At 62.0% G+C, this 57,671-nt stretch carries 48 protein-coding genes (1 of these 48 running past the window's edge); 30 read left to right on the forward strand and 18 right to left on the reverse strand.

The genetic code is table 11. The features are described 5' to 3' along the window. Positions 1–30: 30 nt before the first annotated feature. On the reverse strand, positions 31–555 hold the full coding sequence (locus tag VGL22_RS16150) for a hypothetical protein (protein ID WP_465267971.1): 525 nt from the start codon (positions 553–555) through the stop codon (positions 31–33). 563 nt (positions 556–1,118) lie between these two features. Here VGL22_RS16150 and VGL22_RS16155 point away from each other — a divergent pair. From VGL22_RS16155 to VGL22_RS16190, 8 genes are all read left to right on the forward strand, one after another. Then, a complete protein-coding gene (locus tag VGL22_RS16155) occupies positions 1,119–1,526 on the forward strand; it encodes a MerR family transcriptional regulator (RefSeq protein ID WP_465267972.1) in 408 nt (135 codons plus the stop codon). Positions 1,527–1,586: 60 nt separating this feature from the next. Next, positions 1,587–2,762, forward strand: coding sequence for a glycosyltransferase (locus VGL22_RS16160; protein ID WP_465267973.1), 1,176 nt, complete (start codon positions 1,587–1,589; stop codon positions 2,760–2,762). Positions 2,763–2,802: 40 nt separating this feature from the next. Next, on the forward strand, positions 2,803–4,455 hold the full coding sequence (locus tag VGL22_RS16165) for an NAD(P)H-hydrate dehydratase (RefSeq protein WP_465267974.1): 1,653 nt from the start codon (positions 2,803–2,805) through the stop codon (positions 4,453–4,455). Continuing rightward, positions 4,452–4,928, forward strand: a complete 477-nt coding sequence (tsaE, locus tag VGL22_RS16170) for a tRNA (adenosine(37)-N6)-threonylcarbamoyltransferase complex ATPase subunit type 1 TsaE (RefSeq protein ID WP_465267975.1) — start codon at positions 4,452–4,454, stop codon at positions 4,926–4,928. Before VGL22_RS16165 ends, tsaE begins: the two co-directional genes overlap by 4 nt. A 76-nt stretch (positions 4,929–5,004) precedes the next feature. Continuing rightward, the gene (locus tag VGL22_RS16175) at positions 5,005–8,388 is read left to right on the forward strand and encodes a S41 family peptidase (RefSeq protein WP_465267976.1); all 3,384 of its coding nucleotides are present in this window, start codon (positions 5,005–5,007) and stop codon (positions 8,386–8,388) included. 166 nt (positions 8,389–8,554) lie between these two features. After that, a complete protein-coding gene (locus tag VGL22_RS16180) occupies positions 8,555–9,013 on the forward strand; it encodes a hypothetical protein (RefSeq protein ID WP_465267977.1) in 459 nt (152 codons plus the stop codon). Between the two features lie 104 nt (positions 9,014–9,117). Beyond that, entirely contained in the window at positions 9,118–10,125 is a 1,008-nt protein-coding gene (yiaK, locus tag VGL22_RS16185) for a 3-dehydro-L-gulonate 2-dehydrogenase (protein ID WP_465267978.1), read from the forward strand. A 128-nt stretch (positions 10,126–10,253) separates the two neighbouring features. Then, entirely contained in the window at positions 10,254–11,495 is a 1,242-nt protein-coding gene (locus tag VGL22_RS16190) for a GGDEF domain-containing protein (protein ID WP_465267979.1), read from the forward strand. 24 nt (positions 11,496–11,519) lie between these two features. Here the strand turns inward: VGL22_RS16190 and VGL22_RS16195 are convergent, their stop codons facing one another. The 9 genes from VGL22_RS16195 to VGL22_RS16235 form a co-directional block, all read right to left on the reverse strand. Next, positions 11,520–12,149 (reverse strand): GNAT family N-acetyltransferase, encoded by a 630-nt coding sequence (locus VGL22_RS16195; protein ID WP_465267980.1) that lies wholly within the window; start codon positions 12,147–12,149, stop codon positions 11,520–11,522. A 123-nt stretch (positions 12,150–12,272) separates the two neighbouring features. After that, positions 12,273–13,040 (reverse strand): enoyl-ACP reductase FabI, encoded by a 768-nt coding sequence (locus VGL22_RS16200; protein WP_465268020.1) that lies wholly within the window; start codon positions 13,038–13,040, stop codon positions 12,273–12,275. 128 nt (positions 13,041–13,168) lie between these two features. Beyond that, complete coding sequence (locus VGL22_RS16205) at positions 13,169–13,795, reverse strand: hypothetical protein (protein WP_465267981.1); 627 nt, start codon at positions 13,793–13,795, stop codon at positions 13,169–13,171. A 426-nt stretch (positions 13,796–14,221) separates the two neighbouring features. Then, positions 14,222–15,457: an acyltransferase family protein gene (locus VGL22_RS16210; protein ID WP_465267982.1), complete on the reverse strand. Its 1,236-nt coding sequence runs from the start codon at positions 15,455–15,457 to the stop codon at positions 14,222–14,224. Positions 15,458–15,671: 214 nt separating this feature from the next. Continuing rightward, the gene (gene murI / locus VGL22_RS16215; protein ID WP_465267983.1) at positions 15,672–16,484 is read right to left on the reverse strand and encodes a glutamate racemase; all 813 of its coding nucleotides are present in this window, start codon (positions 16,482–16,484) and stop codon (positions 15,672–15,674) included. Further along, entirely contained in the window at positions 16,481–17,176 is a 696-nt protein-coding gene (locus tag VGL22_RS16220) for a GerMN domain-containing protein (protein ID WP_465267984.1), read from the reverse strand. The genes murI and VGL22_RS16220 overlap by 4 nt, the downstream gene beginning before the upstream one ends. Next, on the reverse strand, positions 17,173–17,934 hold the full coding sequence (locus VGL22_RS16225) for an N-acetylmuramoyl-L-alanine amidase family protein (RefSeq protein ID WP_465267985.1): 762 nt from the start codon (positions 17,932–17,934) through the stop codon (positions 17,173–17,175). Before VGL22_RS16225 ends, VGL22_RS16220 begins: the two co-directional genes overlap by 4 nt. Before the next feature lie 88 nt (positions 17,935–18,022). Then, complete coding sequence (locus VGL22_RS16230; RefSeq protein WP_465267986.1) at positions 18,023–18,622, reverse strand: hypothetical protein; 600 nt, start codon at positions 18,620–18,622, stop codon at positions 18,023–18,025. Between the two features lie 46 nt (positions 18,623–18,668). Next, complete coding sequence (locus VGL22_RS16235) at positions 18,669–20,018, reverse strand: DUF1015 domain-containing protein (protein WP_465267987.1); 1,350 nt, start codon at positions 20,016–20,018, stop codon at positions 18,669–18,671. Positions 20,019–20,221: 203 nt separating this feature from the next. Here VGL22_RS16235 and VGL22_RS16240 point away from each other — a divergent pair, with 203 nt between their 5' ends. The 6 genes from VGL22_RS16240 to VGL22_RS16265 all read left to right on the forward strand — a co-directional run bounded on the left by VGL22_RS16240 (position 20,222) and on the right by VGL22_RS16265 (position 26,760). Next, the gene (locus tag VGL22_RS16240) at positions 20,222–21,292 is read left to right on the forward strand and encodes a VWA domain-containing protein (protein WP_465267988.1); all 1,071 of its coding nucleotides are present in this window, start codon (positions 20,222–20,224) and stop codon (positions 21,290–21,292) included. A 121-nt stretch (positions 21,293–21,413) separates the two neighbouring features. Beyond that, the gene (locus VGL22_RS16245) at positions 21,414–22,385 is read left to right on the forward strand and encodes a VWA domain-containing protein (RefSeq protein WP_465267989.1); all 972 of its coding nucleotides are present in this window, start codon (positions 21,414–21,416) and stop codon (positions 22,383–22,385) included. Positions 22,386–22,538: 153 nt separating this feature from the next. Continuing rightward, complete coding sequence (bfr, locus tag VGL22_RS16250; protein WP_465267990.1) at positions 22,539–23,009, forward strand: bacterioferritin; 471 nt, start codon at positions 22,539–22,541, stop codon at positions 23,007–23,009. A gap of 382 nt (positions 23,010–23,391) precedes the next feature. Continuing rightward, positions 23,392–25,074, forward strand: coding sequence for an InlB B-repeat-containing protein (locus VGL22_RS16255; RefSeq protein WP_465267991.1), 1,683 nt, complete (start codon positions 23,392–23,394; stop codon positions 25,072–25,074). 101 nt (positions 25,075–25,175) lie between these two features. Beyond that, entirely contained in the window at positions 25,176–26,327 is a 1,152-nt protein-coding gene (locus VGL22_RS16260) for a trans-sulfuration enzyme family protein (protein ID WP_465267992.1), read from the forward strand. A 94-nt stretch (positions 26,328–26,421) separates the two neighbouring features. Next, positions 26,422–26,760 (forward strand): ankyrin repeat domain-containing protein, encoded by a 339-nt coding sequence (locus VGL22_RS16265; RefSeq protein WP_465267993.1) that lies wholly within the window; start codon positions 26,422–26,424, stop codon positions 26,758–26,760. A 46-nt stretch (positions 26,761–26,806) separates the two neighbouring features. Here the strand turns inward: VGL22_RS16265 and VGL22_RS16270 are convergent, their stop codons facing one another. Beyond that, on the reverse strand, positions 26,807–28,405 hold the full coding sequence (locus VGL22_RS16270) for a DHA2 family efflux MFS transporter permease subunit (RefSeq protein WP_465267994.1): 1,599 nt from the start codon (positions 28,403–28,405) through the stop codon (positions 26,807–26,809). Between the two features lie 163 nt (positions 28,406–28,568). On the opposite strand from VGL22_RS16270, the gene tsaB reads away from it, so the two are divergent. The 7 genes from tsaB to VGL22_RS16305 all read left to right on the forward strand — a co-directional run bounded on the left by tsaB (position 28,569) and on the right by VGL22_RS16305 (position 33,376). Then, entirely contained in the window at positions 28,569–29,228 is a 660-nt protein-coding gene (gene tsaB / locus VGL22_RS16275) for a tRNA (adenosine(37)-N6)-threonylcarbamoyltransferase complex dimerization subunit type 1 TsaB (RefSeq protein WP_465267995.1), read from the forward strand. Further along, the gene (gene rimI / locus VGL22_RS16280; protein ID WP_465267996.1) at positions 29,200–29,688 is read left to right on the forward strand and encodes a ribosomal protein S18-alanine N-acetyltransferase; all 489 of its coding nucleotides are present in this window, start codon (positions 29,200–29,202) and stop codon (positions 29,686–29,688) included. Before tsaB ends, rimI begins: the two co-directional genes overlap by 29 nt. Before the next feature lie 306 nt (positions 29,689–29,994). Then, complete coding sequence (locus VGL22_RS16285) at positions 29,995–30,201, forward strand: YdcH family protein (protein ID WP_465267997.1); 207 nt, start codon at positions 29,995–29,997, stop codon at positions 30,199–30,201. Between the two features lie 126 nt (positions 30,202–30,327). Next, a complete protein-coding gene (locus VGL22_RS16290) occupies positions 30,328–31,053 on the forward strand; it encodes a phosphatidylserine decarboxylase (protein ID WP_465267998.1) in 726 nt (241 codons plus the stop codon). Between the two features lie 62 nt (positions 31,054–31,115). Beyond that, a complete protein-coding gene (locus tag VGL22_RS16295; RefSeq protein ID WP_465267999.1) occupies positions 31,116–31,940 on the forward strand; it encodes a CDP-alcohol phosphatidyltransferase family protein in 825 nt (274 codons plus the stop codon). Between the two features lie 21 nt (positions 31,941–31,961). Continuing rightward, a complete protein-coding gene (locus VGL22_RS16300; protein ID WP_465268000.1) occupies positions 31,962–32,984 on the forward strand; it encodes an Asd/ArgC dimerization domain-containing protein in 1,023 nt (340 codons plus the stop codon). Next, entirely contained in the window at positions 32,936–33,376 is a 441-nt protein-coding gene (locus tag VGL22_RS16305; RefSeq protein ID WP_465268001.1) for a PIN domain-containing protein, read from the forward strand. Before VGL22_RS16300 ends, VGL22_RS16305 begins: the two co-directional genes overlap by 49 nt. Positions 33,377–33,385: 9 nt before the next feature. Here the strand turns inward: VGL22_RS16305 and dgt are convergent, their stop codons facing one another. Beyond that, positions 33,386–34,561, reverse strand: coding sequence for a dGTP triphosphohydrolase (gene dgt / locus VGL22_RS16310; RefSeq protein WP_465268002.1), 1,176 nt, complete (start codon positions 34,559–34,561; stop codon positions 33,386–33,388). 308 nt (positions 34,562–34,869) lie between these two features. On the opposite strand from dgt, the gene VGL22_RS16315 reads away from it, so the two are divergent. After that, a complete protein-coding gene (locus tag VGL22_RS16315) occupies positions 34,870–35,853 on the forward strand; it encodes a substrate-binding domain-containing protein (protein ID WP_465268003.1) in 984 nt (327 codons plus the stop codon). 111 nt (positions 35,854–35,964) lie between these two features. On the opposite strand, the gene VGL22_RS16320 is transcribed toward VGL22_RS16315, so the two are convergent. The 4 genes from VGL22_RS16320 to purH form a co-directional block, all read right to left on the reverse strand. Beyond that, positions 35,965–38,055, reverse strand: coding sequence for a hypothetical protein (locus VGL22_RS16320; protein ID WP_465268004.1), 2,091 nt, complete (start codon positions 38,053–38,055; stop codon positions 35,965–35,967). After that, the gene (locus VGL22_RS16325) at positions 38,052–38,387 is read right to left on the reverse strand and encodes a PadR family transcriptional regulator (RefSeq protein WP_465268005.1); all 336 of its coding nucleotides are present in this window, start codon (positions 38,385–38,387) and stop codon (positions 38,052–38,054) included. The genes VGL22_RS16320 and VGL22_RS16325 overlap by 4 nt, the downstream gene beginning before the upstream one ends. A 112-nt stretch (positions 38,388–38,499) precedes the next feature. Continuing rightward, entirely contained in the window at positions 38,500–40,626 is a 2,127-nt protein-coding gene (locus VGL22_RS16330) for a tetratricopeptide repeat protein (RefSeq protein ID WP_465268006.1), read from the reverse strand. Between the two features lie 226 nt (positions 40,627–40,852). After that, entirely contained in the window at positions 40,853–42,457 is a 1,605-nt protein-coding gene (purH, locus tag VGL22_RS16335) for a bifunctional phosphoribosylaminoimidazolecarboxamide formyltransferase/IMP cyclohydrolase (protein ID WP_465268007.1), read from the reverse strand. Positions 42,458–42,670: 213 nt separating this feature from the next. Between purH and VGL22_RS16340 the strand changes: the two genes are divergently transcribed. The 3 genes from VGL22_RS16340 (at position 42,671) to VGL22_RS16350 (ending at position 46,442) form a co-directional block, all read left to right on the forward strand. Further along, entirely contained in the window at positions 42,671–43,603 is a 933-nt protein-coding gene (locus VGL22_RS16340; protein ID WP_465268008.1) for a rhomboid family intramembrane serine protease, read from the forward strand. A gap of 287 nt (positions 43,604–43,890) precedes the next feature. Beyond that, entirely contained in the window at positions 43,891–44,847 is a 957-nt protein-coding gene (locus VGL22_RS16345) for an aldo/keto reductase (RefSeq protein ID WP_465268009.1), read from the forward strand. Between the two features lie 149 nt (positions 44,848–44,996). Then, positions 44,997–46,442, forward strand: coding sequence for an APC family permease (locus tag VGL22_RS16350; RefSeq protein WP_465268010.1), 1,446 nt, complete (start codon positions 44,997–44,999; stop codon positions 46,440–46,442). On the opposite strand, the gene ruvB is transcribed toward VGL22_RS16350, so the two are convergent. Further along, the gene (ruvB, locus tag VGL22_RS16355) at positions 46,439–47,491 is read right to left on the reverse strand and encodes a Holliday junction branch migration DNA helicase RuvB (protein WP_465268011.1); all 1,053 of its coding nucleotides are present in this window, start codon (positions 47,489–47,491) and stop codon (positions 46,439–46,441) included. The genes VGL22_RS16350 and ruvB overlap by 4 nt on opposite strands. A gap of 303 nt (positions 47,492–47,794) precedes the next feature. Here ruvB and VGL22_RS16360 point away from each other — a divergent pair, with 303 nt between their 5' ends. After that, on the forward strand, positions 47,795–49,543 hold the full coding sequence (locus VGL22_RS16360) for an Ig-like domain-containing protein (RefSeq protein WP_465268012.1): 1,749 nt from the start codon (positions 47,795–47,797) through the stop codon (positions 49,541–49,543). A 91-nt stretch (positions 49,544–49,634) separates the two neighbouring features. On the opposite strand, the gene VGL22_RS16365 is transcribed toward VGL22_RS16360, so the two are convergent. Then, complete coding sequence (locus VGL22_RS16365) at positions 49,635–51,158, reverse strand: family 43 glycosylhydrolase (RefSeq protein WP_465268013.1); 1,524 nt, start codon at positions 51,156–51,158, stop codon at positions 49,635–49,637. 115 nt (positions 51,159–51,273) lie between these two features. On the opposite strand from VGL22_RS16365, the gene VGL22_RS16370 reads away from it, so the two are divergent. The 4 genes from VGL22_RS16370 to VGL22_RS16385 all read left to right on the forward strand — a co-directional run. Then, positions 51,274–52,494 carry a hypothetical protein gene (locus tag VGL22_RS16370; RefSeq protein WP_465268014.1) on the forward strand — a complete coding sequence of 407 codons (1,221 nt, stop codon included), beginning with the start codon at positions 51,274–51,276 and terminating at the stop codon, positions 52,492–52,494. Between the two features lie 230 nt (positions 52,495–52,724). After that, complete coding sequence (gene gyrA, locus VGL22_RS16375; protein WP_465268015.1) at positions 52,725–55,304, forward strand: DNA gyrase subunit A; 2,580 nt, start codon at positions 52,725–52,727, stop codon at positions 55,302–55,304. A 914-nt stretch (positions 55,305–56,218) separates the two neighbouring features. Then, on the forward strand, positions 56,219–56,818 hold the full coding sequence (locus VGL22_RS16380; RefSeq protein ID WP_465268016.1) for a DUF5715 family protein: 600 nt from the start codon (positions 56,219–56,221) through the stop codon (positions 56,816–56,818). 207 nt (positions 56,819–57,025) lie between these two features. Continuing rightward, on the forward strand, positions 57,026–57,671 hold the 5' portion of the coding sequence (locus VGL22_RS16385; protein WP_465268017.1) for a YIP1 family protein. It continues 119 nt past the right edge of the window; 646 of the gene's 765 nt are visible here — the first part of the coding sequence; its start codon is at positions 57,026–57,028; the stop codon falls past the right edge of the window.

The raw sequence follows: 57,671 nt of genomic DNA on the forward strand, positions 1-57,671 counted from the left end.
TCCCTGGCCTGTTTCCCATTATGGAACCCCCTATTGCATGCCGCGAACTGCTGCGATGGTGGTAGTCAGGGGTTCGCGATCGAGCGTTTCCAGCTTCGATCCGGTCCACAGCATGTAGTACTTACCGCAGGTGCTGGCAGAGTTGCTATGGCAGCCCTGCATCACCAGCAGGCGGCTGTCGGGCCGGTACTGGAAGCCGATATTCTCGTCCGCACCGTTCTTTGGAGCGGTCAGATTGTAGCCGGGCTCATAGACGTGGCCGTTCAATTCGTCCACGATGAAGAAGGTAGTGCAGCCGTCGCCGCATCCCCACTGCAGCAGCGCGTAGTGGCCGCCGAAGTTCATTCCCTGGCTCGATCCCTCACGCAGACGCGTGCGGAAATAGGCCTTGGCGGGGCTGTTGATGATGGGTTCGGATGTCAGTCCCACGGGCACCTTGACGGCCGGATAATCGGCCGCCGCCGGGGTCCAGCCTTGCTGGGCCTGAACCGGCTGGGCTAGCACCGATGCGACTGCGAAAGCGAAGGCGGTAAGGGTGAACCGAAGGTTGTTCATGAGGCCAAGTGTGCCTCGTCCCGTAGCGGATCACCAGAGAGTAATAGGGAATTTTGATTACCAAAGGGTGCTTATGGGGAAGAAATTACCTAATCCACCGCAGGTACAACTTTTGGTGAATGCAGCGATGCCTTGGGCTGAAGGGGAGCTCCGGGAAAGTGGCAACCTGCGTGCTGCTGCCGCCTGGTTGGTCACCGGGGCTTCGGAGCCTGAATTTCGGGCCGTTGTGCAATCAGAGACTCCCCACCAGCTTTCAATTCAAGAGCAGGAGGCGATGCTGACTGCCCAACTAAGGCCGCGCTGGCAGAACGGAGAACTGGCCGCGGCTGTGCTCATTGCGCCGGTTCTTTATGGCCGGAATGGGTCTGCAGAACGATCTCTCGCCGTCCGGCTGCATGCAGAAACTCAGGATGGGTACTGTGCCGACATTCTCATGCCATATCGGATACGCACCGGGTGGCGATGGCGCGGGAGTTCGAGGAACCGGGTACACTTCAGCCATCCGGTGGCGCAGGAGAGCGATTCGCGTTTCAGCGATGTGCCGCACCCGCCCGGGAAAGACGATGCCGACGAAACGTAGATCCAAAGGCGCCTACATGATCTCCGCGGTGGCGGAGATGTACGAGATCCATCCGCAAACCCTGCGGCTCTACGAGCGCGAAGGGCTGCTGAAACCCTCCCGTACCGACGGGAATACGCGGCTTTATACCGACGAGGACCTGGAGCGGCTCGAGTTCATCCTGAACCTGGCGCGCGATCTGGGGGTCAACATCTCCGGCATCGCCATCATCCTGCAGATGCGCGAGCGCATGGAGGAGATGAACCGGCAGATGCAGAGCTTCGTGGAGTATGTGCGGAGCGAGATGCTGTCGCACTTCCAGCAGAACGCGCCCACATCGCCCGGAGCCATTGTTCCGCTGAGGAAGCCGGTGGGCGCGCCGAAGAACAATGGCGGCCGGCGCGAGTCTTAAGCTCAAGGAATCTGATGCCCATCGCGGCAACCCTGTCGGCACAGGTATCCTTAACCCTGCATGCTGTATGCGCTTCTTGCCCTTGCGGTCTTCGGCCTTATTACCTCCTCTGTCTTCACCGGCATGGTGCTGGCCGCGCTGCCGCGGTTTTTCCGTGAGCGCCGCGAGGCTTTCCTGGCCATGGACCGCGAGCCGCGCTACACACCTCCACTCAGCCTGCTGAAGCCGTTGCACGGCGCCGAGCCCGGTCTAGAGGCCTACCTCACGACTTTCTTCGAGCAGGTCTATCCGGTATACGAGATTCTTTTCTGCGCGCGCTCTGCTGAGGATGCCGGCCTCGGGATCGCCCGCAAAGTCGCCGCGCGCTACCCTGAAATTCCGGTGCAGTTCCTTGCCACGGGCGGCCTGCCCGACTACATCAATGCCAAAGTCGCATCGATGGAGTTGATGGCGAAGCACGCCGCCCACGACATCTTCATCATCAGTGACAGTGATGTCCGCGTCGGCCCCGACTACCTGCAGGCCATCGCCGTTTCGTTTGCTGACCCCAAGGTCGGCGGACTCACGTGTCTTTATCGGGGTGTGGCCGCGGAGGGAGGGCTGTGGGCACAGCTTGAGGCGGTCGGCATGTCAGTCGAAATGTCCGCCGGCGTGCTGGTGGCGCGCAGCATGGAGGGCATGCAGTTCACGCTGGGGCCGACCATGGCGTTCCGCCGCGAGACGGTCCGTAAGATGGGCGGCTTTGCGGTAACGGGCGACTACTGCGCTGACGATTTCGTGCTTGGCAACGAAGCGCACAAGCACGGTGACATCATCGTGCTCAGCCATCACGCCATCAATCACATGGTGATCAACGCGAGCTTCTGGCAGTCAATGCTGCACCAGGTGCGCTGGATGAAGTCGACGCGGTTTTCGCGCCCCAAGGGCCATTTTGGGACGTCGCTCACGTTCAGCATGCCGTTCGGGCTGCTCGGCCTGGGGGCAGGGCTCGGGCTGCATCACACGGCGATTGGCGTCGGCCTGCTGGCATGGGCGCTCGTTTCGCGATGGCTGTTGTCGATCGGAGTGGGCAACTGGGTTGTGCGCGACTCCAACATGTTTGCTCTGCTGGTGCTGTATCCTCTCCGCGACTTCATGGGATTTCTCTTTTGGGCGGCCAGTTACACGTCGAGCCGGATCCATTGGCGGGGACGCAAATTTCAGCTTTTGCCGGGCGGCAAGATGCGCGGCGCCTGAGGGGCCGACTGCTTGCTGCGCCCTCGACTAACATGGACGCATGAAGATTCTCTCGGCCGCCGAGATGAAGGTATGCGACCGCGCCACCACGGAGAAGTTCGCAATTCCATCCTTCGAACTGATGCGCCATGCCGCCGCGGCGGTGGCCACGTTCACGCACGACCACTTTCCCAAGGCGCGCCGCATCACGGTGCTGTGCGGGCGCGGCAACAACGGCGGCGACGGCATGATGGTGGCGCGCTTGCTGGGCGGCCAGGCGCTGCACGTGACGGTTGTGCTGCTCGGCGCGCCCTCTGAGTTGAAGGGCGATGCCGAGGAAGCATGGCACCGTTTGCAGGAAGCGGGGAACTGCAGGCTGGTCGTGATTGAGAACGATGCAGACCTCGCCGATCACCAGGCCGTGTTCAAAGCCGATCTCATCATCGACGCAGTGCTGGGCACCGGCTTCAAACCGCCCATGCGCGGGCTGGCTCTTGCCGCGCTCGAATGGGTGAAAGACGGCTCCGCGCCCGTCCTTGCCATCGATCTGCCATCGGGCTGGCCCGCGGATGAAACCAGCGGCAACGCGCCGTCGGCGGTCTATCCCGCCGACGCCGTGGTAACTTTCACTGCGCCCAAGACCGCCCATGTTTTCGGAGAACTCACGCGGCGCTGGAACCAGCCCATCCTTGTAGCGCCCATCGGCTCGCCCGATGAGCTCATCGTCTCGGAAGACAATCTGCACTGGGCCGGGTCTGCGCAAACGCTGCTGCACCAGCCCCGCCCGGTCGATTCCAACAAGGGCAAGTACGGCCATGTGCTTGTCATCGGCGGTACGCTCGGTTCGGCGGGGGGGAAGGCAGGCGCGCCCGCCATGACATCGCTGGCCGCCATGCGTTCCGGAGCAGGCCTGGTCACGGCAGCGGTACCGGCACCGGCTCTGCCTGTGGTGGCCGGCTTTGCGCCGGAGCTGATGACCATTCCGCTTGAAGCCAGCGCAACAGGCGAGGCCCTGTTGCCTGCCGATCCGGAAAAGAGGGAGGCGCTGATCAAAGGAATCACGATCGCTGCGATCGGTCCGGGTCTGGGCCAGAGCGACGGGGCCGAGCAGCTTCTGGCGTGGCTGCTCTCCGCGACAACGATCCCGATGGTGATCGACGCCGATGCTTTGAACATCCTGGCGAAATCGAAAGAACTTCTGGCGGACGCCGCGAAGCCTGGGCGCACCCTGGTTCTTACGCCGCATCCGGGTGAGATGGCGCGGCTGGCCGGCATTTCCACAAAAGAGGTGCAGGCGAACCGGTTGGAGACAGCGCGCAAATTTTCTCTTGAAAATGGCGTGACCCTCGTCCTCAAAGGAGCGCATACATTGATCGCGCACCCCAGCGGCCGCATGGCCGTGAATACCACGGGAAATCCGGGAATGGCCAAAGGCGGCAGCGGCGATCTTCTCACCGGCGTCATTGCAGGGCTTCTGGCACAATATCCAGATCAGTCGGAACTGGCCGTTGAGGCCGCCGTTCACCTTCACGGCCTTGCCGCGGACCTTGCGGTGCGCCACGGCGACGAGCACACTTTAATGGCCACTGACAGCCTTTCCTACTTTTCCCAAGCGTTCCGCTTTCACAGCAAGCGCAGAAACGGTTATGTTTGGTTGCAGGGGCTGCCGGCCGAATCCTCCGCCGCGAAAGGCTCCAGCGAGGCAGCGGAATGAGCAATCACGCCACGGTGGCCGAAGGCCGGATCCATGAATTCGTCACCCAGAGCGGCGCGGACACCATTGAGGTCGGCCGGAAGCTTGCCGGTCTGCTCAAGCCGCCGCAACTGCTTCTGTTGCGCGGGGAGCTCGGCACGGGCAAGACCACGCTGGTGAAGGGCATTGCGCAGGCTCTCGATGCGGCCGATCCCGACGAGGTTACGAGCCCCACGTTCACGCTGGTGCACGAATACGAGGGCACCGGGGACGGCAAGCCCGTGCGGCTGTTCCATCTGGACGTGTATCGGATTGAAGGCGAGCGCCAGCTGGAGACGCTTGGACTGGACGAGTTGCTCACCGGGAACTCGCTGGTGCTGGTGGAGTGGGGCGAGAAGTTCAAGAGCCTGGTCAAGCGCGCCACGGGCGAGATCGTAATCACGTCGGCAGGCGGCGACTCGCGGAAGATTCGCGTGAGCCTCAAGGACGCATAGCTCACTCATCCACGGGAATCTCACGCAGCAGGTTGTAACATGGTGACCAATCTGCTGTTGATCCCTGGAGGTCGTGGTGCGTTTGCCGCGTTGGTTTGATTCAGTCTGCCTTGCCGTTCTTAGCCTCACAATCGGAGTTCCACTTCAACCCGCGCACGCAGCGGACAAGCCGCACATCTTTCAACATCCCGCGCTGTCGAAGGATCTGATCTGTTTTGGCTATGCAGGCGATCTGTGGACCGTTCCCCGCGGCGGGGGCAAGGCGGCGCGCCTCACCACGGGTACCGGGATTGAGACTGCGCCCGTTTTCTCGCCCGATGGCAGCACCATCGCTTTCACGGGCGACTACGACGGCAACACTGACGTGTTCACCATTCCCGCCGGGGGCGGCGTGCCCTTTCGCGTCACCTATCATCCGGCCGCGGACGTTGCGGTGGGCTGGACGCCTGACGGCAAAGACATTCTGTTCCGCTCCACGCGCGACTCAAAGAGCCGTTACGCGCAACTTTACACGGTGTCGGCGACGGGCGGCATCGCCAAGGCGCTACCGTTGCCCATGGCCTACCAGGGCGCCTACTCGCCGGATGGCAAAGAGATCGCCTATTCGCCGCTCGGGCCGGGCTCCAGCTTCAATTACACAAACTACGTGGCATGGGGCAATTATCACGGCGGCCTGGCCTCCACCATCTGGCTGACCACGCTGCCCGGCCTCGAATCTACGCAGATTCCGCATGAGGTAGCCTCGGACTTCAACCCGGTTTACACCGGCGGCAAAGTCTACTTTCTCTCCGGCCGCAAGGGGCACATCACCGTTTTCAAGTACGATTCCGGGACGAAGAAGGTGACTGAAGCGCTCTCTAATGACGGTCCGGATATCCGCTCGCTCGATGCTCAGGGCAACATCCTCATTTACGATCAGCTTGGCGAACTGTATCTGTTCGACACGGCGAGCGGGAAGAGCCAACTCGTGCACATCGAGATTGACGCCGACCTCCCCGAAGTCCGACCGCAGATCAAGGCTGTCGGCGACGAGGTGGAGCACGTGCGCATCTCCGCGACGGGCATCCGTGCCGCCGTCGAAGCGCATGGCGACATCTTCACGGTTGCCGTCAAGCACGGTCCAACGCGCGACATCACCAACACGCCGGGCGTGATGGAGCGCGAGCCGGCCTGGTCGCCGGACGGACAGTCAGTCGCCTATTTCTCGGATGATTCCGGGCTGTATAACCTCTATGTCGCGCCGCAGACGGGCAACGCGGTGGCAGGGGCGGGGGCCGCGAAAAAGTTCGAACTGGCCAAGGAGCCAACGTACTACTTCGATCCCATCTGGTCGCCAGACTCGAAGAAGCTTGCGTTCCACGACAACCGCCTGAACATCTGGATGCTCGACACCACCAGCGGCAGGCTCACCACGATGAGCGACAAGAACATCTACGGCGGCTTTTCCAATACGGCGTACGACGTGTCCTGGTCGCCGGACTCAAAGTGGCTGGCGTACACGCGCTCCATGCCGAATCACCTGCATGCGATCTTCCTGTATGAGGCGGAGAGCGGCAAATCCACGCAACTCACCAGTGACATGGCTGAATCGACCAGCCCTGCGTTCGATCGGGAAGGGAAGTATCTCTACTTCATCGCCAGCACGAACGCCGGTGCCACGTCGGACGGGCTGGACATGACCAGCGATCTGTACCAGGTTACGTCGAACATCTACGCGGTCACGCTGGCATCTGCCACGGCCTCGCCCATCGCGCCGGAACTCGAGGACGAGAAGGGCTCCGCCGACGAAGCCAAAAAGGACGGGGATCATCCTGAGGCGAAAGAGAACGGCAAAGGAGACGAGAAAGCGCAGGCTGCGAAGGCCGCCGTCAAGCCTGTGAAGATCGACCTCGATGGCATCCTGGCGCGTACCGTCGCGCTGCCGTTGCCCACTGCGGCGTATGAGGGTGTGTGGGCCGGCCTGAAGGGGTCCATCTACTTCCTTGAGCGCCCCGCATCCGGGCGTTTTGCGGATGGCGGCGCAGTACTTAACCGCTGGACTCCGGAGGAGCGCAAGACCGAGAAGCTGGCTGAGAATGTTGAGTCGTTCGAGCTCTCCGCGAACGGCGAAAAGATGCTGCTGGCGCTCGGCCATCCTGGCCCTGAAGGTATGGGGAATGGCGGCGGGCATCCTTCGTGGGTCATCGTGCCGGCGAATGCGCCCGTGAAGCCCGCCGAGGGCGCGCTGTCGTTTGGAGACCTGAAGCTCAAGACCGATCCCCATGCCGAGTGGGCGCAGATGTACCACGAGGTGTGGCGCGTTGAGCGTTCCTACTTCTACGACCCAAACCTGCACGGCACCAACGCCGCGGAGGACGAGAAGCGCTTCGAGCCCTACGTGCAATCCATCGCCTCGCGTGCCGATCTCAACTACATCTTCCAGGAGATGCTGGGCGCGTTTTCGGTCGGCCACCTGCGCGGCACGGGGGGCGCGATCCCTGAAGCGAAGAAGGTGCCCGGAGGCCTGTTAGGCGCCGATTACAAGATCGAAGGCAATCGCTACTGCATTGCCAAGCTCTATACCGGTGGCGACTTCAATCCACGCGACAAAGCGCCGCTCGCTCAGCCCGGACTCAATGTCCATGAGGGTGACTGCATCCTGAACATCAACGGCCAGGAAGTCACGTCCGAGATGGACATCCAGCAGCCGCTCGAAGGCACGGCCGGGAAGGTGATCAGCATCCGGATCGGGTCAGCTGACGGTAAGAACCCGCGCGACATCTCCGTCACGCCGATACCGAACGAGCTGAGCCTGCGTAACGTGGACTGGATTGACTCCAACAAAAAGAAGGTCGATGAGCTCTCCGGCGGCAAGCTCGCTTACGTCTACCTGCCTGATACGGGCGGCGGCGGGTTCACCAACTTCAACCGCTACTACTTCGCGCAGACGGACAAGCAAGGTGTGATCGTGGACGAGCGGTTCAACGGAGGCGGACAGGTGGCCGACTACTTCATTGAAGTGCTCGGGCGGCGCGTGGAATCGTATTGGGCGCCTCGTTATGGTGTCGTGGAGCACACGCCCAATGCGGGTATCTATGGGCCCAAGGTGATGATCGCCAATGAGTCTTCCGGCTCAGGCGGCGACGCGCTGCCGTGGCTGTTCAAGCAGGCCAAGCTTGGTCCGCTGGTAGGAAAGCGGACGTGGGGCGGCCTGGTCGGCATCGGGCCGATTCCGGTGCTGATGGATGGCGGCCACGTGACTTCGCCCAGCGTCGCGTTTTTCTCGCCGAAGGGCGAGTGGGACGTGGAGAACCATGGCGTCGATCCTGATTATGTGGTCGAGCAGGATCCGAAGGCCGTGAGTGAAGGCCATGATCCGCAGCTTGAGAAGGCGGTGGCGCTGGCGATGGAGCAGTTGAAGGCGCATCCGCAGCCCGAGGTGAAGAAGCCTGCGTATCCGAACTACCACAACAGCTACTAGGAGCGAAAGACAGTGGTCAGTGATCACGCCTGGTGATCACTGAACATTCCGCTAGCGAACTCATCCATCTTTGAAACTCCCACATCGGCGACGACTTACCAACAACGCTGCTTATGCTGATCGCATGACAATCTTCGGAACACTCAAGTTAACCTTTCGAAACAGAGTGGCGCTGACATTTTCATTGCTGCCATTCATGGTCAACGCTCGTGCACAAAATGCTCAGATTGATGCAGCTAGTGCTATCAGAGGCACTTGGATCATCAAGTCGATCTACCGCACTCAGAATGTCGAAGGCCCTGACCCAAATGAGCAGAAGAAGTTGGTGGGCTCAGAAATCGCGTACGATGATCGATCCCTCAATTCGTGCGGGCAGTCTGTGCCGATTACATCGATTGACCGGCATCCAGTTGATTCGGCCCAGTTCTTGGCTAATACCCAAGTCCGATTCACAGAAGTCGGCATTCATGCCGCAACCGTGATGGAGGTGGTTCTAAATAATCGACAGGCTGGAATGTGCTTCAAAGCATTCCGGCTGCCCGGACAGGACGTGTACCTCAAGAGCAAGGATGAAATTGTGATTGCTTTCGAAGGAGTGTTCTATCGAGTCGTTAGAAAGAAGTAACGGCCTCGCTGTACTCAGAGAGCGATGCTGGACGTATTACCGCCAATCCGGTAGTTTTGCGCCAGAACCGCTGCACACCCTCCTCGCCCCTTCAGAATAAGTCTATGCATCGCCTTCCCTTCGACGAAGTCCACACCCAACTCACCGCGATCCTACGCGCGCACGGCTTCGCACCCGAGCGCGCCACTCTCTGCGCACGTCTCTTTGCGGAGACCACGCGCGACGGAGTCTATTCGCACGGCGTCAGCCGCTTTCCGCGCTTCATCGCGACCATTCGCAATGGGAACGTCGATCCCGCAGCCGAGCCTCGCGTCGTCTCACGCTTTGCCGCGATGGAGCGCTGGGACGGGCAGCGCGGCCCCGGCAATCTGAACGCGCATGCCGCCATGACGCGTGCCCTCGCCCTCAGCCGCGAGCACGGCATCGGCTGCGTCACGCTCGGCAACACCAACCACTGGTTGCGCGGCGGCACCTACGGTTGGCAGGCTGCGGACGGGGGCGCCATCGCTTTCTGCTTCACCAACACCATGCCCAACCTGCCGCCCTGGGGAGGCCTTGATCCTGTCATTGGCAACAACCCGCTGGTGATTGCGGTCCCACGGTCGAAGGGCCACGTGGTTCTCGACATGGCCATGTCGCAGTTTTCTTATGGCGGCATTGAGGGCTACCGCCATCGCGGCGAGATGCTCCCCGTTGACGGCGGCTTCGACACCGCCGGCCGGCTCACACGCGATCCGGCTGCCATTGAGGCAAGCGGGCGTTTTCTTCCCATTGGCTACTGGAAAGGCTCAGGCCTTGCCATCCTGCTTGACCTGGTCGCGGCTACGCTCGCCCTGGGAAATGCCACCCACCAGATCATCTCCGAACCTGTGCGCGAAACGGGCCTGTCGCAGGTCTTCGTCGCCATCCAGCCTGCGGCCGTGGGCGAGCCGGGCAGGCCGGAGCAGATTGCCGACAGCATCGTTGAATCTATCCACCGCTGCCGCCCTGCTCAGCCTGGTCACCCGGTGCGCTACCCCGGCGAGAACACCGTGCGCATTCGCGAGGAGAATACCCGCCTCGGGCTGCCCATCGATCCGACTCTATGGCAGGAGATCCTGGGTCTCGGATGAAGACGCTTTCGGTACGCAAATTGAATACACAATCGTGTTATTTCCAATCAGAACACCGCCATGAAACCCTGATTGGCGAAGTTCAATCCAAATAGCCGGCCTGCACGTCCCCCACGGAGAAACCACGCGTGTACCTGCCCTACCTCATGCTCGGATATGCGGTTGCCGCTGTTCTGATGCTTGGGGCCTGCTATATCAGCTCCAGGGCGGTTCCCGGGCTGGCGGGGGTGCGATTGCTGTCCTGGGCGCTGGTTTCGGGCCTCGCAGGGCTCCTTTTTACCGCCACGCGTGCTTTCGCTCCCCTGTGGATCACGATTCTGCTGGCCAACGAGGCGGTCTTCGGATTCTCGGCTCTTTACTATGCGGCGCTGGCTCGAGGCCTGGGCGTACGCACCCCGGTGGGCGCCTGGGGAGGGGGCCTGCTGGTGGCCGGCCTCGCCGGCAATGGCTGGTTCACCTATGTGCGGCCGGATCTCACCGCGCGCATCCTCATCTCCACGGCTATTCCCGCAATCTTTGCGTTGGGGGGAGCAGTGCTTCTGCTTTCTGCCACGGGGGCTGAATCCGCGCTGGCCAGGGCGCCCATGCGCCGTGTGGCTACAGGTGCGCTTGGCTGGCTCGAAGTCCTCATTGTTATCGCAGACCTGACCCGCTGCGTCCTTACCCTTTTGTATCCACCGCGGCAGATGTTGCACGTTGATGTCATCCAGGCGGGCTACACGTATTTCAACCTGGTCCTGAACATCAGTTCGGCGGCGGGCCTGCTGTGGCTCACCTCCTGGATGCAGCGAGATGACTTGTACACGCGCGCCAATACGGACGGCCTCACCGGCCTGCTGAACCGGCGCGCGTTTGAGGATGTGCTAACCCGCGAGCTGCGCCGGGCCCACGCGGACGCGCGATCCTTGCCCTTGATCCTGGCGGATATCGACGATTTCAAAGGAGTGAACGATACCTGGGGCCACCAGGCCGGCGATGAAGTCCTATGCGAAGTCGGCAATGCGCTGCGCCGGATCCTGCGCCCCTCCGATGCCATTTCCCGTTTTGGCGGAGAGGAGTTCGCCATTCTCCTGCGCGACTCGGACCTGCCGCGCGCCGCGGAGATTGCGGAGCGGCTGCGATGTGAAGTCGAGTCGATTCCGGGCCTGCCGGGGGGAGTGAGAACCAGCGTCAGCCTGGGGGTTGCGTGCAGCCACCCGGGGGAGAGTAGCGATCAACTGCTTGCACGCTGCGACCAGGCGCTCTATCGCTCCAAGCGCGACGGGCGCAACCGCGTTTCCATTGCGGCCAACCGGACCGAAGTTGAAGCGGGCGCCTCCCAGCGTGCGGCTCAACTGGTGCACGCCGACGAGACGGAGCGCTCCGCCTGAGGCAAGCGCGGCGATTCCGCGTGATCACACCAGGCGGATTGTAGCCGGCAGGTCATTCAGCATAGCCTCAATGCGCTCATCTTCTTTCGGTACCCCATACACCTGCTCGTAACACGCTGCCAGCCAGCCGCGCAGACATTCTTTGTCGACGGCATCCGGCAGTTCGCGTCGGTAGAGCAGCATGTCCATTGCTGGAGGTTGGGCGGAGGAGACAGGCGGCATGAGGTACGCGAGGGCGCTGATCTCCCGGCATCCCTGGCGGCGATAGAACTCCTTGCGGCGGGCGCGGTCGATCTGATCCTGCGACGGGGCGAGGCTGGAGTCCACCTCGATGAGCAGAAATCGCTGCTGTGCCTCCGGCCACCCGGCAATGGCGCGGAACAGGAGGCGGCCGATGCCCTTACCGCGCCGCTCCGCATCTACCGCCAGGTACTCGAGGAGCGCCGCATCGCACCCACGGAGCGCAATCGCGATGGCGAATCCCACCACGACGTCGGAGTCCTCCACGACCAGAAACAGATACTCCGGGCGTTCCATCATCTTGCGCAGAGCGTCGGCGCTCTTCCGCTCGCTGGCCGGATGGGCCGCGGTGTAGACGCGAAGCAGGCCGTCGAATGCCGGCTCTCCGGCTGAGCGCACACGATGCACGTTCATATGTACCTCAGGAAGGCAAATCCCCTCGACGCATTGGTCCGTGCCGAGGGGATTCAGATTGTTTAAACGGTTCAGATCGAGGTCTTCTTCTTGCTGCGGCGGCTTGACCGTGATGATTGCGTTTCAGAACCCCATCACGTTGTAACCGCAATCCACGTAGATGACCTCGCCGGTGACCGCGCTGGCCAGGTCGCTGGCCAGGAACAGCGCTGTTCCGCCCACCTCAAGCTGGTCGACGTTGCGCTTGAGCGGAGCGCGCTCGGCGGCGGCCTTCAGCATGTCGCCCAGCGCGCCGATGCCGCGCGCGGCCAGGGTTTTGATCGGTCCCGCGGAAATCGCATTCACGCGGATGTTTTTGGGCCCGAGATCCCAGGCTAGATAGCGCACGCAGGATTCCAACGACGCTTTGGCCAGAGCCATGACGTTGTAATTGGGCACCACCTTTTCGGCGGCGAAATAAGTCATCGTCATGATGCTGCCGCCCTCCGTCATCAGGGGGGCAGCGGCGCGGCTGACCGCGATGAGCGAATACACGCTCACGTCGTGAGCAATGCGGAAGCCTTCGCGGCTGGTGTTGATGAAGGCGCCCTTCAGGTCCTCTGCAGGCGCATAGGCTACAGCGTGCACCAGAACATCAAGCTTGCCGTACTTCTGCTTCAACTCGGCGAATAGGCTCTCGATCTGCTGGTCGCTGGAGACATCGCACTGGAATCCAGACGCGCCGGGCAACTCGTGGATCAGGTCCTCTGCCTCGGCCTTCATGCGCTCGTTCTGATACATGATGGCCAGCGTAGCGCCTGCCGCGTGAAGTTTTTGGGCGATGCCCCAGGCAATGGAGCGCTTGTTGGCCAGTCCGAACACAACGGCAGTTTTGCCTGCCAGATCGATCATCTTGTTCTCATCCTCCGCGGGGTGGTGCGAGCGCAGTCTCACGGCCAACCGTTCTTTAGGATATCAAGCCGGATCGAAGCCCCTGCCGGGGCAGGGTACGCCTTCGCATTGCCGGTGGGTGGGGCGCATTAACGGTTGAGCGCGATGGTCACCGTCTGGCCGGTCATATTGTCTCGATATTGGCCGTTCATGTGCCGCTGATCCGGGGTGACGGTGAGGGCCAGCACGCCGGTGCTGTTTAGAATGGTCTGCGCCTGCAGGCTGAAACTCCAGCCGGCGATCGGCCCCGCCGCCGCCGCTTCCACCACGCCCTGGTTCATCTCGCTGATGAGCACATAATTGCCATACTGCGTGACCTGGTACACCAGCCCCATCGGGCTGCTCCAGGTGCCGGCGATGTTCGGAATCGAGGCCTGTTGCGGTTCTGCGGACTGCTGGTAAGTCGCATTGCTCACCGGCGGTGTTGCCGGGTCATCCTGCGGCTTGTTCTGGGCGCTGGTGCGCGCTTGGTTTTCAAGCACGTTGATGCGCTGGGTCAGATCGTCGGAGGCTGCTTTGCGATCTCCAGGGGAGAGCTTGTTGGCTTCCTGCGTCGTCACCATTTTGGCGCTCATGCCGTCGTTGCCGAAGTGGATCTCTGAGAGGCTGGTGCGGAACACAACCACGATCAGGAGGAAGGCGAAGAACGTGAGCCACAACGCCAGGCGTACGGTTGAGGCGGTCTTTTCAGGAGAGGTCCGCTCTTGTCCGCTCATACGGCTCCCTTTGCAGAACGTGAGGATTGGGAAGATCGCAAACCGAATAGCTAACTAGCCCTTTTGGTTGCGGATTCTACTCTACCGTAAGGCGATTGAAAACAGATATCGGGGTGAGGATGGGCTCAGGGTGTCATCCGCCTCGATCCTTAGTCCACCTGGCCCGTGGGTGGGCCTTGTCAGTCCGTAGCCGACAGCTTCACCGGGAGGATGGCGCACGGGAGACAGGAACCAGCTTTGCGACTGGCCGATCGGGTTGTGGTTCCGTACACCGAACCGCGCGAAATATCAGGTCACGTCACCGGATTGCGGCGACAGTTCGGCATTGTCCCTGCCCAGGGTGCCACCCCGGTTCTGGCTCCGTTAAGGGGCGTGACACGGCATGAGCTTAAGTGGCGGGCTGCAATCGTCTCGGCAAACAGTTGGTCACACCCGGGCGATGGAATGCAGATCTCTCTGCGGTAAGGCTCTCACGAAATGCGATGTCCACTGCCCGCAGAGCGCGATCAATCGCTTCTCAACATACAGATGGAACGCAATGCCTCCCAGGGCGGAAACCACGGCAGTCAGCGCGAAACAGGTGAGATTGCGGAAGACAGTGTCTGGGAATACACGGATGATTCCATTCACACCGATCGCCACCAGCGGGTAGTGGATAAGGTAAATTGCGTACGATGCGTTTCCGAGCAGGAGAAGGAACTCCGGTACGCGGACCGGCCGGATCTGTTCCATCCGGACGGCACCGGCGATCATGAGCCAGGCACCCAGGCCGAACAACATTTCGAAATATCTTAGTGGCCACTTCGGGATGCAGAGAAAGGTAATCCACGTAGCCAGAAACAAACTACCCCCACAGCAGAGAAGAGTACGTGGCAGCCGGATTCGGCGGGTAGACAGCCACGCGGTCAGTACCCCCAGGCCGAACAATAAGTGGAACCGGCTCAGAAGAAACTCCGACCAGCCGGTGGGATACACATTCCAAATGTCACAGACTGAAGCAAGGCTCCATGCAGACAGGACCGGGATTCCGACCTTCGGCCGCCAGATCACGAGCAGGAATAACAGATAAAAGAGAATCTCATGGCGCAAGGTCCACTCAACGGGTAACCATGCCTCTTGTGGTCCTCCAGAAAATGAGGTGGGAATTGGAAGGATCAAGATCGCTGCCGGCAGCCTTGTTAATTGAAAGCGGCGGTGCATGAAGAGATAGTTGAACGGAATCATGACCATCATGGTGGCCCAAAAGATTGGATAGATTCGGCGAAGCCGCTTGATGACGAAGGGCAGAATCTGGTTTACATCTCCAAGCTTCTGGCGGTGGGCCAGAAAGATGACGAAGCCACTTAACACGAAAAAGAACTCGACTCCTGAATAGCCGGGCCGGAAAATCTGAAGCACCTGGTAACCGGGGTAGAGTGTCGCCGAATGTTTGTTAGTTCCGAGGGTGTTTTCGATGTGAAGCAACATCACCGACAAAGCAGCGAGTCCCCTCCCCGCCTGCAGGGTCAGGTACTCAGGACTTTTCGATCGCATAGGGACCCACCAAAATAACGACGTATATCTGTCCGCGGAGAATGTAAGCCCCACGTTGGAGTTGTTGAAGGGGTGAAACGACTGCTGGAAGTGTGCATCGGGCAGCCCGGTCGCATCGGTGTCAGCCATCACAGCCGTGCAAAATCCGCTTAAGTCTGACGACGCGACATCCGGCGCTGTTTGAAGCACGGCGTGGCGAAAGGTGAATGCGGATCATATCGGATGCGAGAAGTTGGGCCGTTCGGGGGATGGGTTTCACTGGCGGCGAAGAAAAGGAGCTTTCCGAACATGGCAAGGGCACTCCTCTGGAGCTCTCAGGTGGGCGATTATGTTTCCGCCCTTTTTAGCCGTCCAGATCCACCAGCTCCACCTTGCCCGTGGGGCGGCCCAGGAATCGCGATCCCAGCCGCTCGAACTTCTCCACCGAGTCGGTCGCGAAGCATCTGACCTGCGCTGTCGAGGGACGAGCTTCGCCGTCCTGTCCAAACAGGCGCATCGCCGCCTCGGCGGTCGCTTCAGCGGAGTCAATCACGCGCACTCCCGGGGTTACGGCCTGCTCCAGAAGGCTGCGGATCAGTGGATAATGGGTGCATCCCAGCACAAGAGCGTCGTATTGGAGCCCCTCCGCCTGAGCCTCGGCGCGCAGCTCAGAGAGATACACGTCGATCACCTGGCGCGTCACTGGATGCTCCGTCCAGCCTTCCTCCACCAAGGGCACCAGCAAGGGGCACGCCTTCTCGAGCGCTCGCAATCCCTGCTCCCGGCATGCGGTGGCATAGGCATGACTCTGCACGGTCGCCGCGGTCGCGATTACCAGTACGTCGCCGGTTTTTGAAGCAGCGCGCGCGGCTTCTGCGCCGGGCTCCACCACGCCCAGCACCGGAACCGGAACGGCTTGCTGAATGGAATCGAGTGCAAGCGCGCTGGCCGTGTTGCAGGCAATGACCAGGTACTCTGCGCCCTGCTTCTCCACCAGAAACTGCGCTGCCTGGGAAGCGTAGTGCGCAATGGTCCGCCGCGACTTCGACCCGTAGGGCAGCCGCGCCGTGTCCCCGAGGAACGTGTAGCACGCATGCGGGATGTGACCCAGCAGCGCGCGCAGGACGGTGAGCCCGCCGAAGCCGGAATCGAATACGCCGATGTGGGGAGATCTCATGGTTTAGCTGTGACCGCGGGAACTGGGTCTGTCGGAATCTCCACCGCCCCTGAACTTCCCTCCGGGCCCGGGGCGCTATCGGAGGTGAGATATGTCCGCGTCAGATCGGCGTGCCCCGCCAGCAATTGCCGTTGGTCGCCGTCCACCAGGAATCGCACCTGGGTGATCTGCGGCAGATTCGCATGCAGGGTTCCGCAGATTGAGAGCACGGTCAGGCTCTCCGTTTCCAGGCCCGAGGGATGACTCGCCACGAAGCTGCCTTTCAGGTTGACCACCGCGAGTTCCGGCCCGGCCGAGTTCCCCGCCGATTTCGATGCGGCTGCGCCTTTGGCCGGAACCGGTAGCAGAAACACCTGGGACACGGATGTGGCCCCGCCCGGTACGGGATGCGTTGAGTCTGTCGAGGCATAAAGATCGAGCAGCCTGCCCAGGACCGCCCGTGCTCGCGCCCCAGGGTCGCTGGGGAGGGGCAGGGAGTGCACTTGCGCGCGAATGGAGTTATTGTCGTCGCTGGCAACCATGAGCGTCGCCTGTTCCGCCGCAGCCACCTGGGGGGCCTGTGTGGGAGCCGAATCCTGGCCGGCCAGCATCTGCTGGTGAGCCTTTTCGCGCATCCTGAACAGGACGGCGCCCATGATGAGCGAGGCAAGCAGAAGGACGGTGACGATTACAGCCTGGTGGCGCGGAATCATGGCTGGCGCGCCCCCATGTTGCCGGATTCGGCTCGCCACTCCAGCAGTGCGCTGGCCAGATCGCCGGCGATCCGCGCCTGGTAATCGGCGTCATCCGGCTCGGCCTTCACCTTCCTGTCGGAGTCACGTTCCGGTGCGAGTTCGATGGCCACGGCGGGGCACGTCATGCTGTCGATCCCCGGCAGCGTCACCCTCCCCAGCGTGACGGTTGTCCCGCTGTGCTGCAGCGCGGAGTTGAGCGCGCCGGTCAGAGCGAGGCTCCGAGTGATGTAAGCACTCTGCGCCGTCTTCCAGGGCAGGAATCGCGAAGCCGATACCGGTCCCAGGTTCGAAGCAAAAAGATGCACGCCCGATCCGGTTTCAGCGACATGCACGCTGATGCATGCCTGCGCGTTGGCGCGATTGGCAACCGCCGCTCGCTGGTCCATGTTCACCGACTGGTCTCCGTCCCTGGTCATCACCACCTGGATCCCGCGTGCTCCCAGGAGCGACTTCAATCGGACGCCCAAGGCAAGCGTAGCGGCTTTCTCATACGATCCGTCGCTCAGGTGACCACCCGAATCGTCCCCGCCATGCGCGGGGTCAATCACCACCATGAAGCGCGGGGGCGCGGCAGGCGGTACCGGTGCAGGACCGATCGGCTGTACCTGCGAAGCGCCGGCCGTGTCAGGCGCCGGACGCGCCGGGTGTGGAGGCTCTTGCGCGTTTGCCCATACCAACAGCCCGCCGAGCACCGCCGGCCCCAACGTCCGGCCCAATGTTCCCCTGCCTCTGAATGAAGAGCGCGTTTCCCGCAAATCTCACCTTTCCGGCAAAGGAATCCAGCACCTGGCTCTTCTGCCGGCGTTATTTTTTTGTGGCCTGGCTGCCCTTCCGGTCGCTGGCCAGCAACTCCCCTTCGTCCTTGTCCACCGCGTCCATGTGGATCTCCAGCATGTAGGAGATATCTGTCAGGAAGTAGACGTTTTTGATCTGGAAGTAGTAGACACCGCCCGGTTGTGCATGGAGGCTCTGCACAGAGGAACGGCGGCTCATCTTTTTGTAAACGGTGGCTCCGGGCAATCCCAGAGCCGCCTGCGGCTGCCAGCTTGCGCACAAGTGATGTTCGCCCGGACTGATCACGAAGCTGGTGAACGAATTCCCGCGCGTAGCGCCAATCCACTCTCCATCCAGCCCTACTCGCGTGACTGGCTTGGGGTACGAGGCGAACTTTGAGTCGTCCTCAATCACTACTACCACCGCCATGCCGTCTACGGGCTGAATAGCGACGTGACCGTCTGTATACTTCACGTCGAATTTCGTTTTTGGGTCTCCGCAGGCCTGAAGCCCCGTGGGTCCAGTGGCGGGTGAAATCTCAGTCTGCGCCAGTGCGGGCCGTGTAAGAAACGCGGGCAATGCAAGTGTGACGAGCGGGAAAACCAGCGACTTCCATCCGGTCCATACCATGGAACCACCCCTCTGGGCGACGAGACTGCGAAGGCCCACCATAGGACTAATCCAAGGCATAGACGGTTAGGCCGCTCAGCAGCTTGGGATAGAAATCGGTAGACTTCTGCGGCATCACCTCGCCGGCAAATGCCACTTCCTTCAATTGCTCCATGCTCACCGGCCGGGTCAGGAACGCCACATCTGCTTCCCCGCGCCGCACCTGTTCCACCGCCTCCGCCGCATCGCGCAGGTAGCGCAGGTTGGACTGCTCGCGCACCTTTTCGGCGTCAAGCCCCAGCAGCTTGTCCAGCACAACCGCGTGTAGTTGGGTCAGATCCAGTGGCCGCTGTCGCTCAGGAACTTCAGCCAGAGCCTTCGCCATTGCGTCGCTCTTCGCCCGCAGCAGCCAGGAGCCTGGTGGCGTCACGACAACAAACGCTGTGTCTGTCTGTTCCTGGAGAGTGTTGAGATAGGCTGCCGCATTCGCTTCAGCGAGCGTTTCAACCGTGAAGTACTGCTGGGCCGACTTGATGAAAGCAGCGGGCTCGAATGACGCCAACCCATGGACCACGCGGTGCGTGGGAAGAATCACGAGCCCGTCTGAATCCATGTTGACGAAGGTCATCATCACCGCTGCTTCGGGATAGGGGGGAGCGGGCAGCGAGTTCACGCTGGTCTCGGCTTTGGCCGGATGCGCGGCCGTCTGCTGCGAAGCGTGCTCCTTCGCGTAAGCCAGCGCGGTTTCGTAGCGATGGTGGCCGTCGGCGATGATCAACTTTTTATCGCGCATGGCGGTGGTCAGGAGGCGGATGGTAGCGGCGTCGCTGATGCGCCACAGCCGGTGGTTGACTCCATACTCATCGGTTATCTGGGTGTCGGGCACGCCGTTGCCGTCGTAAAGGATCTTCTCCACGCTCCCGGCGGGATCGGAATACAGCATGAAAATTTGCCCGAAGTGGGCCCGCGTTGCTTTCAGCAGGTTCAGTCGATCACTTTTCGGCTTGGAAAGCGTCTGTTCATGACGGAAGACCACGCGGTCTGCATAGTCGTGGAGTTTTCCGAGGGCGATGAAGCCGCGGCGCTCCTTCACTACTTCTGATCCGGGCAGGGCACCGGGAACCTTGAATGTTTGCGCGTACGCGAATAGACAGGGAGCTTTCTCCTGGATCAGCACTCCCTGTTCGCGCCATGCATTGAAGTCACGAGCCGCGCGGCTATAAACACTTTCCCCGCGCTCGGCATCGAAGAGTTCAGGCAGGCCGAGAAGGATGCGGACCATATTGTAAGGGCTGCTTTGGTAGTACGCCTGCTGCATGGCTGGGGAAATCTTGTCATAAGGCTGCGTAACCACTTCGTCCAATCGGACAGCGGCCGGATTGTATCGCCAGGCACGGAACGGGAAGAGGATGGCCATGCGGAAGGTTCTTGCTCCGTGTTGAACCGGCAGAAGTTAAGCCGCCACAACCAGGACCCGGTGGGTTCTGCTGTCGATTGTATCGCGAGCACCGGCGGTGGCCACGCTGATGCGTTTTGATCGGAGAAAGACTGTTACCGAGAGGTGACAACAGCCGGACACCAGCCATGCTACTATCACGTACTACTCATGGGTGCAGCGGTATGAGGAAATATCCTATTCTGCGTTCAATGCTCACAGGCCATTTCTCCCTGCATCGGCTCTTTCCTGCCGTCTGCGCTTTGGCGCTGATTGCCGCGGTCCCCTCTGTACGTGCCCAGGACGATCCTTTGAACAAGGTGCACGTTCCGCCGCCCGGCACCACTACGCCCACGGCGGAACCCAAAGGCGCTGAAGCTCCGGCGGTTACTGGCGCTCCTTCCACGCGTGTCAAGCCTGGAAGCGTGATCCGCATGAACGTCGATATGGTGCTGGTGCCTGTCACCGTTACCGATCCGATGAACCGGCTCGTCACCGGCCTCGAACAGGAAGATTTCAAAATCTTCGAGAACAATGGCGAGCAGAAGATCAAGACGTTTGCGGCAGAAGACGCTCCGGTTTCCATCGGGGTGATCTTCGACCTGTCCGGTTCCATGACGTCGAAGCTGGTGCGCGCAAAAGAGTCCATCCTGCAGTTCATCAAGACGGCCAATCCGCAGGATGAGTTTTTCGTGATTGGATTCAACGACCGCCCCGAACTCATCGAGGATTTCACCAGTTCGGTTGAAGACATCCAGGCGCGTCTCGCCACCGTCCGCAGCGGCCACCGCACGGCTTTGCTGGACGCCATCTACTTTGGTGTGGCCAAGATGAAGGAAGCCCGCCACGAGCGCAAGGCGCTGCTGGTGGTCTCCGATGGCGGCGACAACCGATCCCGCTACACCGAGGGCGAGGTCAAGGCGCAGGTCCGGGAGTCCGATGTGGAGATCTACTCCATCGGTATCTTCGATCCTTATGCAGCGACGCCTGAAGAGCGTACCGGCCCGTTGCTCCTTAACGAACTCTGTGAAGAGACCGGCGGACGCATGTTCCGTGTCGACGACCTGAGTGAAATGAGCGACATCGCGGAGAAGATTTCGACCGAGCTGCGCAACCAGTATGTGATCGGGTATACCCCTCGGGACCTGCACCGTGACGGCAAGTGGCGTAAAGTGAAGGTGAAGTTGAATCCACCGCAGGGGCTGCCTCCGCTCACCGTCCATGCACGTACGGGCTACTATGCGCCATTGCAATAACGCGCTCCTAGGGGGCGCACTCTCTGCAGTTCTGTCGTTTTCCGCCGGGTTCTCGTTTGGCGCGCCGTCCGCTCAGGCTCAAACTACCGCTCCGCGTTCTTCCTCGGGTCAGACGCAGGCGTTGCCGCTCACCGTGGATCGCGACCCGGTGCGCTCGCCTGACGGAGAAACCCCCGGCTCCGCCGCCAAGCATCCCAATGTCGAAAAAGAGGGCAGCCAGTACGTTCTTCACTATGACGTGGAAGAGGTGGTGCTGAACGCCACGGTTCTCGATTCCGGCGGCCATCTTGTGCAAGACCTGCAGAAGGACAACTTCACTGTCCTTGAAGACGGCCAGAAGCAGAACGTGATCAGCTTTCAGCACACCGATCTCCCCGTCTCCATCGCATTTGTCGTCGACAACTCCGGATCCATGGCCAAGAAACGCCCCGCGGTGAACAAGAGCGCCATTGATCTCGTGGAGGCTTCCAATCCCAACGACGAAGCGTTTGTGGTGAACTTCTCTGACGAAGCTTTCATCGACCAGGAGTTCACCTCTGACGTGCGCAGGTTGCGCGACGGGCTCTCCCACATCGAATCTCGCGGCGGCACCGCCCTTTACGACGCCGTTGTGGCCTCGGCCGATAAGCTCGCCTCCGATGCCAAGCGCCCCAAGCAGGTGCTGGTCATTATCACGGACGGTGAAGACAATGCGTCCACCCTCAACCTGGAGCAGACCATTCGCAGGGTGCAGCAACTCTCCGGGCCGGTGATCTACTCGATCGGCCTGCTCTTTGGGGATGAGATGAGCCGCTCAGAACAGCGCCACGCCCGGCGTGCCCTCGAAATGCTCTCGGCCGAAACCGGAGGTATGGCGTTCTTTCCCAAGTCTCTTGAGCAGGTGGACCAGATCGCCGCCGAGGTGGCTCGCGACATCCGCAGCCAGTACACGATCGGCTACCACTCTTCCAAGCCATCGAGCGAGCCTGGGTTCCGCCGTGTTCAGGTGGATGCGGCCGAGCAGGGCCATGGGAAACTCACCGTCCGCACCCGCACGGGTTACTTCCCGGTTCAACAGCGCAGCAAGAAACCGACTCGCGCGCAGAACCAATAGTCGCGGGCGGCAACATACTCAGTCCGGCTGTCATCCCGCCCGAGCCGAGGGCTCCAGGTTCGTTTCAGTTTCCGGCGCGTTTCTGCGGTTTCCGATCCACTGCAAAATGACAGGATTGTCATCGTCGCACAGTTCTGCAACAATGGCGGCACTATGAAAGGCAATCCCAAAGTCATCGACCAGCTCAATGAAGCTTTGCGCGACGAACTCACCGCCATCAACCAGTATTTCCTGCACGCGGAAATGGCGGAGAACTGGGGATACAAGAAGTACTCGCGCTACATCAAGAAGCAGTCTATCGATGAGATGAAGCATGCCGAAGTGCTGATGGAGCGGATTCTCTTCCTCGATGGCACTCCCTCGATGCAGCCCATGAGCCTGACGATTGGCCGGAGCGTCAAGGAGATGATCGAGTCCGACCTCGCGCTCGAACACGGGGCGGTGGCGTCTTACAACGAGTCCATCCGCATCTGTGTTGAAAACGCGGACAATGGCTCCCGCGACCTGTTCATGCGGCTCCTCAAGGATGAAGAAGGGCATGTCGACTGGCTCGAAGCCCAGGTGCATCAGATCAAGGAAATCGGCTTCGAGCGCTACCTGATCACTCAGACAGAAGAGGGCTGACGGGCGCGAGACCGCGCCTGCTTCTCTGTCTCAGTCCAATGCGCAAGCCCTGCCGCTTTGCAAACCCTCATGCATTCTCAGCCTGAGCCGATGAGGTTCACTGGCGGGAGCGCAGTCTTTTGCCTGACAGCCGGTGTGTGCGCAGGCTGTCGGAGTGGAGGGCGTTGCGGGGAGCCCCCAAATCAGGATGAAAGGGCAGCGGTTCGCCATGCCTCGACTGCAGAGTCTCGCCCCGCCGATCGCTGTTCTGGCACTGCTCTTCTGCGGCCCATGGGCTCGTCCGGCCGAATCCCAGCAGCCCCAAGGGCTCTCTCTCCGCCGCGGTGTTGTGCACGGTCAGCCCATGCGGCCCCGTGCAAAACGTCTTCCTGCTGGGCGTGCCATGAGCCTGCCCGGCCTCGGGGATCTCACTTGCGCCTCGCCGCGACTCAGCTATTACGGCGGTCCCGTCATCGCCAATCCGCTGCTCGTTCCCGTCTTCTGGAATGCCGACGTCAACCCCACGAGCGTGACCGAGATTCCCCGATTCCTCGCGGATATTACGCAATCGGATTACTGGTACCTGCTCTCCGAATACGCCACGGATACACCCGCCATTGGAGACAAGGGGGGGCTACTCCAATCGGTAGGCGCCGGCTCCGCAACCGCAGGGATCACCCTCAAACCGACCAAATGCCCTGAGGGAAGCCCGGCGGGCTGCACCCTCACGGACGCCGATCTGCAAGCCGAACTCGCCCGCCAAATCAACCAGGATGTGCTGCCTGTCCCCAGCGTCGCCTATGACGGACAGATGCGCACCATCTACATGGTTTACTTCCCGGCCGGGGTGACTCTGGCCGACGCGTCGATCGGCACCAGTTGCGTGGACTTCTGCGCTTATCACAACGCGGCTACAGTCCACCTGGCTTCGCGGCAGCAGAACCTTCTCTACGACGCCCTGATGGATACCTACTCGGGCGGCTGCTCTATTGGCTGCGGAGCCAGCACCACGGGCCTGGGCAATCTCACTTCGACCAGCGTCCACGAACTCGCCGAAACGGTTACGGACCCGAACGTTGGCTTTGTGACGGGCAACCAGTACGCGTGGCCAGCCGCCTGGGCCGACAACGATCACTACTGCGGTGAAATCGCCGATATCTGTGCCGCGGGCAACAACTACCCCATTATGGTTTCGGGCCGCACCTGGGAGGTACAGCCGCTCTGGTCGAATAAGCTGAGGAACTGCGCGATCACCGGCGTCTACCCCTCGCTGCAGATCGAGGCGCCTTCCGCCGTGCTCTCAGGCGGGCCGTTCCTGTTCAGCGTTACGGTCATCAACCCTTCACCGGGGCACAGCATCGATACTGCCTTCTCCGGTACGCTCAGCCTCAGTAGCTCTGATCCCTCTGCGTCAATCATTGCCCCACTGCCGTTCGACGTGGGCGGCTCGGGGATTGCCCAGGCCGATGCCACTCTCAGGACCGCCGGTCTCCAGTCCATCACCGCGAGCGGTTCCGACCCCCGCATCGCCGGAAGCGCCACTGTCAACGTGAACATCAGCACTACAGTCACGGTGCGCACCGTGCCGCCGGGGCTGTCGTTCTCCGTCGATGGCAAGACGTACATTGCCGCGCAGAGCTTTACCTGGAATGTCGGATCTCCCCATGCGCTCTCGACGCAGCGGGTACAAGCGCCGACACCGGGCACCGTGGATATATTTACGCTGTGGTCGGACGGGGGATCAGCCAGTCACGGCGTCGCTGCCGCCTCTGAGAATGCCGTTTATATCGCGGCGTTTGCCAGTTCCTACCGACTCTCCGCGTCTCCCAGTCCGCTGGGCGCAGGCGCAGTCTCCACTGACGGCAACGGCTGGTATGCCGCCGGTGCGCGCGTGGCTATCCGCGCTCTTCCCAACAAGGGTTACGAGTTTGCGGGTTGGGTGGGCCCGGTTGAGGATTCCGCTACAGCCACCACGCATGTAGCGATGAACGGGCCCGTAACAGTCACCGCTGTCTTTGTGGAAGCCGCAGCTTCCAGGCTGCCGCCTCTGTCAACCCTGCCTCCTAGGGCGCGCCGGCCCGATTGAAGCGCAGGGCCTCTCCCCTCGATTCGCTGGTCCGGTCAGGGGCGGGCTCTGTCCCGGCACGTTAATCTAGAGGAGACATTTCAGGAGCACGCAACCAGGACATGCCCGAATACAAGTACTCCACTCTCGCTGTGCACGCCGGATCGGAGCCTGACCCGCTCACTGGCGCTGTGAACGTCCCCGTCTATCTGTCGTCGACCTTCGAGCTTACCGGAGTCGGCACCGACCGTGGCTGGGACTACTCCCGCGCCGGTAACCCCACGCGCGACCGCCTTGAGACTGCCCTCGCTGCCCTCGAAGGCGGACACAGTGGTCATGCCTTCACCTCGGGCATGGCGGCGATCACCGCGCTGGTCGCCGACCTGCATGCCGGCGACCATCTCCTGTGCTCGAGGGACGTGTATGGCGGGACCGCGCGCCTGTTCAACAAGTTCATTGCGAACTATGGGATCGAGATTGAATACGTCAATACCGATCAGCCGGAGGCCGTGGAGAAGGCGATCAAGCCGAACACCAGGCTGATCCACGTGGAGACGCCGTCGAATCCCCTGATGGTGTTGAGCGATATCGCGGCAATCGCCGAGATTGCGCACGCCCGCGGCGGCATTGAAGTGTCGGTCGATAACACCTTCATGTCGCCCTGCCTGCAGAGCCCGCTGGCGCTGGGTGCTGACATCGTGATGCACTCGACGACAAAGTACCTCAACGGCCATTCTGACGGTATTGGCGGGGCGTTGATCGGCTCCACGCCGGAGCACAAGGAGCGTTTCTGCCTGGTGCAGAAGGCAGCCGGGGGCGTGATGTCGCCGTTTGAGTGCTTCCTGGTGCTGCGCGGGATCAAGACGATGCCCTTGCGCATCAAGGCTCACGAAGAGAACGGGCAGGCGGTCGCCAGGTTTTTGAGTGAGCATCCCAAGGTGACGAAGCTTGCGTACCCGGGATTGAAGAGCCATCCGCAGTATGACCTGGCAGTGAAGCAGCAGAAGGGCTTCGGGTCGATGATGAGCTTCGATATTGGTTCGCGCGAGAACGCGGCGAAGTTCCTGGCGGGGCTGAACATCTTTCTGAATGCCGAATCGCTGGGCGGGGTCGAGTCGCTGGCTTCCCATTCGGCGACGACGACCCACGGCTCGGTTTCCGCGGAGGAGCGCGCGGAGATGGGCATCACGGAAGGCCGCATCCGCCTTTCCATCGGCATCGAGGACAAGGAAGACCTGATCGCCGATCTCGATCAGGCGCTGGCCGGCGTGTAACTGCCAGGCAAGCATATGAGCGCGTGCGATGCCGCCCTTCGCGATCTGGTTACGGCCATTGTCGCCGAGGATGCCGGCTCGTGGCGCGCTCAGCTTGCCGCAAACCCCGGGTTGGCGGGTGGGGTTTGTAACGGGCGCGGCGCGCGGCTCCGAGGAAGGCTACTTCCTCGCCGGCATCAAGCGCTGGATCTATGCCGGCGATACCGCGCTTCATTTAGCGGCGACCGCTTACCGGGTTGAGGCGGTGTGCGCACTCCTGACGGCAGGAGCCGATGTGAGCGCCCCGAATCGCCATGGACAGACGCCACTGCGCTCGGCCGCGGCGGGCATTCCCGGCTCGGATTATTGGAGTGCGGAACATCAGGGCGCGACGATCGCGGCGCTGGTCGAGGCCGGGGCTGATCCGAATGCGGTCGGGATGACCGGGGGTTGAGGAGGTGGAGGGGTGCGGCGAACGTGAGAGTTTCGGAAATGGTCAACTAATGTCCGACGGGGGTGGAGCCGCCTCGTTTGGGTTTGGCCATCAGGAAAGGAATCGGAATCAACACCAGCGTCACTGCGGACATGATCCAGATCACGTCGACATAGGCCAGCAGGCGCGCCTGCCGTTGCGCCATGCCGTAGATCTGGGCGCCGGCGCGCTGCATGGCATCGGGCATCGCCAGCCCGGTCTGAATCCAGGCCCCGGCCAATCCCGACCGCATCGCCTCAAACGGCCCATTCCCCGGCGACGCATGAGCGCCCAGAAAGGCCAGATGCCGCTGGGTCAGCCGCGCCAGCATCGTGGTCATGTAGCTGATTCCCACGCTGCCGCCCAGGTTGCGGGAAAGCGCGGACATGCCGCTGATCTCGTTGTTCTTCTCCTGAGGAATGCCCGCATAGCAAAGAGTATTGATGGGAATGAACAGGAACGGGAGCCCCAGGGCGATGAACGCGCGCCAGCTCACCGCCAATCCGAAACTCACGTTCAAGTTCAGATTCGCCATGCGGATCATACCCAGAGTGGTAAGCAGAAAGCCAATGGCCACCAGCTTGCGCGGATCGAACCGGGGCGCAAAGAACCCGGCAACCGGAAACAGGAGCATCAGCACCAGCGCGCCGCTTGAGACAGCCATGCCCGCCTGCCGGGCGCTGTAGCCCATGATCTCCTGCAAGAACTGCGGAATCAGCACGGTGGACGTATAGAGCGATATGCCTACCATGAACAGAACCAGCTGCGTCATGCCCACATTTCGTCGCATGTAGAGGCGCAGATCGATGATGGGGTGCGCGACGTGCAACTCGCGGAAGATGAAGACCACAAACGCGACCACCGCGGTAATGGCGCAGGCGACGATGAAGCGCGAGCTGAACCAGTCGTCTTCCTGGCCCTTGTCGAGCATGATCTGCAGCGAGGCGATAGCGAGAATCAGAAGGCCAAGTCCCCAGCCGTCAATGCCTTCCTTTCGCTTGCGAATCTTGGCCAGATAGGGCGGGTCTTCGACCAGCCGGTTGGACAAGTACATCGACAAAATTCCCACCGGGATATTGAGGAAAAAGATCCAGCGCCACGAGTAGTTGTCGATGATCCATCCGCCCACCGTGGGCCCGACGGCCGGCGCCATCACGACAGCCACGCCGTAAACCGCAAACGCCATCGACCGCTTTTCCGGCCGGAACGTATCCGCCAGGATGGCCTGCTCGCTGGGCTGCAAGCCGCCGCCCGCCGCGCCTTGCAGGACCCGGAAGAACACCAGGACGCCCAAGGTCGGCGCGATCCCGCACAGGAAGGAGCAAACGGTGAACAGAAAGACGCAGCTCATGTAGAACCGCTTCCGCCCGATGCGGTTGGCGATCCAGCCGCTGATGGGCAGGACCATGGCGTTCGCAACCAGATAGCTGGTCAGCACCCAGGTCGCTTCGTCCTGACTGGCCGAAAGCGTTCCGGCGATGTGCTGCATGGCCACGTTAGCGATGGAGCTGTCGAGCGCCTCCATGAAGGTCGCCAGTGTGACCGTGACGGCAATGGCCCACGGGTTGGCGCGGGGGCGCCAGACGTCATGAAAGGTCAGTGGTGCCGTGGCCGTCGCCGCCGCCAAATGCTGCTCCTCGAGTGATCAGGGTCAGGGATTGAATTGGATATGTGCTTTTTCCAGAGTACCGGAAGTGGGGCTGTCGCGCCGACCGGCCCGTGCCGGTATGCCATTCTGGAGGGTGGCAAATTCCGATCCAATCCTGCATTCAGGGGCGAGCCTGAGCCCCATGGCGGTTCTGGGAATCGACACGTGCGGGCCGGCCGGTACGGTCGCCCTGGCGCGGCTGGGTGGAGATGGCCTCCAGATTCTGGGCCAGACGCGGCTCGAGGGGCGGACGTATTCGGCGACGCTGATCGCGGCGTTGGGTGATCTGCTGAAGGCGCACGCGGTGTCGCTCGGTTCTGTCGGGTGCCTGGTGGTGGTGAGCGGGCCAGGCAGCTTTACGGGGGTACGGGTGGGGCTGAGCGCAGCGAAAGGGCTGGCCGAGGGCGCCGGGATGAAGGTCGTGGCGGTGTCTCGGCTTGAGATTCTGGCGCAGTTGGCGGGGGTGGCGGGTGCCGCTCTGGATGCTCATCGCCACGAGGTGTTTTTGCGCGCCCAGGGGAGGGAATTGCTGGCGGGACCTGCCGAGCTGGCGGCCTTTGGCGCGGCGCCGGCAGGTGTTGCGGTGTGCGATGAGGCGGCTGCAGAACTGCTGCGGGTTGCGTGGCCTTCGACGGAACTGGTTCGGGTTGAGCCGCCCGACGCATCCGACGCTATCCGGCTGGCGGTGCCGCGGATCGAGGCTGGCGCGTTCGCCGATGTGCTGCTGCTGGATGGGCACTACGTGCGGCGTTCCGATGCTGAGATTTTTGGCGATGCGGCGAACGCCTCGGGGCGCGGGTGAGGCGGCGGTGGCGGAGCAGATTCTGATTCGCCTCATGACTCCAGACGACATAGCGGCCGTGATGGCGATCGCGGCGAGCTTGAAGGATGCTCCGCAGTGGGGCCGGTCGGGGTATGAGGCGGTGTTTGCGGCCGCGCCGCAGCGTATAGCGCTGGTGGCCGAGGCCGGGACCGTGGTGGGCTTTGTGGTTGCTGCGGTGGTTGCGCCGGAGGCTGAGATTGAGTCGATCTCGGTGGCAGCGGAGTATCAGCGCCGCGGTGTGGGGCGGAGGTTGTTCGCGGCTTTGGAGGTGGAACTCAGGCGCCTGGGCTGCACCGAGATTTTGCTGGAGGTGCGCGCGTCGAATGCGGCTGCCTGGGAGATGTACGAGGGACTTGGATTTCGGGAAAACGGGCGCAGGGCGGGGTATTATGCGGATCCGGTGGAGGATGGGGTGTTGATGCGGTTGGGCCTGGGATAGCAGAAGCTGAGCCCTTCGAACGGAGCGTCTTGCCCGGAGTCCGGCGTAAAGGTCTTCATCCCACAGCGTAGAAGGGCAACAGCGGGTCCTTCGCTGCGCTCAGGAAGGCTAAGCGAGGGGTGAACGGGACTCCAGAGGCAGCTTAGCGACGAGGGGATGAATTCGTGGCTGGGTCTCGTTTGTTTCGATTGGCGAGGATGGGGCTGGGAATTCCACAGCGAAAGTAACTTCCGCTGGCCGTTCCCGCTTGCCGAGTCGCGCGTCGCAGAGCTATATCTAAGAGTCTGATGAATTCAAGGAGGGACCATGGTCGAAATTCACGATCCGCTGAGCGAAGAAATCACCCGCCTGCACGCCGAACACCATCGCTACGCTCAGCGGTTGGAAGAACTGCTTCAGAAGCCCTACCTCTCCGATGACGAGCAGCTCGAGGAAGTGCGGTTGAAGAAGCTGAAGCTTCATGCGAAGGACCTGATTCACGCTCTCGAACGCCGTCATGAGGCGGTAGCGTAGATCCCGGCCCCCGGGGCGGAACAGGTTGATCCAGTAGACGGAGCGGCGCGCACAAATGAGCATGCACGGGAAGTGTGTCCCCGCGGCAACCCCCAGAGCGGAACGACCGTATAATCGTTAGGACGTATGGTTCGTGACGGTTACATTTACGGGTTGAGTTTGCTGGCGGTTGCGGTGGCGGTGGGCTGGCTTACCGGGGCGTGGTGGTGGATGATTCTGCCTCTGCTGCTGGCGGGATTTTTTCTATGGTTTTTCCGGGATCCGCAGCGTCTCATTCCCAGTGCGCCCGGGTTGATTGTGTCACCCGCCGACGGACTCGTCACTGAGACTGTTACCATCTCCACGCCGCAGGGTGAACGGCAGCGCGTGAGCATTTTCCTGAATGTGTTTGACGTTCATGTAAATCGCGCGCCCATCGCCGCGACGATTGCCAGCATCGACTATCAGAAGGGCAAGTACATGAATGCCATGAACCCCGCCTGCTCGGACGTGAACGAGCGCAACATCGTCCTGATGAGGGGGGAGGGCATGGAGATCGTGTTCAAGCAGATTGCCGGCCTGCTGGCGCGGCGTATCGTGTTTCCCCTCAAGGTGGGCGACCGGGTGGAGCGCGGCCAGCGCGTCGGCATGATGAAGTTCGGGTCGCGGACCGATATTGTGATCCCGGGCGACGCCGAGATCCAGGTGAAGGTGGGGCAGCGGGTGAAGGGCGGCTCCAGCGTGATCGCGATCATGGGCGCGGGCGCGATGGCAGGAGGGCCGCGCGAGCAGAAGCGGTCGTTATCCGCGGAAGCCGAGCCCGGGGATGACCTGGACGACCAGCCTGGGAACGACAGGGGAGTTCGGCGTTGAACGGCGAGGACGCCGTTGTAGAGGCCCAGCGGGCGCAGCGCAGAGCGCGTCGGCGGCGTGGAATGTACCTGCTGCCGTCGTTGTTTACGGTGGGGAACATTGGCGCGGGCTACTGGTCGATTACCCAGACGATCGCGGCGATCGGCAGCAACGGAGATGCGCAGTGGCACCTGAACTGGGCCGCCATCGCCATCCTGTTTGCCATTCCTTTTGACGCGCTGGATGGGCGCATTGCCCGCATGACCAACACCACAAGCGAGTTCGGCAAAGAGCTGGATTCGCTGGCAGACGTGATCACGTTTGGGGTGGCGCCTAGCCTGCTGGCGTTCATCTGGGGGTTCAAGTTCCTGCCCGACTCAGTGAATGGGGAACTGCGCCAGGACCTGCTGCACATTGGCGGCTTTGTGTGCTTCCTGTTCCTGATTGGCGGAGCGTCACGGCTGGCTCGTTTCAATATCAGCCACAATGCGGTGCCGCGTAATCCGGGGCGCCCGGATCGCAAGTATTTTGTAGGCATGCCGATTCCGGCCGCGGCCGGGCTCATCGCCACCAGCGTGCATTTCTGCATGGGGTATCCCAACCAGGCGTGGTGGATTTCCATTGTCTGGATCTGCCTGGTCGGTGTCACGGGATTTCTGATGGTGAGCACATGGCGATTCTGGTCGGGCAAGGAGATCAATTTCTCCCGGCGCCACCCGGTGCGGATTCTGCCGTTTATTGCGATCGCGCTGTTCCTGATGATCCGGTTTTCGCAGTTTGTGCTGTTTGCCGGCGCGCTGCTGTACATGTTTTCGGGGATATCGGCGCGCGCGGCGTATGGCTGGTCGCGGCGGCGCCGGCACCGGCCCGTATCCGGGATCGAGTCTTCCGATCCTCGACCCTCCTAACCGCATCTGAGAAGGATTTCCGTGTACAAGATTGCGATTGTTGGCGCCTCCACGTTGCTGGGCAAAGAACTAAAGGACGTTCTTTCCGACTCGACCCTTGCCGGGGCGACGTTCACGCTGCTCGATGACCAGAAGGGCCAGGGCCAGCTTGACCAGGTCGGCGACGAGGTCACGTTTGTGCAGGCCGTGGAGCGGGACGCGTTCGAGAAGATGGATTTCACGTTTTTCTGCGGCTCGGAGGAGATGACCCGTCGGCACTGGAAGAATGCGTTGCAGGCGGGATCCACGGTGCTGGACCTTACGGGCGTGCTGGACCATGAGCCCGGGGTGCTGGTGCGCGCGCCCTGGGTGACGGGCAACGATGTGTCGGCAGATCTGTTTACGCCTGCCATTGTTCCGGCCCATCCGGCGGCGCTGGCGCTGGCGCTGCTGCTGGAACGGCTGAGGCCGGCGCTGCCCCGGTTTATCGCGGCAACGCTGCTGGCGCCCGCGAGCGAGTTCGGTAGCCCGGCGATGGACGAGTTGCACCAGCAGACCGTGAACCTGCTCAGCTTTCAGGCTCTGCCTAAGGCCGTGTACGACGCGCAGGCCGCCTATAACCTGCTCTCAGGAATGGGGGAGAACACGCAGCTCAGCCTGCATCAGCTCGAAGCCCGCATACGGCATCACTACGAGGCTCTGGGAGGAGGTCGCCTTCCCGCGCTGGCGCTGCAGGCCATCGCCGCGCCGGTGTTCCATGGACATGCCTTTTCGATTGCTGTGGAGCTGGAGCGGGCGGTGGAGATCGCGGCTCTTGAAGATGCGCTGGGAGGCGATCATGTCGACCTGGTGCTCGAGGATACAGACTCGCCGTCGAACCTCGCGGCCACCGGCCAGAATGATGTGCTGGTGCGACTGCGTCCGGTGATCGAAGGACGGAATCCGACGCAGTTCACGCGATTCTGGCTGTGGGCGGCGTCCGACAATCTGCGGTTGTATGCGCAGAACGCGGTGGAGTGCGCGCTGGAGTTGCGGCGGCTGCGGCCTCAGGGAACGGTGCAGTAAGGCGGCTTACTGGACTGCTGCGCTATATCGACGATGAGCCCGGTGCCGATCAGGTGGAACTCATTCTGGCGGGGTGCATTTCTGGAAGCTCGCAGTCGAGAATATCGGCGGTGCAATGGGCCGGGATTGCAGGGAAGCTTCGCAGCCATCACGGACCCAGACAACAAAATCGCGTCCTGAGTCGTCTTCCGCCTCAAATTGAAATCGTGACTGTGACCCCGGAAATGGCAGTTCGAGCAGCCGAACTGCGAGTCGACCGGAAAATTTCCTATGGAGACGCCTTCGCGCTGGAACTGGCGCTCGGAGTCCCCGAGCCTGTCCTCGTCACGGCAGATTACGCTTTCAAAGCTGTCGCTGATCTGGTGTCGATCGAGTTTCTTCCGGTTAACTGAGGTCCTGCATCATCGCGCGTTCAGATCGGCCCAGGTCTGTTCGATGAAGTTGTCGGTCATGCCGGCGATATAGTCGGTGACGGTGCGGGCCAGGCCTTCGGTAGCGATGAGGATGCGGTGATCTTCGGGCAGAAGATCGGGATCCTGCATGAAGCGCTCGAACAGGCCTTCGACTACCAGCCCGGCGTGGGCGTGCACCTCTTCCATGCCCGGTGAGTTGTACAGGCGGTCGTAAAGGAAGCGTTTGGCGTTGGCGCGCTTCTCTTCCATGGCGGGACTGAAGGCGGCGAGGCGCGCGGGCGCGCGGCGAACCTGTTCCAGTGTCGTGATGCCGCCGGCATCGATGCGCCGCCGCACCTCCTGCATCAGATCGGTGACCAGTGAGTTCAGCATGCGACGAATGGCTTCGCTGGTGGTGAGGCGGGGGCGGGCGCTGGAGTGTTGTGCCAGCGCGGCATCGTGGCAGCCGCGGAACAGTGGCACCGAGTCGCGCACCTGATCGAGTTGAAGGGCGCCCGCATCGAGTCCGTCATCGAGATCGGCGGTGAGGTAGGCAATCTCGTCTGCGAGGTCGATGAGCTGGGCTTCGAGGGGCGGGAACTGGTCGAGGAAGTACTCGGCGAGTTCCGGATGCTCATCGGCCTCGTAATCGTGGGAGTGCTTGATGATGCCTTCACGCACGGCGAGCGTGAGGTTCAGACCGCGAAACGAGGCATAGCGTTCTTCGAACCAGGTTACGATGCGCAGGGCGTGCAGGTTGTGATCGAAGCCCAGGCCATGGGCCTTGAGGGCGTGGTCCAGCGCCTTTTCTCCGGCGTGGCCGAAGGGTGGATGGCCAAGGTCATGCACCAGGGCGAGGGCTTCCGTGAGCTGAACGTTCAGCCCCAGGGCAGTCGCCAGGGTGCGCGCGATCTGCGTCACCTCAAGAGTGTGGGTGAGGCGACTGCGGAAGTGATCGGTTGCGCGGTCCCCGGGCATGCGCGTGAATACCTGCGTCTTGCCTGCGAGGCGGCGAAAGGCGCGTGCATGCAGCACACGGGCTCCGTCGCGCGCGAAGGGGGTGCGGTAGGCGTGAGGCGGTTCAGGATACGCGCGCTGCGCGAGCAGGCCATCATCCGGGACGGCGATTTCGCGTGGCAGGCGATGCGTCGGCTGGGACTCACGGGATCTGCTCGCGTCGGTCATGGTCACGTCTGGTTATACCGCAATGGCGCGCCGGGGGTGTCCAATTACAGGTTGGCGGGATGAAGTTAGCTGCGGAAGGGTGTGGATGCGATCGTAAGGGCAAGGGGGTTGATGTTTCACGATGCGAAAAATACGTGCGCGCCATCACCAGTCAAGCAATGGGCTGCCTGCTATAAACTGCTCATGCAGTTTGCGATGGACAAGAGCCGTGTCAGGATCGATAATCCTGCCGGAAATTGATCGGGGTCGTTCACGCCTTCGGCGTGCGGCCCCGAAGCCGTTTTTCCCGACTGGACCGGAGGGCAAGTATGACGAAGATGAAGAAGGCTGCACTGGGGTTGATGACCCTTGGAGTCGCTGCGCTTTGTGGCTGTGAACGGCATTCCAACAAGGAAGTGTTCTACCTGGTGACGGCGAACGCGGCGCTGCCTTATTGGCAGACCGCGGCGGCAGGTTTCAACCACGCGGCTGCGCAGTACAAGGTGACCGCCAAGGTGGTCGGCCCGGACGGCTACGATGCGCAGGCGGAGTTGGATGCGCTGCAGAAGGCCGTGGCGGCCAAGCCCGCGGGCATTCTCATTTCAGTTGCGGACGCCTCGGTTCTGCAGTCCGGCATCAACGCGGCGATTGACGCCGGCGTGCCGGTGATCACCATCGATTCCGACGACCCGGGCAGTCACCGGCTCTACTTTGTGGGAACCAACAACCTTGAGGCGGGACGGCTGAGTGCCAAGCCGATCCTGGAGAAATTCAGTAACGCGAATCTGATTGTCTTCACCATCAAGGGCCAGCCGAACACAGACGATCGCCTGACCGGGTTGAGAGCCGCGCTGGAGGCCAAGCCGGGCATCAAGATTGTGGATGTGATCGATGTGAAGGGTGATCCCCGGGTGGCTTTCGACCGGGCGCAGGAATTGATTGGCGCGACCGGCGCTAAGAAGATCGACGGCTTTGTATGCCTGGAGTCGGTGTCGGGCAAGATGGTTTCTGACGCGATCAAGCGCGCCAACGCAACCGACCGCATGCTGGTGGCGTGGGATGTGAACCAGGACACGCTTGATGCCATCAAAGGCGGCACCATCACCGCGAGCATCGCCCAGAAGCCTTACACCATGGGCTACGTGGGACTGAAGTCCCTGGACGAGATCTTCCATGCGCCCCCCAAGCAATTGACCAAGGACTACGGCGTGGATTCGTTCTCGCCGTATCCGGTGTTCGTGGATACCGGCACGTCAATTGTGAACAAGGACAATGTGGATCTCTACATTGCCGCGGCGGCGCAGGGGAAGTAAGCACGGTGAAGGTCTTCCGCGTTCGCGAAGCCTAGCGAGCGGCGGTCACGAGCGGTACGGATTGCCAAGGCTCCGGTGATGTACGCCGGAGCCTTTCGCTTTCCGAGGTTCTCAGCGCGGCACGAGTTCAAACTGGCGGATAGCAACTCGCGGACCTACCCGCTGATGGTCGGTGTCAGGGAGCATCTCGAGCGCAATCTCGTTGAAGATCCGCATCTTTGCCGATGGTGGAATGGCGAACACCAGCGTCTGTTGGGCCGGCGATGCAGTCAAACTACCGACCTCGGTAATGGGCTGCTGGCCTAAATAGAGAGCGCGCTCGCTGGTGCCGGACGAGTCCTTCAACCAGACCGCCAGTACGACCGCACCCGGAACGGGTTCGCGGCTCTCCACCTGCACGCGAATTTCGCGGCAACGCGCGATGCGGACCTGCGAGCGCAAATACTGGTGGGCCTGCATCATCAAGGGGAATGAGTTGGCTGAAGCGATGTGCAGATCGAGCGGCGTTCCATTGGCGCGGTGCGCTTGCTGGGTGGGACGCAGGTCAGGCGGCTGCAGGTACCAGTACTCGCCGGTGAACCGGATCACCAGGGGCTGCGTGGTTCCGGGAGCCAGAAGCTCAGCAGGCTGAAGCGGCGCCACGATCTCCTTCTTGGGCGGATAGGGCCACAGCACGATGCTTTCGAAGCCGCTGCCTATGTGCGTGGAGGGGGCGTCCTGTTTTTTCGTCTGGGCGGAGGAGCCCGGCAACTTTGCAGCTCCTTGCGCGGTGCCGAACGCTTCGCTTCGATTGCGGTGAGCGACGCCATCGAGAAGCGCCCAAAAGGTGACCAGAACCGCAGGCAGAATGAGGAAGCCCAGGCGCAGTGCGGCACGCCGGTATTCGGAAGGCTTACGAACTCCTCGCGATGGCGCGAACACGGTTTTCATCCTGAACAGGCAGGTGCCCGAGGCAAGCAGGGCGGCGGCCGTCATATTCGCGCCATCGGCGATCGCCCATCCCGCGGCATAGACGCAGACGGCAAGCAGATATCCTTCGGGTTCGGCGGGAGCCTCATAGAGTGTCTCCGCGAACATGGGCCGGTGGGAAAGGAGCGGGACGGGGGGCTGCTCCGGCGGAAGTGTGAGAAGCAGGATGCGCCGCATCTCTCCCGCGAGCAGGAAAGCGGCGATCACCGCGACAGCCGCGCTCAGCGCCGATAGCTGCTCAGAGAACAGGACCATGGCGGGCACCCAGACCCATCCTGCCGTGCACACGATGGCAAAGAGCGGGAAGGCCAGAGGAGGAGCGGCGCGGAACGGACTCGCCGGATTATGCCAGTAGAGATAAGTGCCGACGACGCCGGCAACCGCAGCGAGTGCCACGTAGGCGATGGCGCGGAAGAAGACGGACTCCACGGTGGGATGGTGCGCCTCAGGGAGGCGGCACAGCAGATAGGCCGCAATCAACGCGTTCAGCAAGCCGGCCGCCACCATGAACGCCAACATGCGTTTGATTTTGTAGGGATCGGTGTAAACGGGTTCCGAATCAGTGTCGGTTAGAGGGGATGCGCCGGTCGAGTTCCACTCCACTGCAGCCACGGGCACGGCTGCCATCAAGGGTGTGACGCTCCACATCGAGGAGAGAAACGTAATGAAGTAGGGAAGGCGCAGGGCGTCGGCCCAGAGCCGGAAATCGGCGATCTCTCGCAGTGGCGACACGCCGCGAAGGTGGGGACCGAGTCCCGGCCATAGAAAGAAGTTGGCGAGGACGAAGGTGGCCACGTAAGCAGGCAGGAAGATGGCGGCTGCGAGAGCAAATGCCAGGGCCAGCTTTCTGGCACTGGCATGATGCGCAAGCTGTCGGTGCAGACAGGCGAACAGCAACATGCCCAACCAGACGAAAGCGAGATTGAGCCCCACCCATTCGGCGACTTCAAGAGGCCACGGCGCGGTGTGATTCTGCACGCGATCGATCATGGCGGCCCAGGCGGGCGCCAGCAGCGACCACAGGAGCGCGAAGACGATCAGGGAGGTTCGATTGCCCAGATACCTGACCCATCCGACCACGCATGCCGCGAGCGCCTGTCGCCAGTACCAGCCGTTGGAGCGTCCGCACTGGAACTCTTCAAGCAGATCGCCCGCCAGGGCATCATTCTTTTGACCAGGGATGCAGTGCTCGAGCATCCAGGTGGCAAGCGGCGGCGGGTCGATGCGGCTCATAGCTTCTTCAGCCTTGCTTCCGGCAGCGTTTGCCACAAGCGGGTGAGCACCCGGCGGGTTTCATGCACCTGGTGCAGACCTTGCCTTGTAATGCGAAAGAACCGTTTGGCCCGGCCGCCGCGCTCGGGGGTGGGGTCGCCCAGGCTGGAGACGACGAGGCCCTTGATTTCCAGCCGCTCCAGGGCGGCGTAGACGCTTCCTACGGAGACCTCGCGTCCGCGGATGGTCTCCAGTTGGCGCGCGATGGGAACGCCGTAGGCGTCGTCGCCGAGTTGGATGACGGCGAGGAGGAGCATGAGTTCGAGCTCTCCGAGGTAGCTGCGGTCAGCCATTAATTCAACAATAGAGAAGATATGGTCGGGTTACAACGATAAAAGTAGGGAATGGAAACGAAAAGGCCCGCGTCGGTCGAGATGCGGGCCTTCGGTGTGATGTGGTGTGGGGTTATTCGGGCTTGACTACGCCGGAGGTGCTTTCCTGCTTAGCGAGGCGGACGTGGGCGCCTTCGAGCTTGTGCTGGACCTTGGCGAGGTCGCCGGGCTCCTGATCAGTGGAGGGCGTCTTCTGGTACTGGGTGACGGAGAGCTCCCACTGCGCGGCGGCGAGGCGAATGCGGCCAGTCTTTTCGTAGAGATCGCCGAGGTGATCATGGACGGTGGGGTCGGCCTGATCGCGCTCGACCGCCTGGCGCAGGTTTTCCTCGGCGAGTTCGAACTCGCCCATTTTGAAGTAGACCCAGCCAAGGGAGTCGAGATAGGCGCCGTTCATGGGCTCCTGTTCGACGGCTTTGCGGACGAGCTTGAGGGCTTCCTGGAGCCGCACTCCCTTATCTGCGAACATGTAGCCCATGTAGTTCAGGGTCATGGCGTTGTTGGCATCGATGTCGAGCGCCTGACGGAAGAACCCTTCGGCCTGCTCAAGGTGCTTCTGGCGGTCGGCGAGCGCGCCTTTCAGGAAGAGCAGGTAAAGCTTGTCTTCCTTGCGGGTGGCCATGGGGGTGGCCTTGGTCAGGACTTCATCGGCTTCCTTATAGCGGCGCAGGCGCGTGTACATGTTGCCGAGCGCAAAATAGACGGGGCGGTCGTCGGCGTCGTTGTTGGTCAGCAGGCCCTTGGCCATGTTCAGGCCTTCGTCCGTCTTGCCCTGGTCTACCAGTTCGCCGGCCAGCATCAGCTTGAGGTCGCGATCTTTGGGATTCGACGCGATGGCCTTCTGGGAGACCTCCACAGCCTTGTCGAACATGCGGGCGTCGTTGTAGGTGTCGACCTGCAACTGGTAGCCGCGGGTGGCGGAGTCGCCGCCCATATCGATCATCTTCTGGTAGACGGCAACGGCTTCGTCCACCTTATTCTGCTCGTGGTAGACGGAGCCCAGGTGCTCGAGGAAGATGCTGCGGTTGTTCTTCTCCTCCGCGTTGTAGGCGCCATTGGCATGGGAGGTCTGGTCGACCATCTGCTGATAGGTGGAGGCGGCCTCGTCGTAGCGGCCCAGGACATCGAGCAGCATGCCTTCGTTGTAGCCCGCTTCCAGGCTTTCCGGATCCTTTTTGCGCGCCTTGCGGATGGTGGCGAGGGCATCTTCATACTTGCCCTGGCGGCGCTGAATCTCGGAGACCTTCACCAGGGGAGCCGCATCTTCCGAGTCGGCCTGGATCAGATCCTTGTAAGTCTTCAGAGCGTCGTCGAGCTGGCCGTCGTTCAGTTCGGCCTGGGCGAGGGCATTCAGGGTGGGCACGTCGCCTGGCTGCAGATCGACGGCGCTCTTGTACGCCGCGATGGCGTCCTTGGTGCGCTTCAGCTGGTCGTAGGTGGCGCCGAGGGTGAACTCCATGCGCGCCGTGCGGTCATTGACGGGCACAGCTTCAATGACTTTGGCGGCCTGCTCGAGGTTGTTGTTCTCGGCATAGACGCGGGCCAGGTTCAGGACGACTTCTTCCGATTCGGGCTCGATGTCCTGCGCGATTTTGAACTGCTCTTCCGCCTTGGCGGCCTGGTGTTTGACGGTGTAAAGCTGGCCAAGGATCATGCGATCTTCAACACTGCGCGGCTGCAGCGCGACGATTTTTTCAAATTCGCCGATCGCCTGGTCGAGAGTGTTGCCCGAGGGCGAGGACGAAGAGACGGAGTTCTGCTGCTCGCCGAGCTGACGAAGGTAAATGCGGCCCAGAAGCTTATGCGCATCCACATCGTCGGGATGGTTCTTGAGCACTTCGCGCTCGGTGCTCTCCGCGTCGCGCGTTTTTCCGGTGCGGAAGTAGAGGTCCGCCAGGCCGTCATAGAGGGCGGCAGACGCCGGATCGGCGTTGATTGCGGCCTTGTACTCCTCGACGGCGTGCTGCACGTACTCGGGGCGGCCGGAGTTGATGGCCTGTTCCTCGTACATATCCGCCAGGGCTGCGTGATAGTAGGCTGCCGCGCGGTTGGGTGTGTCGGCGGGCTTGGTCTGTGCAGGCGCTGCGGCGGCGGGCGGAGTGGCCTGGGCAGGCGTTGCGGCCGGGCCAGGAGATTGGGCGTGCGCGGCGCACACTGCAGCGGAAAGGCAAACGAGGGACAAAAATTCTTCGCGTCTCATGATCACGTATGGGGATCCTTGCCTCGGGCGACGAGGGACGAACTCCTGGGTAAAAAAGGCAAAAAGGGCTGCACAGCAGCAGCCGCTTCATTAAAGCGCCACTATTAGAGACGATTCTACGCGCCATTTGGTTCGTTTGTTGGCATTTTCGCAAAGAGCGGGAACTCTGCCAGGACGATGTGAAGTGGCGCATCCGGGCGCTTGGGCCCGGATGCACGGGTCAGGCTCAGTGCCGGAAGTGGCGGATGCCTGTGAACACCATGGCGAGGCCTAAACGGTCAGCAGCGGCGATGACGTCCTGATCCTTTACGGAGCCGCCCGGCTGGATGACGGCGGTGGCGCCGGCGGCAGCAACGGCCTCAAGGCCGTCGGGGAAGGGGAAGAAGGCGTCAGAGGCGGCGACACAGCCGGCCAGGGGCAGGACCGCTTTCATGGCCCCGAATTTGGCGGCGTCGACGCGGCTCATCTGGCCGGCTCCCACGCCAATGGTCTGGCCGTCTCGCGCGTACACGATGGCGTTTGATTTCACGTGCTTACAGACACGCCACGCGAAAATGAGGCTGCGCAGCTCTTCGGCTGTGGGAGGACGCCAGGTCACCACGTCGAGCTCGCTTTCTTCGATGCGGCCGGTATCGGCGTCCTGCAACAGCAGACCGCCGGAGACTTGCTTGAGGACCGGTCTGATTGGGGCGGGATGAATTTCGACCAGGCGCAGATTCTTCTTGCGGGCAAAAGCCTCGCGCGCTTCGGGGGTAAAGGAGGGAGCTGCAATGGCTTCGACGAAGAGCTTGGCGATCTCTTCGGCCACCGCACCGTCAACCTCCTGGTTGATGCCGATGACGCCGCCGAAGGCGGAAACGGGGTCGGCGGCGAGAGCCTTCTGGTAGGCCTCAAGCGCGGTGGCGCCGGTGGCTGCGCCGCAGGGGTTGGTGTGCTTGATGATGGCTACGGCGGGCAGGTCGGCTTCGTTCGGTTTGAGTTCCCGGGCGAGTTCCCAGCAGGCGTCGAGATCCACGAGATTGTTGAAGCTCAACTCTTTGCCCTGCAACTGCGTGGCGCCGGCAACCCCGAGGCCCGAGCCGTCCGAGTAGAGGGCGGCGCGCTGGTGGGGGTTTTCGCCGTAGCGCAGGGACTGGGCGAGGTTGAAGTTGATGCGCAGGGTGGCAGGGAACGCCTGCCGTGCGTCTGACTGCGTTTGTGGTCCGAGGGGCTCGGAGGCGGCGGGCGCCTGGTCGATCTGATCGAGGGCGTTGGCGATGGCGGTGTCGTAGGCGGCAGTAGTGGCGAAGGCCTGTTTGGCAAGGCGCCAGCGAGTCTCGCGGGCCAGGGCGCCGGCGGAGGATTTGAGCTCTTCCGTCAGGGCGGGGTAGTCGGACACCCGGGTCACGATGGCGACATCTTCGAAGTTTTTGGCGGCCGATCGGACCATGGAGGGACCGCCGATGTCGATGTTCTCAATGATGTGGCCGAAGGCGACGCCGGGCTGCGCGGCGGTCTTCTCAAAGGCGTAGAGGTTAACCACAACCATGTCGATGGGCTGAATCTGGTGCTCGGCTGCCGCGGCTTCATGCTCGGGGTTGCCGCGAATATAAAGAAGGCCTCCGTGGACCTTGGGATGCAGGGTTTTGACGCGCCCGTCGAGCATTTCAGGGAAACCGGTCAGGTCACTTATGTCCTTGACGTTCAAGCCGGCCTCGCGGAGGGCGCGGGCGGTGCCGCCGGTGGAGATGAGTTCCACGCCGAGATCCGCAAGGGTGCGGGCAAAATCGATCAGTCCGGTCTTGTCGGTCACGCTCAGCAGGGCACGCCGTATCTTCTTCTCCGCGCTCACGTTCACTCCTTGTTTGGGCCGCGCACTCGGGTGCGGTGTGTGAGTCATGCGGGGCCACATTTCAGAGTACAGGATGGGAGAGCTGGCTACAGGCAGGAGGCGATAGGCACCCGGAACAGGTGCATCATGCCGATCCTTGCTCCGTGGAACGCTTTGTCCGGCGGCGTGACGGCTGGCGCAAGCATTCAAACGTGAATCGGTTAGAGTGGAGGAATGGGAAGCAATCCCCCACCGTTCTCCCAGGCGCGGGACTACCGCGGCTGGGAGCCGGGCGCTGGTTCCGCGCCTGAGGTTCTGCCGCCTGGCAGCTATGCGCCTCCGCCGCAGGGCGGAGAGGTGTATGTTCCGCCGCAGCCGCCCCCCCCGCAGCGGCGCCGACCCCGCTGGTCTGTCGCGCCCGGGACGTATGTGCTGCTGGGTATCAATATCGCCGTCTTTGTACTGATGGTGCTGGGCGGAGTGAGCGCAATCAAGCCCACGTCTGAAAGCCTGATGAGCTGGGGCGCGAATAACGCCGGCTCTGTCGTGGTGTACGGGCAGTGGTGGCGGATCGTCACTTCCACGTTTGTGCACGGCGGCGTGCTGCACCTGGCGCTGAACATGTGGTGCCTGTGGAACCTGGGCATGCTGGCCGAACCGCTGATGGGCACCTTCGGCCTGTTCGCTGTATACGTGCTGACGGGTTCCGCGGGAAACCTGCTCTCGACGCTGCTGAACTGGATTAACTACGCGCCGAAAGAGGCGATGCCTCCGGGCTTTCCCATCTGGCTGGCGTTTCCCGCCGGAGTGGGCGCGTCGGGCGCGATCTTCGGGATTGCGGGCGCGCTCATCATCCTGCTCAAGTCACCCCGGCTGCCGGTGCCACCCGACGAGTTGAAGAAGATTCGCAAGTCTGTCATCTACTTTGCGGCCATCAATCTGTTCATCGGATTCTCCATCAATTTCGGGTCCAGCCGCACCGGTGTGGCCATTGATAACTGGGCGCATCTGGGGGGCTGTGCTTCGGGACTGTTGTTTGCGGTTCCGATGGTGCCGCGCATAGGGTGGCCGCGACAGACGTTCGATACGCGGCTGCGGCTGGCGGTGTCGATGGTGGCAGGGATTCTGATTCTGTTTGGATTCTTTCTGGCGCAATTGGGAAGGTGACCGCGGCAGGTGGTCAGGTAGCCGGGTACTCAGGTACTCAGGTAGCGCCAAGTGCTCAGGTAGCCAGGTGCTCAGGTAGCTAGGTGGTCAAGTGATCGACCGGGTCGGACACCTCGCTTGGATCACCTGGCTCTGTGAGCACGTAATCACTTGAACACTTAAGCGCCTGGTCACCTGAACACTGAATCGCTTGACCACTTGCTGCCCTTGCCACCTGTGAAAGAATATGCGTGTACGCAGGTTTCGGGAGCGATGTCTTCGCTCTCACTCCAACACTGGAGGGCGATATGGAACGGCGAACATTCATCCGGCAGGCAGCTATGACCGCGGCGGCAGCTTCTGCCGCTTCTTCTCTTCACGCGAAGACTCCCTCGCAACCGATAGCCAAACGCACGCTGGGCAAGACCGGCGAGAAGCTTTCCATCATCGGGTTCGGCGGCATCGTGGTCATGGACGAGGCGCCGGGTGCGAGCTCGAACATTGTGGCCGAGGCAGTGGACCGCGGGATCAATTATTTTGACGTGGCGCCGAGCTATGGCAACGCGCAGGAGCGCCTGGGGCCGGCTCTGGCGCCGTATCGCAAGAATGTGTTCCTGGCATGCAAGACGGAGGGGCGTTCGAAGGATGAATCGCGCAAACAGCTTGAGGAGTCGCTGCGGCTGCTGAAGACCGATCACGTGGATCTATACCAGTTTCACGCACTGACGAAAATGAAGGAGCTTGACCAGGTACTGGGGCCGGGCGGCGCCATGGAGACGATGGAGGCGGCGAAGAAGGAAGGCAAGATTCGCTACATAGGTTTCAGCGTGCACTCGGCGGAGACGGCGGTCGCCGCGCTGGAACGGTATCCCTTCGACACGATTCTCTTTCCGGTGAACTGGGTGTTATTTTCGCAGGCCGGTTTTGGTCCGCAGATTCTGAAGAAGGCGCAGGAGAAGGGCGTCGGCATTCTGGCGCTGAAGGCTATGGCGAAGTCGACGTGGCCGGCGGGGCAGAAGAAGGATCATCCCGAGCCGAAGTGCTGGTATCAGCCCGCGGCCTTTCCCGATCAGGCGTCGCTCGGTTTGCGCTGGACGCTTGGTCATCCCATTACGGCGGCAATTCCGCCGGGCGACGAGAAGTACTTCCGGCTGGCCATGGACGTGGCGCAGAGCTACAAACCGCTCGAGCCGCACGAGGAACAGGCGCTGTTGAGCGGAGGCGCAGGCCTGGAACCGATCTTCAGGTTGGGGAACGATGTTTAGCAGGTGATCGGGTGATCGGGTGATCGGAGGGAGGCTGCCTGATTAGATCGGCCTGACTTTTTTCATTCCAAGTTGATGCCTGGCGCACTAGGATTGCGTGCACAAGTGAGCGTGCCCAACTGGCTTCTCCTCCAACCCCTTCAACTGAAATGACAGAGCCTGCCTGCAAATCGGGCGAAGCGTCGCCTGAGTCTGCGCAGCCGTCGCATGGGCTCAAGCGACAACTGGGCCTCGGCGATCTGGTGCTCACGCAGATTCTTTGCGTGGTGGGCTCATCGTGGGTAGGGGTGGCAGCCGGGCTGGGAAAGGCGCAGACGCTTGTGTGGGTGCTGGCGATGCTGCTGTTCTACCTGCCGATGGCGGCCAGCGTGATTGAGTTGAACCGCCGCATGCCGCTCGAGGGCGGTCTGTACGTGTGGGCGCGTGAGGCGTTTGGGGACCTGGGCGGGTTTCTCACCGCGTGGAACATTGGCGCGTACGGGATCGCGGTGACGGCGACGATTCTCTTCGCTCTTCCTACCGAACTGAAATACTTGATTGGTCCGCGCGCGGCATGGCTGCCCGAGAATCACTGGGCATCTTTTGGAGTGGTGGCGACGGCGATTGGCGCGATCACGTTTGCGTCTCTGCGCGGGCTGGAATGGGGCAAGTGGATTCACAACGTGGGCGGGGCGGCCATTCTGTTTGTGTTTGCCGCGCTGATTTTTCTCCCCACCGTGGCCCTGGTGAAGGGCGAGCCGGTGCGGTGGACGCCGTTCACCGTGGCGCTGCCGCCGGCGGATATGCGCACCTTCGCGCTGTTCGGGCAGATGCTGTTCGGCGCGCTGTGCGGTCTTGAATATGTGGCGATCATGGCGGGAGAGAGCCGCCAGCCGGCGCGGACCATCGGACGGTCTGTGTGGATTGCCTCGCCCATCATCTGCGCCATGTTCATTTTGGGGACGGGGTCGGTGGTGGCGCTTGTGCCGCAGAGCCAGATCGATTTCATTGCGCCGATTCCGCAGACGATGCGGACAGCCCTGGGCCATACGGGGTGGGGAAATCTGCTGGCGATGACGGCGATTGTGCTGGTGGAGTTGCGGCTGCTGGGCGCGGCCAGTCTTTTGTTTACCGGCGTGACCCGGCTGCCGATGGCGGCGGGATGGGATCACCTGGTGCCGGCCTGGTTTACACGCATGCATCCGCGCTGGGGAACGCCGGCGAATTCAATTCTGTTTGCCGGAGCGGTGGCGGTCGGGCTGGTTGTCTTAGCCATGGCCGGCGTGCATTCACAGGAGACGTACCAGGTTCTTTCCGGCGCCAGCCTGACGCATTATGAGATCGCGTATCTCGCGATGTTTGCGGTGCCGCTGGCAGGCCGCGCGCGGATGCGCAAGGGGATGCCGGTGTGGCTGAAGGTCACGTCCGTTGTGGGATTGGCGGCGACCTGCTTTGCGCTGCTGATTTCGGCGTATCCGTTTGTGAGTGTGGTGAACGCGAAGGTGTATGCGGCCAAGATCCTGGGAACGATCGTGGTGAGCAACCTGGTGGCGGTCATCTTTTACCTGCTGAAGACGCGCGCGGGAGCGCCCGGGAACCGCGGCGCAGCGCTTTAGAACAATCCGGGCTGACCGGGCAGACCGAATTGACGGTTCGGCATGGTTAGTCCGAAATGCTCGTAGGCCATGCGCGTTGCCACGCGGCCGCGTGGAGTGCGATCAAGAAAACCGATCTGGATGAGGAAGGGCTCGTAAACTTCTTCGAGCGCGTCCTCTTCTTCGGCCAGGGTTGCGGCCAATGTGCTCAGACCCACGGGGCCGCCATCGTATTTCTGGATGATGGTGAGCAGAAGGCGGCGGTCGATTTCGTCGAAGCCGTGCGCGTCCACTTCGAGCAGGGTGAGCGCGGCATTGGCCGTGGCGCGGTCGATGGAGCCGTTGCCGCGCACCTGGGCATAGTCGCGCACCCGCCGCAGCAGCCGGTTGGCGATACGGGGAGTCCCGCGCGAGCGGAGGGCGATCTCGGCGGCTCCATCCGCATCGATGGGCACCTGCAGGACCTCGGCGGAACGCTCGACGATGAAGCGAAGGTCATCTTCGGTGTAGAACTCGAGGCGCAGAAGGATGCCGAAGCGCGAACGCAGCGGAGAGCTCAGCAGGCCGGGGCGGGTGGTGGCGCCCACAAACGTGAAGGGGCGTATGTCCATGACATGCGTGCGCGCGGAAGGGCCCTGGCCGATGATGATGTCGAGCTTGTAGTCCTCAAGCGCGGTGTAGAGCTTTTCCTCGAGAACAGGCTGCATGCGGTGAATTTCGTCGAGGAAGAGAACCTGTTTTTCGCGCAGGTTGGTGAGGATCGCGGTGAGGTCGCCCTGGATCTGCAGGGCCGGGCCCGAGGTCTGCTGAAAGCCTACGTCGAGCTCATTGGCAATGATCGTGGCCAGGGTGGTCTTGCCCAGCCCCGGCGGTCCGAAGAGCAGCACGTGATCCAGGGCCTCGCCGCGCGACTTCGCGGCTTCAAGAGCGATGGCGAGCTGCTCCTTGGCCTTGGGCTGCCCGATGAATTCCTTGAGCCAGCGGGGCCGCAGCTTCAGCTCAAAGCTCTGCTCTTCGTCAGCGCGCGAGGCGCTCACGAGGCGTTCCGGCGACTCTTTGCGAATGGCCATTCTGGGTAGAAGTGTATCGGGTGACCCGCGGAGGGGCAAATGACAGGCGAAACCCGGGTTGGCGGGTTGCACGTCTGGCGGTCAGGCGCGGGCGCGAGGTCATGCGAACGGGTGTACTCAGTGCCTCGGACGTGCGTATACGGCAGAGTACACCGATCTCCGGAACGTGCGGTAAATCGGGTACAAACCGCAAGGAACAAGCGCTCGTCCGATTGGCAAACCACTTGCTGAGATGTATGCGAATACCCTCCATTTTTCTGGAAGGCGGGGCGCGTTTACGCGGAAACCCCCGAGGAGATTTGTATGTTCAGGCGTTTTTGCGTTTTGATGGGTGCGATGGCGGGCGTTGCTCCGTTGTTTATCGGATGCTCTGCCTCGCAGGTGGACACCGTGACCGTGAGTCCGGCGTCACAGACGATTGCTGTGGGCCAGACCGCGCAGTTTACAGCGACGGGCACGATCACGCACGGCAAGCATCCCGCCTCCACGGCTGATGTGACCGGTCTTGTGTCGTGGACATCGAGCGCTCCCGCGGTGGCGACGGTCAGTTCCTCGGGCCTGACCACGGCAGTTTCAGCTGGGACCACGACAATCACGGCAGCCATGAAGGGCTTCGGCGGCACCATCACTTCGACTGCCGTGGTGACGGTCACAGGCAGCGGCGGATCGGGCGGGTCCGGAGGTGGGAGCGGCGGCAGCGCGGATATCACCGCTGTGACCGTGATCCCGGGCAGTCAGGCGGTGGCATCTCCAGGCCAGACGAGCACGTTTTTGGCGATCGGCACCACATCGAACGGCGCCACGCAGGGCTTGACGAGCCAGGTGGCGTGGATGTCAAGCAGCAACCAGATAGCGACCATCAACTCGGCTGGCGTGGCCACCGCGGCCAGCAAGGGCACGGCGACCATCACCGCGCTGTTTACCAATCCTGACAAGTCAGTCGCGTCGGGCACCGCCACCTTCCAGGTGGTTGGAGGCACGACGGAACTGGTGACCGCGCTGGATATCTATCCGGGATCGCAATCATTGATCCAGGCGCAGCAGACGCAATTCTTTGTTCTGGGCACGGAGGGTTCGTCGGGTCTGCAGGTGGATGAGACAGCAGGCGTGGACTGGACATCCAGTAATACAAACGTGGCCTCGGTGGGCACGGCGGGGAGCGGCACGCCGGGGCTGGCGACCGCTGTGGGCGCCGGTTCTGCGACCATCACCGCCAAATTCACCAATCCTGATAAGAGCGTGGTGGTTGCCACGGCTGACCTGGCAGTGTCGATTGGCGCAGCGCAGGAACCGCTGCTTTCGATCCAGGTGGTGCCGGGCGATGTGGCGGTGTCGAACAAAGGGATGACGGCCCAGTATTTGGCGTTCGGCACCTTCTCGACCGCGCCGACGGTACGGGACATCACCAACTCCGTGACATGGCTATCGACATTGCCAGAAGTGGCGTCGATCAATTCGTGTGGTTCAGGGGCAGGGTCGACTTGCGGGTCTGGCACGTCCGGCGGGCCTTCCGGCGGACTCACTGGAGAATACGCAGGACTGGCTACGTCGCAGGGCCTCACCGGCAACTCGGTGATCTACGCGATAGACAACACGTCGAACCCGGATGGCACATTGGTGCTGTCGAATCCGCAGACCTTCACCTGCAAGGATGCCAACGCCAACGTCTGCGTTCAGTCCGTGCCGACGCCGCAGTTCGCGACGATCACGGTTTACATTGAAGGAGCACAGACGTCCCCCTCGGGCCAGTTTGTCACGGCTCCTTCGGACACCGGAACGGCAAACCTGATCCACTGCGGGAAGCAATACAGCGGCTCCGGCGGGCAGGTGTGCACCGGGACGTACGCGGTTGGATCAAAGGTGACGCTGACGGAGAACCTGGCTGCAGGTAGCCAATACTTTGGCGGCTGGTCGACAGGTTCGGGATGCGTTGATTCCTCGGGAACTCCGCTCACCGCGGCGCAGTTGGCCACATCCACAACGTGCACGATTTCCGTGAACGGCAAGACGGGTCTGAATGGGAACGCGTCCGTGGGCGTGATCTTCTACTAGGCAGTTTTGGAAGCGAAGAAGCCGCTCGTCCGGTTTGGATGGGCGGCTTTCTTTTTGTCTTCGCGGACACTTCGGGCGGAGACTTCCGGAATCACGCCGGGGGTTGGGCTCCGGGCCAGTAGCGGAAGCTGCGGAAGGTGGCCTGGCCTTTGCCGGCGGCGAAAACGGCGGGGCGCACGTCGAGAAAGCCGCCGAGCACGTTGTGATGCATGCCGGAGATTTCGGCTGACTCTTCCATGCGCATCCAAGGCTGCTCGGGAAGCTGATAGTAGAAGTCGACCTCCTGCTCATCGTTGACGACGCGAAGCGTGGCGCGCGTCGCGCCCTTGTGCACGCGGCTGGGCACGTAGTTGTTGGCCAGGCGGACGCCGATTCCGTCCTCATCGAGCAGGATGCCGGTGGCGTGTTCGGGACTGTAGAAGAGCATGAGTCCGGAGGCGCAGCCGGGTGCGACTTCAATGTCGATTTGGACAGTGTACGAGTGGCCGCCGACGGGCGTGGTGAGGGCGGGCGAGTTCTCCAGCGACGTGCCCTTTGCCTGTAGTACGAGAGAGCCGTTGCCGGCGGTAAAACGAGCGCGATCGAACTCGTGCCAGAAGCTCCACTGGAGGCCCAGCTCGGGTGTCTTGAAATCGTCGGACGGATCAGGGAGCGGCTGCTGCTGCGCGCCGGGAATCGGTACCGGGATGGCAGCGTCCGGGGTGATACCTTCGGCTACGCGGAACCATCCATCGCTGGTCCACTCCACCGGCAGCAGAAGGAGCTGGCGGCCGAGCGTGCGATAACCGTTTTCGTACGAATGCACGGTCATGTACCAGCGGCCATCGGGCGTGTCGACCAGGCGACCGTGCCCTACGCTCATCCAGCGGTCTTTGCGCGAGGTGGTGCGCACGACTGGATTGTGTGGGGAGAACTCCCACGGGCCATCTGCATGGCGGCTGCGCGCCGAAACCACGCCGTGACTCGTGGCGGGGCCGCCAGTGCCACCTTCGGCAACGGTGAGATAGAAGTAGCCGTTGTGCTCAAGGAGCTTGGGAGCCTCCAGGCAGGTGCACTCCATGCGCGGTGGAGTGGGCATGGGCCACGGCTCGAATGCTTTGCGCGGAGGCGTCTTCACGCTCAGCCCATCGGCGGCGAGCTCCGCCATCAGGCCCCCGTTCATGTAAAGGAAGCGGCGTCCGTTTTCCGCCACGTGAGCGGGGTCGATGGCGTTGATGGCGAGGTCAATGGGCTCGCTCCAGGGGCCGGTAGGCTTGTCCGCGTGGACCACGTGGAGGCGCTGGTTCGAGGGGAAGTAGATGTAGAACCGGCCCTGGTACTCGCACAGATACGGCGCCCACACGCCGCCGCTGTAAATGGGGAGGGCCGCGGCCACCGGTTTCCAGTTGATGAGGTCGCGCGAGTGCCAGATGAGCAGGCCCGGCGCGTAATCGAAGCTGGAATGGGTGAGGTAGAAGTCGTCGCCCACGCGGATGGGGCTGGCGTCGGGGTGATCGCCCGCGAGAAGGGGGTTGCGATAGCGGTTGCGGACTTCAGCGGCGGCCAGTAGAGAGGACGCGGACGGCAAGGCAACGGCAGCGGCGCTGTTGCCGAGAAAACGACGGCGTGTGAGCATGACCGGCCAGTGTAGGGCCCAGCGGTCCGGCGCGTAAAGCAATGCGACATGCGAGGCGCAAAGTCAGCTTATCCGGAACTGCCGTTTAAACTGGGATCTGGCTCCCTTTTTCGTGATGACTCATCGTTTTGCTCGTCTACGCCGTTTCCACTTCAATCTGCCGCAGCGTGTTGCCGCGGCGCTGCTCGCGCTTTTTCTGGCGCAGGGCTTCTGGATCACTGCGCACCAGACGCTGAGCGACCGGGACTACCAGTTCGCGCGCTGCGGACGCGAGATGTGGGAAAAGCCTTCGCCCCTGGCCGGCTACTACACCAGCTGCGGCAACATTCACGATGGCGTGCTGGCGTATCGTGTGGCGGGCCTGCCGCTCACGCTGAATGTGCTGGCCGAGCGCGGCATCGATCTGTTTCGCAAGCCTGAGGACCGCGTGATGCAGAGCGGTCAAGCAGGCTCCTCGGAGATCAGTACGTGGGAGTTGCGTCACCAGATGCCGCATGTTCTGCTGTTGATGCGGTTGCCGTTCCTGTTTGTAGGATGCGTTCTGGGCGGGGCGCTCTGGTGGGTGACGCGGCGGCTGTTCGGCAACTTTGGCGGATACACGGCGCTGGCGCTCTACTGCTTTTCCCCTGCCGTGCTCAAGGCGTGCGTCGCGCCGGATGCGGAGATCCTGGCCACGCTGGGAATTTACGCAGGCGTCTACACGTGCATCGGCGTAGCCCATGCCATGCAGGGGCCGCGGCGCCGATGGCGTCCCCGCATCGTGTTGCTGACCCTGAGCTTTGGGCTGGCCGCCGCCGCTCACATAGCGGCGTTGCCGACAGTTGGCTTGCTTGGCCTGGTGCTTATGTTGTGGATTGCGGAGGGACGCCGCAGCCAGATTCTCCCGGTCATCCTGCTGACCTGTGCCGGCTCCATCGTGCTTGTCTTCGCATGCTACGGGTTCTCTCCGGACGCCTTCAGCTATCTCTTCCGTTCCGCCGCGGGGTTTGTCGGGTTCTCGTTTGTTCCGGCGAAGCATTTCTTTTCCTCATTCGCCAACGCCGGGATCACCATCGCTACCGTGGCGTCGTCGATCCTTTACGTGGGCGTCCGCCGTTCGCGTTACTTTGGCAACACGGCTCCGCTGGTGTGCGCGCTGGTGCTGTTTCTGCTGGTCACTACCGGGGTTCGATCGTCGCCATGGCTGTGGGCGCAGCCCTTTCTGCTGACGTTTGTGGGGGGCGTTTTCGCGGACGCGTATGAGAGCCCGCGACCGCGTCTGGCTCTGGCCGCGGGGGGAGCGATTGTGCTGCTGCAGGCGGTTTTCTGCGTGCTGAGCCTGCCCGGATTGCTCTGATTCGAAACGCCTTTCGAGCCGATTCCCTGGTTGTTGCGAGGGGGCGTGGCGAGGGGTCTATCCAACCTAAACAGAGGACGCGCTAAACTATAGAAAAATCGCAACTTAAATAGCTTGTTCTGCCTTGCTGAAAGCGCTCTGAGCCGCTAAAATAGAAGGGTAGCCCGCACCAGGTTCCGGCCTCTTCTTACTGTGTGCTCCTGCCGCCCTCCGGCGGGCTCGTAAAACCTATGGCAGACGATCAGAACCCCACGCTCCCCCTCGACGGCGGCACTCCCCCCGGCGGCTCGAATCTCATCCCGATCAATATCGAAGAGGAGATGCGCCGCTCCTATCTCGACTACTCGATGTCGGTCATCATTGGGCGGGCCCTCCCCGACGCGCGCGACGGCCTGAAGCCGGTCCATCGGCGCGTGCTCTATGCGATGAGCGAGATGGGTCTGGAGCACAACAAGAAGTACACCAAGTGCGCCAAAGTGGTGGGTCAGTGCATGGGCGTCTACCATCCCCATGGCGACTCCGCCATTTATGACACGCTGGTGCGCATGGCGCAGCCTTTCTCGCTGCGCTACACCCTCGTGGATGGGCAGGGAAACTTCGGTTCCGTAGACGGCGACCCGCCCGCGGCCATGCGTTATACCGAGTGCCGGATGGAGCGCCTTGCGGGCGAACTGCTGGCCGATATCGAAATGGATACGGTCGACTTCACGCCCAACTACGACGAGTCCACCTTCGAGCCTACGGTTCTGCCCACGCGCATTCCCAATCTCATTGTCAACGGATCGAGCGGTATCGCGGTGGGGATGGCGACCAACATTCCGCCCCACAATCTCACCGAGATCATTAACGCCACCATCGACCTGGTGAACGATCCGCACGCCGGCCTGGATGCGGTGCTCCAGCACGTGCAGGGACCGGATTTTCCGACCGGTGGTTTTGTTTACGGCAAGAGCGGCATTCGCAGGGCCTATGAGACGGGCCGCGGCCGTTTCATGATGCGCGCCAAGGTGGCCACCGAGAACCTGACCAAGGAAAAACAGGCGATCATCGTCACCGAGATTCCTTACCAGGTCAACAAGTCCAGGCTGATTGAGCGCATTGCCGAGTTGGCTAACGAGAAGATCATTGACGAAATCTCTGACGTGCGCGATGAATCTGATCGCGACGGCATGCGCGTTGTCATCGAGCTGAAGCGCGGATCGCAGCCGGAGATTGTGCTGAACCAGTTGTACAAGCACACGCAGATGCAGGAAAGCTTCTCGATGATCTTTCTGGCCGTGCTGCACGGCCAGCCGCGAGAGTTGCCTCTTGACCACGCCATCCGCGCCTTCATCGATCACCGGGTTGAAGTGGTGCAGCGCCGTACCGCCTTCCTGCTGCGCAAGGCCCGCGAGCGCGAGCACATCCTGGAAGGCCTCAAGATCGCGATCGACAACCTCGACACGGTCATCCGGATTATCCGTGCATCGGGGTCGCGCGCCGAGGCCCGCGAGAATCTGTATGCGTGGGGCAAGGGCACGGAGATCGTCATCAATCTGGGCCGCGAGATTCTGCCGCATGAGGAACGCGGCCTTTCCCTGCGCCAGGTGGATGCCATCCTGGAGTTGCAGCTCTATCGCCTGACGCAGCTTTCGGTGGATGAGATTCTGAAGGAGCTCGGCGAAATTCGCGACAAGATTGCCGAGTACGAGTCGATCCTTGCCAGCGAGAAGAAGTTGCGCAAGGTCATCATCAAGGAACTGGAGCAGGTGCGCGACAAGTACGGCGACGAGCGCCGCACGCAGATCGTGGACGAGTCTGCCGAACTGCAGCTTGAGGACCTGATCGCCGATGAGCAGGTTGCGGTAACCGTCAGCCACCAGGGATATCTCAAGCGCACGCCTATCAGCACCTATCGCCAGCAACGCCGCGGCGGCACGGGGCGCATGGGCATGAAGACCCGCGAAGAAGATTTTGTCGCACAGCTTATCGTGGATTCGACCCACGCCTACCTGCTTTGCTTTACCAATACCGGCCGCATGTACTGGCTGAAGGTCTACGAGGTACCCGACGTGGGCGCGGCGGGCAAGGGCAAAAGCATGCAGAGCCTGCTCAACCTGCAGCCCGGCGAGAACGTCCGCGCCATCCTGCCCGTGCGCAATCTCGAAGAAGAAGGAAAATTCATCTTCTTCACCACGCGCAACGGCACGGTGAAAAAGACTCCGCTAAAGGACTTCTCCAACGTGATGGCGAAGGGCATCATCGCCATAGGCATCGACAAGGAAGACGAATTGGTGAGGGCGCGCATCACCGACGGTTCGCAGATCGTCTTCCTCGCCACGCGACTCGGCATGGCCATTCGCTTCGATGAAGCCGACGTGCGTTCCATGGGGCGGCCGGCCTACGGTGTGCGCGGCGTGGACCTGGGCAAGAACGACTACGTGGTGGGCGTGGCTATCACTCCCAAGGAGCACGAACCGGGCGCCTATCGCATTCTCTCCGTGAGCGAGAACGGCTTTGGCAAGCGCACCGATGTGGAGGAATATCGTCTGCAGACGCGCGGCGGCAAGGGCGTAAAAAACATGGCCGTCACCGATCGCATCGGCAAGGTCACGACCATCCAGCTTGTGGACGACACGAGCGAACTGATGGTGATCAGCCAGTTCGGCAAGATCATCCGCGTGGATACGAAGACGATTCGTGCCGCGGGCCGCGCGACCCAGGGCGTTCGCTTGCTCAACCTCGATACGGACGACAAGATTGCCGCGGCGGTGGTGATTCCGCCTGAGGAAGCCGTGAAGGATGACGAACAGGGAACGTTGATTCAGTGATTGGAGCCACCATTTGGAGCGGAGCGTTCGCAGAATCACGGATATGAAAGCGCAACCGCTGGAGGCCTGCCGTTACTGGCGGAGCTGCACCGTGCCGGAGCGCGGATGAGGGCAATCGAGGAAGTTGTCGGGGAAGCGTATTGCGCCAAATTGGTTCAGCCGGGTTGAGCTTCATTCAGATCATGTTTTCATAGCTCACCATTCGCATCCCGATTGGATACGAACTCCGGACCCACCTTCGTTCCCGCACTCGCGCAACTTTCCTGAATGTTGCGGGTCGGTGTGAATTGAAGGCCCTGGGCGGTCATGTCTGGCCTCGCCGCTGTGAATCGGGGTGTCCCATTATCAGACTCATCCGCACCCGTGTTGATACTTCGCGTAGAGCCGGCCCGGGCCTACACTGGGATTGCTCTGGTTTCTCCGCACACTCCTGCGTGTCGCGGAATCTTCTCCTCATTTTGACGCTGGCGGCAGTCTCCTCGACGGGAGCCCTGGCCGCCACCTCCACGCGCGCCGTGGCTTCGGTCCGTCGTGCGAAGCCGCATTCTCACGCCTCGTCCGTGACCCGCGCCGGCGTGCCGGCCCACGCGCTGACCTCTGCGCACCGGACGGCTTCATCCCGCCGCGGGGCGTCCGGGGCTGCATCCGGTGCGGCCGCGGGAGCCCGTGCAACCCACGCATTCGACCGATCTACCAGGCGCTCATCGGGTCTGCCATCCAGCAGACCGGCAACTGCTCATGACTCCGCGCCAAAGGCCTCCGGCCATAGCCATTCCGCGGCGCAAAGCCGGCGCCACCGGCTGGATACGCGTCACTCACCGTTTATCCACCGCGGGCGGTCAATTCCTGAGCCCATGGTTGTCGCGGGTCCGACGGCCGAAGCCGTTTCCTTCACTCGACACGGCGCGCTTCCCATGCCGCCACCTCTGCTTGGTTCCTCTGTATCGCTGGCGCGCCAAAACCGGATCAACGAAGAGCAGGGATTGGAGCGCATCCTCGACGACGCGGATCTGAACGACCGGATCGCTCAGCACCTGCTTGTACCCGTGCCCGCGTCGGGCTCGCTCCAGATCAACGGCAACCTTCCTGAGAATCGCCGCTATTGCCGTCCCTGGACCACCCGCTTCCTCATCGACCTGGGCCGGGCCCATACCGCGCGCTTTCATCGCCCCCTGCTGGTCACCTCCGCGGTGCGCACGGTGGAGTACCAGAAGCAGCTCATGCTGGTGAACGGCAACGCTGCCGCGGCCGAGGGCGATGTGGTCAGCCCCCACCTCACGGGCGCCACAATCGACATTGCCAAGGGCGCCATGAGCCGTCAGGAACTCGGCTGGGTGCGCTCGTGGCTGCTTCCTCTGCAGCTCGCCGGCGCTATTGATGTGGAAGAGGAATTCCAGCAGGCCTGCTTCCACATCACGGTGTACAAGGCTTACGTTCCTGCGCCTCCGCCGCCCGGCATCCACCACCGCCGCCATGCGCCACCCGCCGCCGAAATGGCTTCCCGCGGCCGTTAGCTTTGGCAGTATCTCTCTTCACAGAATTGTGGTTTCGCTTCAGCGCGGATTCGGGATACAATCGCGGGCAAACGCACTTCAACTCGCTCCGGAACGTTCACCGGGAAAAGTGCGTACACCAATGCGGAAAAATGCAAGGAAATCCGCGCATTGCGGTTTGATTGCATACCGCTCGCGAGGCAAACGACCGAAATCTGTGAGGCATTCATGACTGACACCAGCGTTCAACCCGCAACTCAATCTACCCCCGGACTGTCGCAAGTGGAGCGCGTCATCGACGCCTTTGCTGCGCCATCCAAGACCTTTGAAGACATCAAGCAAGGACACACCAGCTGGTGGTTGCCGTTTCTGCTCTTCGTGATTGTCGGCACCGGACTGTGGTTCACAGTGAACTCCAAAGTTACCTGGCCGACAGTAGTTGAGAACGGTCTGCGCATGTCTCCCAAGCAGGCTGAGCGCCTGCAGCAACTTCCGCCCGAGCAACAGGAAGCACAGAAAAAGATCTCCGCGGTTGCACAGAAGTACATCTGGCTGGTGGCGCCCGTATTTGTGCTGCTGATGAACCTGATCGCCGCTGGAGTTTTACTCGGCACTATCAACTTCGGCTTTGGCGGGCGCGCAAAGTTCGGGCAGGTGCTTGCCGTGAGCTGGTACGCAGGACTCCCCGGGCTGATCAAATTACTGCTGGGCATTGTTGGTCTGTTTGCCGGAGTGGCTGCTGAGTCCTTCATGCCGGCCAACCCCGCGGGAACCAACGTGGCCTACTTCCTCGCTCCGCCGCCGGAGACCAATATTGCCCTATGGTCGCTCTGCGCAGCCATTGATATCACTTTCCTATGGACTCTGATTCTCT

The organism is Occallatibacter sp. (assembly GCF_036502485.1).
In the GTDB taxonomy this organism is placed as follows: domain Bacteria; phylum Acidobacteriota; class Terriglobia; order Terriglobales; family Acidobacteriaceae; genus Telmatobacter.

Bases quoted from the DNA above. Each gene is read 5' to 3' on its own strand.
- VGL22_RS16160 (WP_465267973.1), top strand. From the start codon at position 1,587: ATGCTGTATGCGCTTCTTGCCCTTGCGGTCTTCGGCCTTATTACCTCC.
- VGL22_RS16325 (WP_465268005.1), bottom strand. From the start codon at position 38,387: ATGGCTGACCGCAGCTACCTCGGAGAGCTCGAACTCATGCTCCTCCTC.
- VGL22_RS16205 (WP_465267981.1), bottom strand. From the start codon at position 13,795: ATGAGCGGACAAGAGCGGACCTCTCCTGAAAAGACCGCCTCAACCGTA.
- VGL22_RS16210 (WP_465267982.1), bottom strand. From the start codon at position 15,457: ATGGCTGACACCGATGCGACCGGGCTGCCCGATGCACACTTCCAGCAG.
- VGL22_RS16320 (WP_465268004.1), bottom strand. From the start codon at position 38,055: ATGAGCCGCATCGACCCGCCGCCGCTTGCCACCTGGATGCTCGAGCAC.
- VGL22_RS16340 (WP_465268008.1), top strand. From the start codon at position 42,671: ATGGGAAGCAATCCCCCACCGTTCTCCCAGGCGCGGGACTACCGCGGC.
- tsaE (WP_465267975.1), top strand. From the start codon at position 4,452: ATGAGCAATCACGCCACGGTGGCCGAAGGCCGGATCCATGAATTCGTC.
- VGL22_RS16220 (WP_465267984.1), bottom strand. From the start codon at position 17,176: ATGATTCCGCGCCACCAGGCTGTAATCGTCACCGTCCTTCTGCTTGCC.
- VGL22_RS16295 (WP_465267999.1), top strand. From the start codon at position 31,116: ATGTACCTGCTGCCGTCGTTGTTTACGGTGGGGAACATTGGCGCGGGC.
- VGL22_RS16230 (WP_465267986.1), bottom strand. From the start codon at position 18,622: ATGGTATGGACCGGATGGAAGTCGCTGGTTTTCCCGCTCGTCACACTT.
- VGL22_RS16165 (WP_465267974.1), top strand. From the start codon at position 2,803: ATGAAGATTCTCTCGGCCGCCGAGATGAAGGTATGCGACCGCGCCACC.
- VGL22_RS16290 (WP_465267998.1), top strand. From the start codon at position 30,328: ATGGTTCGTGACGGTTACATTTACGGGTTGAGTTTGCTGGCGGTTGCG.
- ruvB (WP_465268011.1), bottom strand. From the start codon at position 47,491: ATGGCCATTCGCAAAGAGTCGCCGGAACGCCTCGTGAGCGCCTCGCGC.
- VGL22_RS16370 (WP_465268014.1), top strand. From the start codon at position 51,274: ATGACTCATCGTTTTGCTCGTCTACGCCGTTTCCACTTCAATCTGCCG.
- VGL22_RS16360 (WP_465268012.1), top strand. From the start codon at position 47,795: ATGTTCAGGCGTTTTTGCGTTTTGATGGGTGCGATGGCGGGCGTTGCT.
- yiaK (WP_465267978.1), top strand. From the start codon at position 9,118: ATGCATCGCCTTCCCTTCGACGAAGTCCACACCCAACTCACCGCGATC.
- VGL22_RS16315 (WP_465268003.1), top strand. From the start codon at position 34,870: ATGACGAAGATGAAGAAGGCTGCACTGGGGTTGATGACCCTTGGAGTC.
- bfr (WP_465267990.1), top strand. From the start codon at position 22,539: ATGAAAGGCAATCCCAAAGTCATCGACCAGCTCAATGAAGCTTTGCGC.
- VGL22_RS16195 (WP_465267980.1), bottom strand. From the start codon at position 12,149: ATGAACGTGCATCGTGTGCGCTCAGCCGGAGAGCCGGCATTCGACGGC.
- tsaB (WP_465267995.1), top strand. From the start codon at position 28,569: ATGGCGGTTCTGGGAATCGACACGTGCGGGCCGGCCGGTACGGTCGCC.
- VGL22_RS16255 (WP_465267991.1), top strand. From the start codon at position 23,392: ATGAGCCTGCCCGGCCTCGGGGATCTCACTTGCGCCTCGCCGCGACTC.
- dgt (WP_465268002.1), bottom strand. From the start codon at position 34,561: ATGACCGACGCGAGCAGATCCCGTGAGTCCCAGCCGACGCATCGCCTG.
- VGL22_RS16240 (WP_465267988.1), top strand. From the start codon at position 20,222: ATGAGGAAATATCCTATTCTGCGTTCAATGCTCACAGGCCATTTCTCC.
- VGL22_RS16200 (WP_465268020.1), bottom strand. From the start codon at position 13,040: ATGATCGATCTGGCAGGCAAAACTGCCGTTGTGTTCGGACTGGCCAAC.
- rimI (WP_465267996.1), top strand. From the start codon at position 29,200: ATGCGGCGAACGCCTCGGGGCGCGGGTGAGGCGGCGGTGGCGGAGCAG.
- murI (WP_465267983.1), bottom strand. From the start codon at position 16,484: ATGAGATCTCCCCACATCGGCGTATTCGATTCCGGCTTCGGCGGGCTC.
- VGL22_RS16235 (WP_465267987.1), bottom strand. From the start codon at position 20,018: ATGGCCATCCTCTTCCCGTTCCGTGCCTGGCGATACAATCCGGCCGCT.
- VGL22_RS16330 (WP_465268006.1), bottom strand. From the start codon at position 40,626: ATGAGACGCGAAGAATTTTTGTCCCTCGTTTGCCTTTCCGCTGCAGTG.
- VGL22_RS16155 (WP_465267972.1), top strand. From the start codon at position 1,119: ATGCCGACGAAACGTAGATCCAAAGGCGCCTACATGATCTCCGCGGTG.
- VGL22_RS16150 (WP_465267971.1), bottom strand. From the start codon at position 555: ATGAACAACCTTCGGTTCACCCTTACCGCCTTCGCTTTCGCAGTCGCA.
- VGL22_RS16345 (WP_465268009.1), top strand. From the start codon at position 43,891: ATGGAACGGCGAACATTCATCCGGCAGGCAGCTATGACCGCGGCGGCA.
- VGL22_RS16380 (WP_465268016.1), top strand. From the start codon at position 56,219: ATGCCGCCACCTCTGCTTGGTTCCTCTGTATCGCTGGCGCGCCAAAAC.
- VGL22_RS16285 (WP_465267997.1), top strand. From the start codon at position 29,995: ATGGTCGAAATTCACGATCCGCTGAGCGAAGAAATCACCCGCCTGCAC.
- gyrA (WP_465268015.1), top strand. From the start codon at position 52,725: ATGGCAGACGATCAGAACCCCACGCTCCCCCTCGACGGCGGCACTCCC.
- VGL22_RS16365 (WP_465268013.1), bottom strand. From the start codon at position 51,158: ATGCTCACACGCCGTCGTTTTCTCGGCAACAGCGCCGCTGCCGTTGCC.
- VGL22_RS16350 (WP_465268010.1), top strand. From the start codon at position 44,997: ATGACAGAGCCTGCCTGCAAATCGGGCGAAGCGTCGCCTGAGTCTGCG.
- VGL22_RS16260 (WP_465267992.1), top strand. From the start codon at position 25,176: ATGCCCGAATACAAGTACTCCACTCTCGCTGTGCACGCCGGATCGGAG.